Origin of the sequence: Paenibacillus agri, assembly GCF_013359945.1 — a bacterium.
GTDB classification, from domain to species: Bacteria; Bacillota; Bacilli; order Paenibacillales; family Paenibacillaceae; genus Paenibacillus_AQ; species Paenibacillus_AQ agri.
In genome coordinates this window covers 115343-173013 of record NZ_JABWCS010000220.1, presented here as the reverse complement: position 1 = coordinate 173013, position 57671 = coordinate 115343, and the positions used below count along the sequence as shown (strand labels likewise).

Here is a 57671-nt window from a genome sequence, read left to right as displayed (position 1 = left end):
ATTCTTGTAAATGGAGACAAAACCACGGCGCAGGCGGAAGCCATCGAGCAGGAAAAATACGTTGGCAGCCGGGTTGCTATAGCAGTACAGCCGAACGATCAAGTCGTAATCTACAAATATGCGGCCAATGTAACCTCCCGCAATCATGGTCTCGGACAGCTGGTGGATGCCGCCAAGGCTGCACTGGATAGTGCCCGTGAAGCCGGATTTGTAACGCTTTTGACTGAGCAGACAGATGCCTGGAGAGATAAATGGAAAGAAAGCGACATTATTATCGAGGGTGACGTGTCCGCGCAGCAGGCGATCCGCTTTAATATTTTCCAACTGAATCAGACCTATAACGGTGAGGATGACCGTCTGAACATTGGACCGAAGGGCTTTACTGGTGAAAAATACGGCGGCAGCACGTACTGGGATACAGAAGCCTATTGCGTACCTTTCTATCTTAGTACGGCAGATGCCTCCATCGCCCGGAATTTGTTAATCTACCGTTACAAGCATCTGGAAAAAGCTAAGGAGAACGCCCGCAAGCTCGGCTTCACCAAAGGCGCCCTCTATCCGATGGTGACAATGAACGGCGAGGAATGCCATAACGAGTGGGAAATTACATTCGAGGAGATTCACCGCAACGGGGCGATTGCCTATGCTATTTATAACTATGTGAACTACACTGGCGACCAATCCTACCTTGGCCAGTACGGACTTGAGGTGTTGGTAGAAATCTCCCGCTTCTGGGAGGAACGCGTGCATTATGTGCCACGTAAGGACCAATATGTCATGCTCGGCGTCACCGGGCCGAACGAGTACGAGAACAACGTCAACAACAACTGGTACACGAACCGTATCGCGTCCTGGACGATGGAATACACGCTGGAAGCTCTGGCTTACCTGCAAGAGAATGAACCTGCCCGCTACGCAGAATTGCTGGAGAAGCTCGAACTTCAGGATAGTGAGACAGGAAAATGGAGCGAGATTATCGCCAAAATGTACTATCCGGTGGATGAAGAGATGGGCATTTTCCTCCAACAGGACGGATTCCTCGACAAAGAGATCATTCAGGTCAAGGATGTGCATCCAGAGCATTTGCCACTGAACCAGAAATGGTCATGGGACCGTATCCTGCGTTCCTGCTTCATCAAGCAGGCGGATGTGCTGCAAGGGCTATATTTCCTTGGTGACCGTTACGATTTGGATACGAAAAAACGGAATTTCGACTTCTACGAGCCGATCACCGTACATGAGTCCTCCCTCTCCCCTTGCATCCATGCGATTCTTGCTTGCGAGCTGGGCTACAAGGAAAAGGCTTATGAAATGTACCTGCGCACCTCCAGACTGGATCTGGACAACTACAATAATGATACAGAAGACGGTTGCCATACCACGAGCATGGCGGGTACCTGGATGTCAATCGTTCATGGCTTCGGCGGTTTGCGCGTATTGAATGGACGGTTGAACCTGAACCCTTCTAATCCAGGTCACTGGACGTCCTATTCCTTCAAAATCATGTTCCGCGGCTCTCGACTTCTGGTCAGCGTAACCGACACTCAGGTAACCGTGACCAACGAAACCGATATTCCGGCCTCGCTCACGATTTATGGCCAGGAATATACAGTGAATGGACTAAGCAGCGTTACTGCTCAAGGTACTAACATTACTGCATAATCAAACCGTATTCTCCCGGCCCCCGAGGCTGCCTGCTTTCGGGGGCCGGTTACTGTTTAAAGGGTTGTATAGGCTGGACTATAAACAACATTTAAGGAGATCTCACAATGAAAAAAGCTTTTTGGAAAGAAGCCGTAGTATACCAAATCTACCCTCGGAGCTTCATGGACAGCAACGGTGATGGCATCGGCGATCTGAAGGGAATTATCTCCCGTCTGGATTATCTCCAGCAGCTCGGCGTTGACGTCGTCTGGCTCTCCCCCGTCTATAAATCGCCGAATGATGACAACGGTTACGACATCAGCGACTATGAAGATATCATGGATGAATTCGGCACGCTTCAGGACTGGGAGGAACTGCTTGAAGGCCTCCATACCCGCGGTATCAAGCTGATGATGGATCTCGTGATTAACCATTCCTCGGACGAACATGCCTGGTTCGTGGAATCCCGCTCCTCTAAGGACAACCCTTATCGTGATTATTACATCTGGCGTCCCGGCGGTCCGGACGGCAAGCGTCCTAACAACTGGAGCTCTATTTTCAGCGGCCCGGCGTGGGAACTAGACGAGACTACCGGTGAATACTATCTGCACCTGTTCTCCCGCAAGCAGCCGGACCTGAACTGGGAGAATCCGCAGCTGCGTGAGGCACTGTACAAGATGATTACCTTCTGGCTGGATAAAGGTGTAGACGGATTGCGGATGGACGTCATCAACCTGATCTCCAAAACGCCAGGCCTGCCTTCCTCAGGCGATGCCGAGCTTGGCGGTGGTGGTGAATACTACATGAACGGCCCAAGAGTACACGAGTTCCTGCATGAAATGAACCAAAAGGTACTCTCCAAATATGACGTCATGACCGTCGGTGAAACGCCGGGGGCGTCTGTAGAGGATGCCATTCTGTATACCGGCGAAGACCGGGAAGAACTGCAGATGGTCTTTCAATTCGAGCACATGGACGTCGACTCCGGCCCTAGCGGCAAGTGGGAAGTAACACCATGGACTCTTCACCAACTGCGTGGAATCCTGCATAAATGGCAGGTCGGCCTGGCCGAACAAGGCTGGAACAGTCTGTACCTGAACAACCACGATCAGCCACGTATGGTATCCCGTTTTGGTAATGACGGCGAGTACCGTGTCATCTCCGCCAAAATGCTGGCGACTCTGCTGCATACACTGAAGGGCACCCCGTATATTTACCAAGGGGAAGAAATCGGGATGACCAACGTGAAATTCCCTGTGCTGGAATACTATCAGGATATCGAGACCCTTAATATGTACCGTGAAAAAGTCACCGAGGGCGGCGCCGATCACGAGACGATTCTGAATGCTATCTATGCCAAAGGACGGGACAACGCCCGGACGCCTATGCAATGGGATGGATCTACTAACGCAGGCTTTACTACCGGAACACCTTGGCTGCGGTTGAATCCGAATTATAGCGAAATTAATGTGGAGCAGGCTGTCGCTGATCCCGATTCGGTGTTCCACTACTACCGCAAGCTGATCGCGCTGCGCAAAGAAAACCCGATCATGGTCTACGGAGAGTACAAACTGCTGCTTCCTGAACACGATAATATTTATGCATACACCCGTACCCTGGACGATGAGCAGTGGCTCGTGTTACTGAACTTCAGTGATGTTGCGCAGTCTGTAGATCTTCCTAAGGAGCTGGCAGCCGTCAAGGAACTGGTAATTGGAAACTACGGAGAAGCATCCTCCGACCGCAGTGTTCTGCGGCCGTACGAAGCAGGCGTGTACCGGTTGGGGAAGTAATGAGGTTCGTGCTAAGTAACTGAAGAAAACCGTGCTAGGTGACTGACGAGATCCGTACCAAGCAGGCGTAACAGGTTGGGGAACTAATGAGATCCGTACGAAGTAACTGACGAGACCTGTCTCCCTGAGTTATACTTTAGAAAGACTGAATTTTGAACTGTTTCCACCGCGTCCGCCTCCCTGCGTTCGGTACGTGGCCCAAGGTGGTGGTCAAACCTGAACATAGTGACCTGCCTCAACATCAGTGCTCACTTCGCCAAGTAGCGGACTCCAGAGACCTTATTGATTATAGATTCAGCCATTTCGGAAGATAACGGACACCAGAGACGCTATGGGCAGAAATTTTGCTCAAATTCCGCGGTTTAGCAGGAAATAACGTCTCCTGAGTCCATTACATTTTCCAGGACAATCCCATGTGGAAATAACGGTTCTACGGTCCGTTAGCTCCCATAAATGAGCCTCAAACTACCGAATCGGTTGTGTTTATTAAGTAGTTTTGACCAAGTTCTTGTGGCAAGCACTGATTATGATATTGGGCCGTAAAAAGTAGAAAGAATAGGCTGGAGCTGTAGGAGCGATAGCAGCCGCTGAAAGCTTACCATAGGAAAGCTCGCATCAAAAGCATATGCTGCCTCCCGATTTACACCGTTAACAACGGAACAATTCCAGACTCTGGCGACGACAGTAGCCGAAAGTCCAAACCTTTTCAGTAATTACGACCTTATTCTATTTAAAAATCAGGATCTGTCTTAGAGACAGAACTGTCCTCCCTGTCACCTGTCTTCAGAACGCACGGAAGAACCGGATGAACGAACCCGGGAATGATAGTATGTATTCAGAAGGAGATGGCGCACTTGGAATGGTTGATTCGAATGAAGGATGCTCTGAATTATGTAGAGGACAATTTAGAGGAACCGCTGAATATTGATGAGATCGCAAGGGTAGCTTGCTCTTCGCCCTTTCACTTTCAGCGTATGTTCAATCTCCTGACCGGATTCACGGTATTCGAGTATATCCGCAAGCGGAGATTGTCGCTTGCGGCGCAGGAGCTGAGTGTGTCGGATATTAAAGTGCTAGACGTAGCACTGAAATACGGCTACGATACCCCTGAATCTTTTTCCAAAGCGTTCCGTAAGCTGCATGGGGTGTCCCCTTCAGCCGCCCGCGAGAAGGGCGTACAGCTCAAGGCCTTTCCACGCCTCTCTTTCCATCTATCATTGAAGGGAGATAAAGAAATGGAATACAGAATTATCGAGAAAGATAGCTTCAGAGTGATCGGCAAGTCTATCGAGGTATCCTTGAAGGATGGGGAGAACCTGCGGGAGATCCCAGCCTTCTGGAGTGCCGCCAACGGAGACGGAACGTCTGACCAACTGACTGAAATCGGCAAAAAAGAGGATATCCTCGGAATCTGTATGGGTGTGGATCATCCCAATGAGAAGCTCTCTTATTGGATCGCCGTAGAAGACGATTCCAATACGGACCCACAAGGCTATGAAACGGCTATTGTACCTGCCTCCACCTGGGCTGTCTTCACCTCGGTTGGACCGATGCCGCATGCGATTCAGGACGTCTGGAGCCGAATCTTCCAGGAATGGTTCCCCAGCACAGCGTATGAACATTCGGGCGGACCCGAACTTGAACTCTACCCGCTTGGTGATGTGAACGCAGAAGACTATCGTTGTGAAGTATGGATTCCGATTAAGCAGAAATAAGCATTATATTCGTCACTATCGAAAGATCCTCCATAACCCAAGAGGCCGCCCGAACAACGGGGGGTCTCTTTTCATATCATAGAGTAGAAGCTTAGTAATCCATCCCCGTGGCTATTTTCCATTTTGAGAAATGGCTTCGTCTTGGTATAATAAACAAATTATGTGGATTTTATAAAAAGTCCGATACTCGGTGAAGGAGAATTTCATGTCTACTGTAAAAATTTTTTCAGACAGCACTTCCGATTTGCCGCAAGGCTGGAAAGAGAAGTATGATGTCGGCATCGTCCCGTTATACGTAGTATTCGACGATGGCACTTATAAGGATGGAGTGGATATTACGCCCGAAGAGGTGTACCGCAAGGTTGCTGCCAAAGGCAGTCTGCCTAAAACCGCCGCACCTTCGCCGGCTGACTTCATGGCGGCCTTCGCTCCGGTCATTGAGAGTGGTAATGATATTGTCTATATCAGTTTGTCCTCTGCCTTATCTTCTACATATCAGAATGCCCTGCTGGCCGCAGGTGAGTTCCCGGAAGGAAGAGTGGAGGTCGTAGATTCGGAGACGCTGTGCGGGGGAATCGCCTTGCTCGTCATGAAGGCCGTGCGCGCCGCTGCCAAGGGGCACAGTGCAGCCGAGATCGCAGAGCTGCTTAAGACCGCCCGCAAACACATGGATACTCAATTTGTAGTCGATACGCTTGATTACTTATATATGGGCGGACGCTGCTCCGGCATGCAGAATTTTATCGGCAGCCTGCTCAAAATCCGGCCGGTGCTGAAGCTGATTGACGGCAGTATTGTCCCGGTCAGCAAAGTCCGCGGCAAGAAGGAAAAAGCCGTCGAGCAGATGCTTCAGAACGCGTTGCCCGATATCAAGAACATGGATAAGGAACTGCTTATTGTAGCCCATACTTTGGCTGAAGAGGATGCGGAATACCTGAAGCGTGCGCTGCAGCAAGCCACTGGTGCTCAAGAAATTGCAGTTATCGAAGCCGGCTGTGTAATTGGCAGTCATTGCGGTCCGCATACGGTGGGTCTTATGTATTTGCGTGAATCATAATTTCAATACGATATAATTAAACATGGCGGGCTGCCCGGAAGTCAGGAGATGACTACGGGCAGCCTTTTTTAGGCTCTGGTAGCTAAAGCGCCTGGTTACCGATGAGATAACGATAAGACGACTGTGGCCCACCAGCTAAACCTACAGTTCAAATCCGCCCCTGTCTTCCTCTTTCAAAAAGGGCAGCATGAAGCGAAAGGTAGACCCTCTCCCCTCTTCGCTTTCTACAAAAATCGTGCCCCCCATCAGCTCTACCAGCTGTTTGCAGATCGCCAGCCCGAGACCTGTCCCGCCATATTTACGGGTATGCGACGGATGAAGCTGTGAGAAGGACTGAAACAGGAGATTCAGCTTGTTATCGGCAATGCCGATACCTGTATCCCGTACCGAGAACTCCAGCAGGTAATTCTGGGAATGCGGCAGCACTATATTTTTCACGGACAAGGTCACGCTTCCCTGCTCCGTGAATTTCAAGGCATTACCTACAAGATTGACAATGATCTGCCTCAGGCGGCTAGGATCGGTAGTCAATACCTCTGGGACACTGGTATCGGCCCACCACCGCAGGGCCAGCTTCTTCTCCTCGGCTTTGGGCGTGAACAGGTCCACAATACTGGACATCATTTCACGCAGGTCGAACATTTCAGACTGCAGGATCATTTTGCCCGCTTCCATTTTGCTAAAATCAAGGATATCGTTCAGGATGCTCAGCAGACTGTAACTGCTGCTACGCAGAATCTCTGCATAGCTCCGCTGCTCCTCGCCGAGCTCCGTCTCCAGCAGCAGATCCGCCATCCCGATCATCCCGTTCATCGGTGTCCGGATCTCATGACTCATCATCGCCAGAAAGTCGGCCTTGGCCCGGGCAGCCTTCTCCGCAAACTCCTTGGCCCGGATGATCTCCCGTTCATTCGTAATGTCGCTGAATACAATAACAGCACCTTCGATCATACCATTGTCTACAATTGGAGCTACCCGATAATTCACCAGAAAGCTTGTCCCATCTTTACGCCAGAAGATTTCTTCCTCCATGCTGCGCGTAACTCCATCTCTGACCGTCCGATTGATCGGAGATTCCTCCAGGGCGTAATGGGAGCCGTCCGACCGGGTATGCTGGATGTGTGAGAAACTATGAATACCGATGAACTCATCCAGCGTATAACCCAGCATCTCCATCCCCGCCGGGTTTATGAAGATCGTATGCCCCGTTTTGTTCACACCGAAGATGCCCTCTGATACGGAATTTAGGATCAGGCTGTGCCGATCGTTCAATTCTTTGAGATGCCCAGGACTGCGGATGTCGTCCACACCAATATAATTGGTGATGTCTTTGACGATCGCGTAGACACCTGCCACTTCATTCTCAGCTTCAATGGGTAAAAAAGTAATAACCACCCGGTGAAATTCCCCGTTAGGACGGACCGTATCCATCTCAAAGCTGGACGATTCACCCTGAAGCGCCTGCGCAAACTGCCTCCGGCATACCGCCTGATAGTCCGCGGTTGAAGCTTCCAGCACCGATGGGCTGTTCAGTCCCTCAAATTCCACTCCCGACCGTTCCCTCGCGGAACGGTTCACGCCCAGGCAGTTCCCCTCTGTGTCCAAAATGTAGATGGGATCAGGGTGATTCTCATATAGAATAGAGTGGTTGTCCTTATCCATAGCTTTCATCCTCTCCGTACTCCCCCAAGATTAGCTTGTGCAAGGTCGTCATTACGTTCAATCCACATATTATAACAAGTTCTGCAGGGTAAATCATGAGTAAAGAGAGGTGTTTTCTGTACCCAAAAATAGCCTCCTGCATGGGTGCAGGGGCTATTCTATGACCTAAGGCATCAGGTGATATCGTCTGTTTCGATCTTACGAATGGATACATAGGCAATGGCGATTCCAATGAGGCCAAGGCTGATGGAAATGGCGGCAAAATTACCTAGCCGAGCCTGGTCAAATCCTCCAGAAATCAGAGTCACAAGCACCACCGACGAAATGATCGTGGCTGAGATCGATTTTTTCCGCATCCCGAAATACAATGGAATGAGTCCAATCCCTGCCGCATAAAGTGCCCCTGTCCCCAGCTTCACCAGTTCGTCTTTCACCAGGATCCAAGTTAGTTGACCCGGAATGATCTGTAAGAAGTGATTGATCCAGAACAGCAAGGCCCCTAGCACCAGATCTGAAATGATAATCGTACAAAAAGTGAAGAGGAAGACGATAATCAATTTGGCGGTAAGCAGTTTTTTACGTGGAATAGGATACATGAAGAGCAGGCTGATCGTATTGCTTCTGTATTCTTCGATAACCAGTCTGCCCAGTAGAGCTGAGGCAAAGATGATGAATACCGCTTTTACAAAAACGAAGAGTCCTTCAAAAACATCCCCGAATGATGTGAATGTGGAGACCTGCTCATTCTGATCAACGAACAGTACAAGCACCATAAAGCCTAGGATGATGAGGTTAGCGATCAGCACGCCCTTGATGAGTCCTGTCAATTTATGCTTACGGATTTCCAGCGACATCAATTTAAGCAATGCCCTCACCCCCAATCAATTGCAGAAAATAATCTTCCAGCGAATGCTGCTTCCTGCTGAGGCTCGCAATATAAACATCTCCGAGAACAAGCGCTTTGTTCAGTGCCTGCTGCGAAACGCCTTCGTCATATATGCGGATGATTCCAGCGTCCATCGCCTTGAAATTGGTGAGGCTCAGCTTATGCTGCAGTACATAGACCGCCTTGGTGACCTCCGGAGTGGAAAGCTCGATATAATCTGTATTCAGTCCGCGAATCGAATCCATCGCCACTTCTTCTAACAAACGGCCCTCACGGATGACACCGATCGTATCCGCAACCTGTTCGATTTCGCTCAGTAAGTGACTGGAAATCAGAAGGGTCATGCCATACTCCCTGCTCAGCATGCGGAACACGTCGCGCATCTCCTTAATGCCCACCGGATCGAGACCGTTGATCGGCTCATCCAGAATCAATAGCTCCGGCTTCGTCATGATCGAACGAGCAATGCCCAGCCGCTGCTTCATCCCCAGAGAGAACTGCTTTACCGGCTTGTTGTCGATGCCCGAAAGCTTCACTAATGCTAACGCCTCTTCGATTGCTTTCTTGTCATAGTAGCCCATATATTCTCCATGCAGAAGGAGATTTTCTCTGGCGCTCAATTTATCGTAGAACACCGGGTTCTCAATAATGCAGCCCATCCGCTTGAGCATTTCGTAAGAACCGGGGGTCACTTTTTCCTCGAAAAATTCAATCTCTCCGCCCGTTGGCTTCACCAGATTGGTGATCATTCTCATCACTGTCGTTTTGCCCGCACCATTCGGTCCCAGGAATCCGTAAATCTCGCCCTGCTTGATCGTCATATTGACACTGCTTACCGCTTCCCTGCCATGGTATACCTTGGTTAAATCCCGTGTACGAAGGATTGAAGTCATCTCCGCGATCTCCTTTGTGTTCATCTCTCTTCCATGTTTTTATTGTACACACCACAATTTTCTTTTTTCTTACCCTATTCTTACGAATTTCTTAAGTACAGTTCTTTAGAAGCGCATCCGGGGAAAAGAAACCGTAAACGCTGTTTTGACATGCGGTTTGCTGTTCAATGTGATCGTTCCGTTCATCTGCTCAGTCAATCGCTTTGTAATAGTCAGTCCGAGACCACTGCCCTGATAATTCCGGTTGCGCGAGTCCTCCAGGGTATACAGCCGCTCAAACACCTGATCCTGATGGGAGGCGGTGATTCCTTTTCCCCGGTCCCACACCTCCACACTGACGTTCTTGTCATCAAAAAAAAGCCGTAAACCCAGTATCTTCCCCGCATCGCCGTAAGTGATTGCATTCGAGATCAGATTGGAGAGAATCCGGTCCATTGACTCTTCATTGCCCATTATGTACAGCGGCTCATCCGGAATCTCGATCTGCACCTCACTACCCTTACCGTTCAGAATGTCGTAGAAAGATAAAATGTTCTTCCTGCACACCTCATTCATGTTCAACCGGGAGAGTGGAAGGTTACGGTCACCTGATTCCAGCTTCGCCAGGTCAAAAAAAGTATTCATCAGTGTGATCACCTCACCCGCCTTCCGGTGAATGATCGTCAGCATAGCGTCCCGTTCCGGTTCTGTCATATCTTTGTCTTGCAAAATCGTCTCGATATAGCCGAGCACTACCGTCAGCGGGGTCTTGAGATCATGCGATACATTGGCTAACATCCCCCGCATGGCTTTCTCCAGTCGCCGCCTCTCCACGCCGCCTCTATGATTGGCATCCAGCAGATGGTTCAGGTCAGTCAACAATACACGCAGCTCCTGGTTGCCGCTAAACAGCAGTAGCCTTTCCTGTGTCCCGGCATCCAAAATACTGTTCAGCTTCTCATGAATATAGGTGAGCTGGCTGGCAGTAGCTTTTGCTGATTTATATTGCCACAGGATAACGAGCAGCAACAGTACAATAACTACGCCAAGAACAACGATCATTGCACTTCCGCTCCCAGTTTGTATCCGATTCCCCACAGGGTCTTGATATATAACGGATGCGAGGGATCGTCTTCGATCTTCTCCCGCAATCTTCTCATATGGACATTAATCACATTCTCGTCCCCGTAATACTCATCAGCCCACACGCTGGCATAGATCTGCGCCTTCGTGAACACCCGGCCCGGGTTCGTCACAAACAACTTAAGAATGTGGAATTCCTTGGCTGTTAACTTCACTTCCTCCCCATGCTTCAAGGCCGTGAAATTGTCGAGATCCACAGTCAGCCCTTCCAGGCTAATTGTCTGGCGTGCCGGAGCCGTTGCTTCCGACTTAACACCTGCGGCTACACCGCCGTATCCCGCCCGTCGAATCGCTGCCTTCACCCTCGCTACTAGTTCAATCATAGAGAAGGGCTTCGTGATATAGTCATCCGCCCCGAAGCCCAGACCCAAGGCCTTGTCTACATCGCTGTCCTTTGCAGACATGATCAGCACAGGGACAAGGCTATTAGCCCGGATCGTCTGCAGAATATCAGTCCCGCTTCGCTTGGGGAGCATGAGATCCAGCAGAACAAGCTCATATGTACCGCTGCAAAAAACGCGCTCTGCCTCCTCACCGTCATACACTGCCTTGACCTCAAAACCCTCTTTTACAAGATAAGAAGAGACCATTTCACTGATACTTTCATCGTCCTCAATCAGCAAGATCCGCTGCTGCATTCCATCGTCGCCTCCAATAATAAAGCTATAAAATAGCTGGATAATCTTCTAAATAGAAAGCATTAAAAAAAACAAACATACCCAAGAAAAAAGAAAGCTTATATAAGCAGGATCGAAGTGTAATTAACGGCATTTTTGTACCTTAAATCCTTAGTAGCTAAGACTTAGTAGAGATTAAGTGCAAAATTGTACCTTAAATCTTCCAGAATACCCTGTCCAGCGTGATTTTCCGAAAATAAGATACAATAATGCCTCTATTTCCCTATTTTTACGATATTAAAGAAAATTAAGGTACAAAAATGCTCTTAGTTGGGTGGTGGCCCTCTTTTTCACTGTCAGTATAGTTAAATTTCATATTCTTTTATCAAAGTATACCAATAACTTCTAAATCTGAGTAGCGAAAACAGGCCGCTCACCAGTCAAGAGTGACTGCAAGCGGCCTGTTTATTTATATAGATTGCAAACGTTTATCTGATTATCGAGCAACCACCATCAACCATAAGCACATGACCTACGATATAAGAAGCCATGTCGCTCAGAAGGAAGACTACCGCGTTGGCTACTTCTTCTGGCGTTCCGTAGCGTTTCAGAACCGGAAGCTGGGCAATAGCTTGCTCAAGCGCATCTACATCGTCTGTGAGCAATTCTTCATAGCGTCTCATCATTTTGGTAGGAACCGGTCCTGGAGCGACAATATTCACCCGGATTCCTTTAGCTGCAAGCTCGGCCGCTGCTGATTTACCCAAACCAATAACCGCATGTTTACTTGCAGAGTAAGCTACATCCCCCGCCATAGCAATCGTTCCATGCAAAGAAGCACAGTTAACGATCGCACTGCCCGGTTTCATGTGAGGCACGGCATACTTCATCAGAAGCTGCTGCCCTCTGACATTGACATCAAACACTCTATCGAATGTTTCAGTCTTATAATCCTCTAGAAGCTCATTATCCCCTGTAATCGCCGAGTTGTTGTACATGTAGTCAATCGAACCAAAACGTTCAATAGTTTGGTTGACCAGGGCAATAATTTGTTCTTCCTTGGCCACATCCGTTTGGATGAATGCCGCACTTCCTCCAAGCTCCTCAATTTCGCGTACAGTCGCAACTCCATCCGCTTCAGACCGGCTTGCGATAACAACATTGGCTCCGAGCTCCGCTAAACGCAGTGCTGTAGCTCTGCCAATGCCTGTACCCCCACCTGTGATAATTGCTGTCTTCCCTTTGAATTCCTCAAATACTCTGAACATTATGAAGCACCTCGTTGTTAGTTTTTCAGAATACGATTGAACCATATACACCCTGTGGAGGTATAGGAAAATCTATCCTTTGTCTATCATAACATCTCTAGAATTAATTCATATGTAAATTGTTCCAGATCAATATTAATTTAGCTCTTAATTTCAGATAAAATCCTGGGCGATGCTGAATTAAGCCGCTACGGGTTCGGAGGTTTCTTACGATCGCTGTTAAAGCCCGATCTCTAGATTGTAAAAGGAATTACAAGGTTGAAATCGGCCTTTAAAGGCGAACACTTCGTTTCTCCAGAAATCCTCCAACCCTCCACTCTACTTTCAGCATAAAGTCAAACGCTGATTCTAAGATAGAATCAGAATTAATAGGGACAGAAAAGGTCTGTACCTTGTTTGTGGAAATCTTTTTAATTGCTAATTATTTGGTACAATAAAGAGACAAAACCAAGCGGAGGTGCCAGCCATTGCAATGGGAAGAAGTGCGTAAGATATATCCCGATCAATACGTCAAGCTGCAAATCCTTGCATCACATACCGAAGGTAACACCAAGTTTGTTGATGAAGTCGCATTGATTCGAGCCATTAAGGATCCGAAAGAAGCAACGAAAGAGCTACTTCAATCTAAGAATGGTGTAATCGTATCTCACACTGCTAATGATGACCTGAAGATTGAAATCCGTGCTCTCACTCAGGTAGCCTCTTCAATCCGCCTGAGCCATGCCTCAAAATAGCTTCTGCTGAGATCCTCCACCCAATGATTGCATAACAAGTAATTGGTTCCATAGATCGTATACGGTTCTGCATAGAATCTAGGACGCCCGTTTACTTTCTGCTGTTCAGTCATGGAACTAGCTGAATCGATCCTTTTTAAAACAGGATAAGTAATATTAAAAGTTCTTTTGGCATAATCAAGCCGCTGCAACCGCTCAACCTCCTGCTCTGTTAATAAATCCTCTGCAATCAGCCGATCAAAACTAGATCTAACCAAAGCACCAATTTTTATAATCTCAGCACCTTTAAAATCAGCAGGTACTTTCTTCGCCTTGATTGTGGTTTTCGGCAAGCTACTAACCTGCTTCTCCTCCGCGAAAAGATTGTACATTTGTATACTTCGCATAAACAGCTCCGAAGTGTCTGACACTGAATTTGATAATGCTGTGACTACATTGAATATTTTTTCCTTAAACTCCTCATTGCACAGAAGCTCAAAACGAAAATTCAAACCTTTACTTCGAAATAACTCTTGGAGTTCACTTATGTAAAGATGCAGCGGCTCACGTATCGAACTAGCTATCTTCGGAGCAGCAAATATGATATTTCCTTTATTCAAATCGAAATATCCGTGAATCGCCATTGATGTACGAATCATTTTCTTCAGCACTCTGGATATCGTCTCTTCCTTGTTGGAACCATAATTCAGACCGCTTTCATGGAAAGCAACATCGATGCCGTATATATTTTGAACTCTGCCTGCTCCTCCTACCTCAAGCCCCAAAGTATCGATCTCAGCCTGTTGAAGAAGTTGCGAGTATGATCGATTCAGCTTAAACAAATCAAGATTGTACTTGTCTTTAAAATATTGATCTGATTCCTTCATCATACTCTCGACAATTACCTCATTATGGATATCCCAAGACTTCACCGATGGTTTCCAGTTAAGTTGGACAAGCTGACAGTTCTTTGCATGTTTCAGCCATGAAAGCATTAAGGACTCTCCGATTTCAATTTTCATAGATCTACACCCCTCACAGTATGATTCCCTTCGTTTGTGATAAAATGAGCAAAAGGAAGGTGACCCAAATGTCTATTTCCAAGAAACAATTGGAGCAAAGCCTCCAGGGCAAATCTTACGTTGACCTTAAAGACTTGGTCCAGCTAATCGAAGAAAACTTTGGATTCAGCGTTACGCTGCAAAGGAAAGATGAACAGTCCAAATTTACAGAAGAACAAAAGATCAAAATGGCTCCAGTTATTTTTAAAGATCAAGCTGTTTTGTCCCAACTTCAGAAAGCTCAGAAGGATCGCAAGGATGGGATTTCCACATACAGTGACAGCGACGAAGAATTTGCAAAATTGCTGCAAGAAGTCCAAAATGCCGCTCATACATATAGTGAATAATTAATTTTCTTCTAATTTTCCGATATATCCTTCTCTTCTAAGATAGTACTTAAGGAGAAGCGTTTTGGTTTCGTCTACACTTACATTGGAGGTTCGGCAAAACTTTTCATAAAATGAAGTTTCAATATGATTTCAAAGAACAAAAACAACCGGTCGAGATTATATCTCGCCGGCTGATTGTGTTTGTTGTTATAGATTAAAAAACGTGTTCATTGGAACTTGTAAATCTTTAAAGACAACGGACTGGATCGTCTCCTGCTCTGTATATAAATGGCGCACCTGATAACTGCCGTCCTCCAAAGTATAGACGTGAGCCGTTTGATTTCCAGGATCAACAATCCAATATTCCTGAACTCCATGCTTCTGATATAAATTGATTGAACTTCTCATTAAAGTCTTTCAAGGCAGTGGCAGGTGACAGCACTTCAATAATGAGGGTCGGGGCACCGTTACAGCCGTTCTTAGATATTTGGTCCTTAGAACAAACAACCGAAAGATCTGGTTGAGTGACCTGATCGGGTGATTGATAATCTTCACTTTCAGAGAAAAGCACATCAAACGGAGCCACAAACACATAGCAACTCCGATTCTGGAAGAATGTCCTTAGCGCAAAATGAAGTTCACCTACAATAAATTGATGCAATGCGGTTGGAGCTGGATACATGTTATAAGCTTTGTTGTTAATTAGCTCCCAACTCCCCTCCCAAGTCAGCCAATCTTGATAGGGGTCGTTGCTAATTTCCACTCGTTCAATATTGGTGCGCAAATCACCAATTCTACCCTTGGCTTCTTCTGACAAATGCCACTCTTTCCTCTCTCAGGCATCCCCCTCCTCATCATACTTCCATCTCTCCACCCATATACATAAGAAGAACGGCTCCCCCTTAAGCTGGAGCTTACGTTAAACCTGCCAGTACACGGTGCGTTAGAAGAAGGAAGGAGAGATGGGTTCATGCCCGGCGATGATGAACTGAAAGCGCTAGAGAGGGCCATTGCGGAGATTACGGAGATTGCTACCGGCTTCGGGCTGGATTTCTATCCGATGCGGTATGAGATCTGCCCTGCCGATATTATTTACACGTTCGGTGCCTATGGAATGCCAACCCGGTTTGGCCATTGGAGCTTCGGAAAAACTTTTCATAAAATGAAGTCTCAATATGATTTCGGCTTGAGTAAAATCTACGAGTTGGTCATCAACTCCAACCCGTGCTATGCGTTCCTGCTGGACGGCAACTCGCTCATCCAGAACAAGCTAATTGTGGCCCACGTGCTGGCCCACTGCGATTTCTTCAAGAACAATGCCCGCTTCTCCATCTCCAACCGGAACATGGTCGAGAGCATGTCGGCTACGGCTGACCGGATCGCCGACTATTCGGTGACCTACGGCACAGAGGCGGTAGAAAGCTTCATTGATTCCGTGCTCGCGATCCAGGAGCATATCGATCCCAGCCTGATCCAGCCGCGCAAGCTCGGTAAGACCCATCTGCTGGAAGCAAAGATGAAGGACCGAAAGGATACACCACCTGGCAGCAACACTCCAGCCAATCCTTATGACGAGCTCTGGAATCTGGATCAGGTCAGCGCAGGTCCCCCAGAGCCGGCACCTAGTAATCGGGCTTTCCCGCCAGAGCCAGAAAAGGACATCGTGTGGTTCATCCAGCAGTATTCCACTTCGCTCGAAGATTGGCAGCGGGACATTATGACAATGCTGCATGACGAGATGCTCTATTTCTGGCCGCAGATGGAAACGAAGATCATGAACGAAGGCTGGGCTTCCTACTGGCATCAGCGGATCGTACGGGAGCTCAACCTGACGTCGGAGGAAACCGTGGAATACGCCAAGCTAAATTCCTCGGTCGTTCAGCCCTCCCGCCAGAGTCTGAACCCCTACTATCTCGGCCTGAAAATATTCGAAGATATCGAGCGGCGCTGGGACCGCGATAAAATCTTCGAGGTTCGCGAGCTGGATTCCGATACCTCTTTTATCCGCAGCTATCTGTCCAAGGAACTGGTCAATGATCTGGATCTCTATGTCTTCGAGAAGAAAGGCCCGGAGTGGAAAATTACCGACAAAGCCTGGGAAAATGTTCGAGACCAGCTGGTACTGGCCCGCGTGAACGGTGGCTCTCCTTACCTTGTCATCAAGGATGCCGATTATGAGCGGAACGGGGAGCTGTATATTGAACATCGCTATGAGAGCATTGAGCTGGACCTGAAATATTTGGAGCGGACGCTCCCGCATATCTATGCCTTGTGGGGTCGCACGGTGCATTTGCAGACGGTTGTCGAGGAGAAGAAGGCGCTGTTCACCTATGATGGAAAAAAGGTACAGCGACGGTTTATGTAACAAAAGGTTTGACCACCGCGTTGAGCCAAACCCCGCGCGCCTAGAGGCACACGCGGTAAGGAATTTTCAAGAAGATGCACCTACAGGAAAAGCCCGCTCGCACTTGTGTGCGCTGCGGGCCTTTTTGACGATCGATACAATAGAAATACTATCAGACAAATAATGTGAGGGGCGTAGAAGTCCAATCCCTCGTCAGTTAGACTTTTAACCGAACCACATCAGGCACACGGATTATTATTGCTCTGACCGCTCTTTCACAGGCACATAAATCTCCATCACCGTATCTACCCGAGAATGGCAGCGCTCGTCATAGAACTCAAAGTCCAGCTTGCCCTCGTCATATATATAATTGCTCCCAGGAAACCAGTCTTCAAAAATATACTTCCAAGTGCTCTTGATCACCTGAACAAAATCGCTCTGATCCTTCCCTTCCGAGGTATCCACAGGCGGCGTGGTAAAGACAGCATATTCCGCTTCAGGCACGCTCGCAGTCAGCATATCCCCGTTCACCTGGTTGAAGTCTTCTACAATCACACCCAGGAGATATGTGGCGTTACCGCTATCCAAGGCAGGAATGCACAGCCCCACTTCTCCATGCTTAGGCGGATTCAGAATCTCGTACATTTTGGATTCCAAATTTTCTCCTTCATATTGACTCCAGAAAGAAGCGGCATCCTTCGTATAGTTGCCTTCAGCCACATTCGTTTGAATGCCATAACCGGCAACCTTGAACGCTGGCTTTTTTACAATAACAGGGTTCATCAAATAACCTCCGATTTCGAAAATAGATTCATTCTGAAGAAATCCGTCCATCCGTGCAGCATACTGCGAGGGACTGTAACCAAAAGCTTTTCGGAATGCCTTGGCAAAACCGCTCTGTGTCTCAAAGCCATAATCCTGCGCAATATCTATAATCCTTTTTCCATTAAATAATTCGATTGAAGCCAAAGACAGCCTGCGGCTCCGTACATACTCCATTACGGACATCTCTTTGCACAAACTGAACACCCGGCAAAAATGGTACAGCGAATAACCGGAGGCAGCGGCAATATTTTCAGGCGTTAAATTTTCTTTAATATTTTGTTCAATGTATTCGATACATCGCTCAATATCCTTACTGTAATTCAAGCACTCACCCAGCCTTTCCCCGTACGGTGATTTCATTATAGCAATTGGCTGCCAAGGTGACTGTTCCTGTTTTGCTGAAAAAATAGGGTCTGGGAGGATGCTCTCAGCGCTTTATGCTGTGTCATTCAGGTTCCAGGATGAATAGAATAGGCTGATATCATTATCTTACTAATGGAGGTATTTCGCATGACCTATGGGAATCAGTATCCAAACCGTCAATATCATCAACAGCCAGTTTATCTATATACCCCTCGTTACATTCAGTACCCTTATTGTCATTACTTTCATCACCGCTCGGAAGTCAGTCCAACATCTCCTCCCCAAAACACCCAGAACCCGAAAGAGCATATTGTGAATGGTCAGTTGAACGCAAGTGTGGGCAGCGGGCAAGGCGTTACTGTAAAAACAGGAGCGGATATCGGCGGTAAGCACGGCGTTGGCTTTAATGCCGGTGGACATCTGAACTACAATGGCGTAGGTACACAGGCTGATGCCCACCTGGGGTCAAAGCAATATGGCATCCATGCGCAGGGCAACGCACATCTGGACACTAGTCAGGGGCTTGGGTTCAATACTGAAGCGCAAGCCTTGGGCCAATACGGAATTAATGCACAAGCGAATTCGCATCTCAGCATTGGTCAAGGCGTCGGATTTAATACTGAAGCGCAATTGGGCGGTAAGTACGGTTTAAATGCTAACGCAGAAGGTCACTTGAGCCAAAGTCAGGGCGCCGGGTTCAATACCGGATTGCATCTAGGCGGAGATAACGGTGTCGGCGCACAGGCCAAAGCTCAGTTCGGGGGCGGTCAAGGAGCGGGCCTTGGAATCAACGGTCACTTTGGCAAATATAACGGGGAGTTAGGCTTTAATTTAGGCGGCAAAATCAATGAATCCAAGGATTCAGCAGAGTAAAGAAAAGGAATATCCTTAGCCAGTTGTGACGGCTTAGGATATTCCTTTTTAAATTAGCGGTTCAGCAGGCTTCCGACATAGCGCAGCAGCTCGTTGGCGCATACCGGGCAGTAGTTATGCTCGTCGATCAGACGTCTCGTCACCTCGTTGATCCGTTTCAGCTGGCTCTCATCCGGTGTTTTGGAAGAGGTGGTGATTTTGACAATATCCTTGAGATCTGCGAACAGCTTCTTCTCGATGGCTTCACGCAAGCGGTCATGGTTGTTGTATTCGAACTTCTTCCCTTTGCGGGAGTAGGCGGAGATTCGAATCAGAATCTCTTCCCGGAACGCCTTCTTGGCATTCTCGGAGATGCCAATCTGCTCTTCAATAGAGCGCATCAGCCGCTCATCCGGCTCCATCTCCTCATCCGTGAGGGGATCACGGATTTTGGCCCAGTTGCAGAAGGCCTCGATGTTGTCGAGATAATTCTCGAACAGCGTTTTGGCCGACTCCTCGAAGGAATAGACGAATGCCTTTTGCACTTCACTTTTCGCCAAAACATCGTATTCCTTGCGGGCAATGGAGATAAAGTTCAGATACCGTTCCCGCTCCTCCTTGGTGATGGAAGGGTGCTGATCCAGACCGTCCTTGATCGCCCGCAGAACATCCAGTGCGTTCATGCACTGCAAATCGCCTTTGATCAGCGCACTAGAGATCCGGTTGATAACATAACGTGGATCGATGCCGGACATCCCTTCGTCCTGATATTCGGTTTGCATTTCCTTCAGGTCCGCTTCCTTGTAGCCCTCGACCTCTTCTCCGTCGTACATCCGCAGCTTCTTGATGAGATCCATCCCCTGCTTCTTGCTCTCCTTCAGACGGGTCAAGATCGAGAAAATCGCCGCTGCACGCAGCGCGTGAGGAGCAATATGCACATGCTTCATGTCACTCTGGGAAATGAGCTTTGCATAAATCTTTTCCTCTTCAGAGACTCTGAGATTGTACGGAACGGGCATAACGATCATGCGGGACTGCAGCGCCTCATTCTTTTTATTCGAGATAAAGGATTTGTACTCCGTTTCGTTGGTATGGGCCACAATAAGCTCATCCGCACTAATTAACGCGAATCGCCCAGCCTTAAAGTTCCCCTCTTGGGTAAGCGACAACAGGTTCCAGAGGAATTTCTCATCGCATTTCAGCATCTCCTGGAACTCCATCAATCCCCGGTTGGCTTTATTCAATTCCCCGTCGAAACGGTATGCGCGCGGATCGGATTCCGAGCCGAATTCGGTAATGGTGGAGAAGTCGATGCTACCGGTCAGATCGGCAATATCCTGCGACTTGGGATCAGATGGACTGAAGGTACCGATGCCCACCCGTTCTTCCTCTGATAAAATGACGCGTACTACGCCAACCTTCTCAATGTCGCCACCATATTCATTCTTCAGCCGCATTTGGCAGGAGGGGCACAGGTTGCCCTCAATACGCACGCCAAGCTCTCGTTCAATCTCGGGACGCAGCTCATGCGGGATCAAATGCAGCGGGTCCTCATGCATCGGGCAGCCCTCAACAGCATACACAGCACCTTCCGGCGTTCTTGAATATTGCTCCAGGCCACGTTTGAGTAGCGTAACGAGTGTCGATTTCCCTCCGCTGACAGGCCCCATCAGCAGCAGAATCCGTTTGCGAACATCCAGGCGCCGCGCGGCAGAATGGAAATATTCCTCCACCAGCTTTTCCACGGCCCGGTCCAGACCGAAAATCTCCTGTTCAAAAAACTTATACCTTTTGCGTCCATTAATTTCCTCTACGCCGTGAGATTTGATCATGTCGTATACACGGGCGTGAGCGGTTTTGGCGGGAGATGGGTCTTTCTTCAGCAGTTCAACATAATCCTTGAAGGTGCCGTTCCACGCCAAACGGTCGTTCTCAGCCCGATACGAAGCTATACGCTCAAAAATGTCCATTGCTCGCTGCCTCCTCTTGCGCTCCTAATGCTCCTCTATGGCTCCAAATGGGTTTCAAAAGTGTATTACATACCTATGCGGCAAGCCCCGAATAGTTGACCTATTTTTTGCTGTGCTATAATAGAGAATCAGTAAATCACCCCACAAAGTTAGAGATGGGCGATCATGCCTGTTTTAAATACCGGGCAGCAGACCCTGTGAATATGGGGTACAGGAGTGACAAACTATGGCCGTACGGCATGAGACGGAGCTGTATGCTCCATTGAAAGTTTTTTTTGAAAAGCAGGGTTATGAGATCAAGGGTGAGGTGCGGACCTGCGACCTGGTAGGCATCCGGGAGAATGGAGAACCGCCGCTGATCGTGGAGATGAAAAAATCCTTCAACCTCGCCCTGCTGCTGCAGGGGGTTGAACGGCTGAAGCTCAGCCCAAGCGTCTACCTTGCGGTCGAGCGCAACCGGGACAAGAAAGGCGCGGTCAATCAGCGCTGGGGCGAATTGAGCGGACTCTGCCGCCGGCTCGGTCTCGGGCTTATCACCGTAACCTTCTACAAGACGAAGGCTCCGGTGGTAGAGGTGCTGGCGGAGCCGGACGAGACCTTGCCCGCCCAGCGGGGCGGCGGTCGGCGGCGCGAGCGTCTGCTCTATGAGTTTCACGAGCGCAGCGGCGACTACAACACCGGCGGCAGCACGGGCGTCAAGCTCGTTACCGCCTATCGTGAGAAGGCGCTGCGCGTGGCCTTGGCACTGCAGGAGGCGGAGGCCGAGCTGCAGGGCGTCCGTTCAGCGCGCGGCAGCGCTGAACGGGACGATGTGACGGCTGCTGCGGAGCAGCCGTCCGAGTTCGCTTCCGCTGCAATGGCGGAAGCGGAACAGGCCGGGCAGCAGCTGCTGGCTGCCCGGCCTGAGATTGCCGCCGCTGGCAGCGCGGCGGCAGAGACCTCCGCCGGTATCACCCCGGCGGAGCTGCGCAAGCGCAGCGGAGTGCCCGGCGCAGCGGCCATCCTGCAGCACAACTACTACGGCTGGTTCCTGCGGATCACCCGTGGCCGCTACACCCTCACCAAGGGCGGGCATGCCGCCCTCGTGGAGTATGCCGCTGTCACCGGGAACGTGACAGCGGGCGTGTAACAGCCGCCCCGCCCCATAACAAAAAGCATCCCGGCCCACGGGATGCTTCTTCACGTTATTCAAGTCACGCCTGTTCCGGGTCAGCGTACACCCGACCAGCCGCTTTAACTACGAGCGGTGAACTCGGTAACCGCCTCGCTCATCAGATTCATGCCGAGCAGCAGCTCATCGCGGCCCGGATGGGTAAAGTTCAGGCGGATATATTGCCCTCCGCCATTCACACTGCACAGAGGCCCGGGCAGAAAAGCAACACCCTTGCCCAGCGCGCAGCGGAGCAGTGCATTGACGTCCATTCCATCAGGAAGGGACACCCAGAGGAACATGCCCCCTACAGGAAGCTCATATGAGCTCTGCTTCCAGGCGGGCCGCTTTAGCAGCTCGATCATCAACTTGAAACGTGTATGATACTCCCGATTCAGCAGCTTGATATGTTCCCGCAAATCAAATGCGGAGACATCCAGCAGATGATGTAGCAGCCGCTGGTTCAGAGAACTCGACTGCCAGTCCGCCATTTGTTTTGCCGCAGCCATTACAGAGATCAGCTCACGACTTCCAGCCGCCCAGCCTGTGCGCAGCGCAGGAGCAACCGTTTTGCTAAAGGAACCGATGTAGAGTACATGTCCACCGTCGCTGACATTTTCCAGCGCATACAGCGACGGATACTTGCCGAGAGGATGCTCATTGTACCGCTCAAAGTGAAGATCTCCATAAGAATCATCTTCTACAATCAGCACATCATGCGCGATACACAGCTCCAGAATCTCCTTGCGCCGTGTAAGGCTCCATAGAACTCCGCTTGGATTGGTAAAGCTCGGTGCTGCATACAGCATCTTGGGACGGTGCTGAAGGATCTGGCTTCGCAGATGATCCGGAAGCAATCCATCCCTGTCGCCCTGGACTGGAATAATCACAGCCCCCTGCATCCGCAGCGCCTGGAGCATACCTGGTGAAGTCGGATTTTCGACCAGCACACAGTCCCCTGGATCAATATAGACCCGGGATAGCAGATCAATAGCTTGCTGGCTGCCTGTTGTCAGCAGCACCCCGCCTTCGGCGACGGCCACTCCTTTGGCTTTTAACCAGTCCCCTATTAACCATTCACGCAGTGGCCCATATCCTTCCGGGTCTCCATACTGGAGCGCACCGGCATCGGCAGAGATGACCGTGGAAGCTGTCTCGGCCAGCAAGGATAGTGGGAATAACTCTTCCGCAGGTAATTCTTCGGCTAGCGATATCATGGAGCCTCTCCGCGTTTGGGTACGTATGCTCAGGAGCTGTGATGACAACAGCGTGTGAGCACGTGCGGAAAAGTCATATTTCATGCGAAATCCCCCCTCCCTCGTTCCAAGAATATTCAGGCCCTGCCAGCATTATGTCGTCCTGCTCTAGCTCAAGCGTAGATTTGTCGGTGCTGTCTGGAGAAGAGTGCGAATTTTTCAATCGCTTGTGCCCTTGTAGTGACATCCAGCTTCACATAGATTTTGCGGAGGTAGTTATCAATAGAACGGCGGCTCACATCAATCTCCAGCGCAATTTTGTCATACGTAATCCCCTGCACAATTCGTTCCATTATAAAAGTCTCTGTCTGGGTTAATTGTAGAACGCTGTCGAGTCCTTTGGACGGGGATATCGGCCAGAAGCCCTTCTTGATCCATTCTAGCGGGATAGAGATAAAGCCTTCACGTAATCCTTTGATCAGCTGCAGCAATTGTCCGGGTGATGCCCCTTTGGATAGTATGCCGCTGGCCCCAAGTTCTATAAATGATTGCAGCAGTTCTCTGCCGTCTTCGTCGGTCATAACAACAAAATGAGAGGCTGGCGAACTGTTCTTCATGTCAAACAGCACACTCTCTACCTCTCCATCTGGCATTTGATAATCGGTAAGCACCAGATTAGGCTGCTTCTCCCGCACTACCGCGGCCCCTTCAGCCCATGTAGAATACATCCCCAGAACCTCCAGTTCCCCTCCTTCTTCCAGAATCAACTTCGTTCCCAGCATGCTTGTGGGATGACATCCCACAATGACCACCTGCCAAACCTTCATCATTGACGCCCAGACCTCCTGCTATATATGTATTTACCCAGAATGGAAAGCGCCGCGGCGGTTCCGGTTTGACGCAAGCAAGGATGTATGATGTCTTATTGGCCTAATTCTCTCTGTTACTTACCTTGAATACGTCCCACAGATATTCCAATCTATAGCAAATTGTATCGCAGTAGTTTAATAGGATGCAATTATTTTTTATCATGATCTGGCTCTCTTACATTTTTGCGAAAATAATCAAAGTCTGATAGAATGGGGACTTGAAAAGAACAAGCCCCGAGGTGATAAAATGCAACCGCTAGCGGAAACGACACCGGTTCAATCGCGCCGTACGGCTGCGAGAAACGGATCTTCCGTAAAATGGTTTTTACTGTTCTGGGTTGTGATGATCGGAATTGGCGTTTATGCCGTATACAGCTACACCAACCATCTGAAGCAGCAGGTGCTGAGTCAGCTCAGCGCACAAAGCCAGCAGCAGCTTACCGTTTTGAAGACCGATTATGAAGCTAGAATCTCCGCCCTCTCTGATGAAGTTAAGGAACTGCAGAGCACTGTGCAGACCTTCAACGAACTGTTGACCTTCACCAAGGATAACGCGAGCGCAAAGACAGACAACAGCAACAAGCTATATACCCAGCTCAGCGAGGTACGCAAGCAGCTTGATGCACTCAAGAAAGAAATGGATCTGCTCAAATGATGACACCTGTCAAAAGAGTCAATCGCTTCTTCATGCTGTTAACCGCTCCGTTCATCGGCCTCTTGATTGGTCTATTGTGGATTCAGCCCCCGCTTGATTTGCAGCTCCATGTAGATCAATTCTCTCCTGTGCAAGGACCAGTGAAGGAGACGAGCTTAATCAAACAAGAACTGATTCAAGCCCAGGCTGCCGCAGCCTACACAATAGATTCCGTTAGTGCCAGTGCCAAGCTCTACAAGGCCACCACGAGCGAAATGAACCAAATTGTGAATACAGCAGAGACGCAGGCCTCTCGCCCACAGATCATTTACAATCGCCGGATTAGCGTGAAGCTTGGCATTCCTTCCGAAGTCGTGAGCAGCGACCGTATTGTCATCGAGCTGTTCCAGCTTAACCCTGGAAATTATAAAGCTTATGCCTTGAAAATCAAGCTTAAAGATGCGTCTGCAGCGACCATGAGCCTCGCGGATGCAGTAAGTGGAGCAGAGACCACAATGCGTGCCGTCAGCCGCAGCGGCGCCATCGCCGGAATTAATGCCGGCGGTTTTGCAGACAAGGATGGCAAGCGTTATCCTTTAAGCACAACTGTAGTCGGGGGCCAATACTTGAACGGCTTTGAGTCAAGTTTCAAGGATCTTAGCTTCGTCGGGCTGAATAAGAACGGCCAACTGATCGGCGGTAAATTTTACAGCCGTGAGCAATTGGACCAGCTGGAACCACAATTTGGTGCAACCTTCGTTCCTGTTCTTTTGAAGGACAGCATGAAGATGCCGATCCCCGAGAAATGGAAGCTATCTCCCAAGCGAGCTCCTCGTACGGTGATGGGTAAATATAAAGATGATCAACTCCTGATTCTGGTCGCCGACGGATACAATGAGAACGGCAGCTCTGGAGCCACGTTAGAGGAATTACAGGACAAGCTCTTTAATATGGGAGTTATAGATGCGTATAATTTAGATGGAGGAGGCTCTTCCTCGCTGATCTTTAACGGAAGAGTGGTGAACAAGCCTTCGGATGGCAATCTGCGGCCTGTGCCTACGAATTTCCTGTTTTTTAAGTAATAGGATAGATTGTCTATGTCACTTCTCACATTTACGTTTATTTTTACCAGATGAAAGGGTATAATCATGATAACGAATACAGTCCCTTTTGGAGGTGCCCGGCATGTCGTTTTCATTGACCTTTTGGATCGTTACCCTTGTTTTCGTTCTATTCCTGACCGGCATTTTAACTGCTTCTTACAACGAAGATAAAACCAAAGGCCTCTAAAGAAATCCTTGTTTGCGTGAAGCAGACGTTGGACTGCTTGGCTCCTTTTAGGAAAGTGACTGGCGAGCCCGGCCTACATAAGAAAAAGCACCGCAAGAAGCGGTGCTTTTTCTTATGTAATCATAGTTCGAGCGACTTCTCTAATGAGAAGGCTTAACCGTTATATTATGCATGTCTTTGCAAATGAGTCATCTCTGTAAGGCACTCGGCACAAATATAACGATCTTTATACTCGCTTACTTCTTCCATCGATCCGCAGAATACACATTTCGGACGGTAGCGCTCCAAAATAATGTGGTCGCCTTGTACCAAAATTTCCACCGGATCTCCTTCATTCATTTGATATCTCTTGCGCAGGGATTTTGGCAGAACAATTCTACCAAGTTGATCCACTTTGCGAACTACACCAGCAGGTTTCATATCTAACTTACACCTCTCCTGTTCAACTAAATAATGGATTACATATTTATATCGGACCTGTACTAAGATTTCGTTATGAAATTGTCGAATCCTGCTGAATTAATAAAAAAACATGTCTTATTTTAAACAAGTTGTGGAAAATCCAGCTGACGGAGGGCTTCGTAGACAATAATAGCTGCCGAATTTGATAAATTAAGCGATCTCACCGCTGTACTCATCGGCATCCGCATACAGGTTTCTTTCCCTGCTTCGAGAATCTCCGCCGGGAGCCCCTTGGTTTCTTTGCCAAACACAAAGAAATCGCCATCCTGAAATTCAAAATCACTGTACCGCTTGTCTGCCTTTGTCGTTGCATAGAAAAAACGCCCTTCGCTATATTTCTCCAAAACTTCCGCGAAGGAATCATGATATTCAATATGAACCGCGTGCCAGTAGTCCAATCCCGCCCGTTTCAACGTAGCATCATCCGTGCGGAACCCCAGTGGACGTACCAGATGCAGATGCGTACCTGTTGCCGCACAAGTGCGTGAGATATTACCGGTGTTTGCCGGGATTTCCGGCTCGACTAGAACGATGTGAAGTGCCATAGTTTGTAATTCCTCTCTGTCCGGACTATAAATCCTTGTATTGTTAAAGCAGAAAACCTTCCGCCTGTTGGCGGAAGGTCAGGAACAGCATTGATTAACCTTGAGTTTGCCGGAAATGCTTCATGAAATCGGCAAGTGCCTTAACGTTCTCGTAAGGAACAGCGTTGTAAATGGAAGCGCGCAGGCCGCCAACACTACGGTGACCCTTAAGACCGATAAAGCCTTCCAGTTCCGCAGCTTTTACAAATTGCTTCTCCAGGTCTTCCGACTGCATCCGGAACGTAACGTTCATGATGGAGCGGCTGCCTGGATCGGCGACGCCACGGTAGAAACCGTCACTTCCATCAATGTATTCATATAAGAGACCGGCCTTTTCACGGTTTTTGGATTCAACCCCAGCCAAGCCGCCTTGCTCTTCAATCCATTTTAACACTTCATTAACCATATATACAGAGAAGGATGGTGGCGTATTGTACAAAGAGTTATTCTTCGTATGAGTGCTGTAACGCAGGATTGTCGGAATATGGGAAGGGGACTCAGCAATAAGTTCTTCCTTGGCGATAACCACCGTTACCCCGGACGGTCCCAGATTCTTCTGGGCACCTGCATAAATCAGCCCGAACTTATTCACATCGAACGCGCGACTCAGAATATCGCTGGACATATCTCCAATAAGCGGAATGGAACCGGAATCCGGGAATTCGGCGTACTGTGTGCCTTCAATGGTTTCATTCGACGTTACATGCAGATAAGCTGCATTGTCCGCAGCCTTGATGGAGCTCAGCTCAGGAATCTTCAGAAATTTCTGCTCTTCCGAGGAAGCTGCGACATGAACGCCGCCCACCAGCTTGGCTTCTTTGTAAGCTTTATCCGCCCAGCTGCCTGTCATCACATAGCTGCCCACTTTACCTTCGGAAAGGAAGTTGAGCGGGATCATTGCAAATTGGGTACTCGCTCCGCCCTGAGTGAACAAAACCTTGTAGCCTGTCGGGTTGCCCAAAAGCGAAAGCAGACGTTGTTGTGCTTCGTTATGCACAGATTCGTATATGGCCCCACGGTGCGACATCTCCATAATAGACATTCCGCTCTCCCGAAAATCCACAAACTCCGCTTGTGCGCGTTCCAATACTTCTAACGGCAGTGCCGCAGGACCGGCATTAAAATTGTATGCTCTCTTGCTCAAAACTCTCCCACCCTTTCTCTCCTATCAATATGGATATCGATATGATAGCAGTAATCTCACACACCAGCAAGTATAATTATTCACATAGGAGACGAGTTTATACCTTAGGAAAGCTTGAAAAACTCGTAAGAACGGCGCCAGTGCTTGCTTTGACGCGGTAAAAGACTAATGTTCACAAAAACTTCAGGAGAGATCACATGCCCTACTCCCCACAAAGCGATTTGTGAAATGGGAAAATCTCCAATTTCCCTCAGCCCGACTCCGCTTGGCTTATGAATTAGCTCCCAGTTGAAGTCAGCCTCTCCTTTGGCATCAGAGGAAAGCATGCAATAGAAAGGACGGTCCGGCTGGCGCTTCCAGCTAAGCCGTTCTCCTTCCGTCAGCAGCAATTCCGATGTATAAGAGGATTCGGGCTTTTCAATGGAAATAACACCTGGCAGTCGTAGTTCATAGTCCACACCGACCGCATTGCCGTCGATCCCGATGAAATTATGAATATATTCTTCTGTTTCGATAGTCTTTGTTCCTTTGTTTTCAAGCGCATAGTCAATGGTCAATGTATTCTGATGGATGGCTATTCTCTTAGTTAAGAGCATGCTGTATCCATTACATTCCATTGGCTGAACCGTATATGTGATAGAGTCTGAACTTGCCTCTACTTCGGCAACAAACAAAGTCCGCTCGTAATCCCCCATAAAGCTGTAAGAGTCCAGATTTCTCCTCTGCAGCAAGCCGACACCTGGCTTCGGGAACCAGCCCCCAACCGGAACCTCGTCATATCCAATTGCCCGGGAAATGCCAAATTCGTTGCATAATCCCCTGCCTCCGCTGCCTTGTCCGGGAATCAGACTTTCCGGCACACAAAACGTATGTTTCCCTTGTTCCAGGGTTACTTGAGTGATAAATCCTGTCCAATCGAAACGGGAGCCTGTATAGGCTCCCATCTCAGCAATTTCGACCGACAGGATGCCATTCGATAATATATTGCCCATAAAGATTGCATCCTTTCAGCAGTGCAAGGGTAGAGATGAACCGTCGATTACGCCAGTTCCACTTCAAGTAAATGACGTTTGTCAGCTGACAGAGCGTTTAGTACTGCACGTGGGATGATAACTCCTTCTAAACTGTGCTGTAGCACCACAGGAGTGCCATTCAATGTAACTCCCTGAATTTGATACTCCCCATAGGCAGAACGATTAGTCGACGTATAGACGACCTCCAGCTCACGGCCTGCGAAGATAGTCTTAATTCCTGCCTGTCCGTTATTGTCGAATTGCTCTTGCACCAGTTTAGGCTGGAGCAGCAAGTCGCCCAGCTTTCCTTTGACACCGAACACTTCAGTGACCATGGTCAGCAGCAGCCAGCTAGCCGAGCCGGTCAAATACGTATACATGCCGCGTCCCTGCTCATTGATATACTCCGGAATCCCCGGATACATGCGGCTGGTTGCAAAATCAGCACTAAGCTGATACAAGGAATCCAGCACTTTCCGCCCTTCCTTAACATATCCGCGTTTATAGAGCGCGTTGCCGTACATAACCGTCATATGGCTGAACATCGCACCATTCTCTTTATGGCCGAAGGCAAAACCAAACGCACGGCCGAGGTTCTGCTGAATCCCGCCAAAACGGGAATTTAAGCGGTAACCGATTTTATCGTCTAGCAGATTTTTCTCCACAGCGTTAATAATATTCGGAATCTGTTCAGGTGCAGCAGCATGGCCAAGGAGCGGGAATACCTGACCTGTCAACGTCATGCGGACGCCACCAGGGAATTCGCCCTCTACGCGTTCACCGTCATTATTGTAATAACCGTTGAACCAGCCGCCACCGTCTTCCGCTTGTACCCATTCATTGCTACGCAGATGTTCGAAGAGCCAATTAGCCTTGCGCTCCAGGTCTGCTGCTACCTTGTCAATATCCAGTGCTACCCGGACACCACTAACTTTATTTGGCGCTGCCGCATAGTAGCGCTCAAGCTGCTCGTGCTTGCCCGATACAGAAGTATAATCCACACCTTCGCCAAGAGAATCAAACAGCACCGTCATCTCTTCCGCCAGTTCAACGGTCGACAGACCCTTGCGCTCCTTCAGGTCGCGCAGCAGGCGGGCAATATCAAGCAGGTTGCTGGCATAGAAGGATGTGAAGGTCACACTTTCCCCGCGGTCTGCTGCCATATCCAGCCCGTCATTCCAATCCGCGCCTTCAAGCAGAATGTTGTTGTGCTCGCCAACGTTGAAGAATGGAACCAGGTTTTGCAGAAGGATATGCTCCAGAATGGTACCGGTATACACTTCGCCGGAGGCCGTTCTTAGCGAGCTGCCTGCCTCGGCATCCCATGAAGTATCGCGTTTCTGGGCACGGTTCATGAAGACATCGCGGAAGTAGATTTGCTCCTGCAACAAGAAATCAAGATCACCACTCTGATCCAGATACAGCATGGTAGTCAGGAACGGCCAAGCCCCGTGGTCCATCCAGACCCGCGGAATATTGTTGCGGTCAGCGATAAATTCGCCTGGCTGCGAGCCAATAATGGTCGCATTACTGCCGTCAATCCGCACACCGGCATAGTTGTTCAGAAGAAGGCTGCGTACTTCTTCCGGCTCCATGATAAGCAGCGCAAGGCAGTCTTGCCAAAGGTCACGCCAGCCGCGTCCCCCTCTGCCATAATCGTGATATGGAAGGAAGGAGTTCCCGTAAAGTCTTCTCAGTACCGGTTGAAGGGTTACCCACTTCATCCACTGGTCAACATCATGTTCACCAGTCTGGAATTCTACGGTATTTACCTTGTCATTCCAGAACGATTTATTCTCTTCCAGCTTGGCATCGAAGGCTGCGGCTGTGCCGAATTTCTGCATAAGCACAGGAACATCGATCCGCTCGCCTTCAATCGCCAGCACAATAATGTAAGAATGGCTTTCACCTGGATTCAGTACCGTCTCGGCAAACCGGAGCCCGCCCAGCGCCTCATAACCTTCCAGTTCGGCTTCAGAGTAGATGGCTGGCTTACTGTTCAGCACTACGGCCTCCGGCCAGTCCAGGCTTCCGCCTTCGCCGATGAACTCTTCCTGCACAGGGAAGAATCCGACCGGACCACTGCCGTTCTCTTCCGCTCCGAACACCCCGTACGAGGTGTGATTCACACGGTGACCGCGTTCATCGAAAGAGAGTGCCGGTTGAACTTCAATACCGAACGGAGAAGTGTAGACCCGGTTCAGCAGGGATGTCACATGACGGTGATCGCGCAAGTCATCTGCGGACCGGGCATACAAAGGAATAGCCGCTGTTGATGTCAGTGTGATTTTCTCTGCTCCTGTATTCGTCAGAACAACCTTCGTCAATTCTACCTTGTCTTCGCCGCATGGCACAAAGCTGGTAATCTCAGCAGAAACGCCGAGTTCTTTGTTACTGCGGGTCACCCGGTGCCAGAGCAGACCAGCCTCCAGTTCAGACTCGTCAGCGTTGTCCTGATAGAAATCAGCGTTTTGTTTGGCAGAGTTTCCCGCTGCCGACCAAGCCCCTTTGCCTTCTACATACACCCAGAAGTTACGGGAGGCCCGCGAATTATGCAAATCCTCTACCGACAATGGAGGTGTCAGAAACGTATTATGCCCTGAAGTAGCCTGGCCGTGAAGCTTTGGCGTGATCGAAGACATCATGCCACCCTCATTTACCAACGGAAAATATAAAAAACTGCTGCGATCCGGCTGCGGGAGTCTGAACTCCCCATTCTTTCCTGTAAATTTCCAGCCTTTGATTTCATTGCGCTCCACTAATATCCATCCTCTCATTTGTATTGCTGCTTACGCTTTAACCGCACCTGCCAACGCACCATCGACAATGTATTTCTGAATGAAGGTGTACAGAATAATCAGCGGAGTAGATACGATCATAATGCCACAGGCCAGCATCGGCCAGTTGTTGCCGTATTGTCCGCGGAATTCCTTCAATCCGAAGGTAATCGGATAATTGCCTGGGCTTGGCAAATACATAACCGGGCCCACAAAGTCATTCCAGATGCCGATGGCTGTCAAAATGACGCCGGTGGCAATCACTGGTTTCATCAATGGCATAATAATCTGGAACAGATAACGGTTATAGCCGCAGCCGTCCATCCCTGCTGCTTCATCAAGTTCACGGCTTATAGATTTGATATAGCCGGTGAACATCATGAAGACGATGCCGGTTCCGCTTGTTTTTAACAGGATATAACCCAGCTTTGTATCGTAACCTACAAATCCGAGTTCCTGCTTCATGGCGAGCATCAGCTTGAACTGAGCCACCATTGGGTTAGGCAGAAACTGCGAAAGCAGGAAGAACATATAAATAAAGCCACTCCACTTCACATATCCCCGTGCCACCGGAAAAGCGCCGAAGAGTGACACAATAAGTGTCAGCACCGTAGCAACCCCCGTATACAGCAGGCTGTTGAGGAAATAGTTAGAGAAATTCCCTTGCACCCAGGCATCTTTGTAATTGCTCCATTGAATATTGGATACAATCCCCATTGGGTCCAGCAGGTAATCTGTGAAGGACTTGAACGAGACGTTAAATACGAAAAGTAGCGGTATGATGTACAGTATGAGAAGTATCGCTACAACGGCGTAAGAAAGAATTTTGGTGGACTTAGAGTCTTTCATCTAGTACTCCACCTCTCTCTTGCGCATTTGCTTTACAGCGATCACTACAAAGACAAGAATGATCAGGAACTGTACGACAGAAAGCGCCGAAGGTAATCCCATCTCCAGACTGCCCCGGAAGGTTTCTTTGTAGACATCATAAGCCATAGTTCTAGTATTGAAGCGTCCGTCTGTTGTAGCCAGAATAATATCAAAGGTGGACATGGCACCAATGATCGACAGGAGCATATTGACCGTAAAGGAAGGAGCGATCAGCGGAAACGTAATGTTTTTAAATGACTGCCATTTACTTGTACCGTCGATATATCCTGCCTCGTACAAATCCTTCGGTACGGATTGCAATCCGGCCAGAAAGATCAGCATGGAATAGCCCATGTACATCCAAATTTGTACAAATATAATATAGCCGAAAGCATGGGTAAAGCTTCCAAAGAACATATCTTTATAGCCGAATAACGCATTGTACAGATAGTTCACAGGACCGCTGAGCGGATCGAACATCATACTCCATACCAGTGCCACCACCGCGACACCAAGAACTACCGGTAGAAAAAATACCGCACGGTAGAAATAATCGCCCTTTAGCTTCTGATTAATGATCACGGCCACCAATAGCGCCAGGCCGTTCTGCACAATCGTTACAATCACCATGAAATAAAGCGTCCGTATAATAGAGTCCACACGTTCCCCTGAATTACCGGAGAAAAATACATCATAGTAATTTTGCAGACCGACAAACTTCAATTCGCTACCTGGCACATTCTTTATGTCGGTAAATGAATAAATAACCGTCATCATTGAAGGCCCGAAGTAGAAAATAATATATAGCACCAATGGCACCAGCAAAAACAGAAAGGGAACATAGCGCTTTAAACCTTTACCGAAGGGATACATTGCTCTCACCCACCTAATCCTGATTCAAAATAAAGGATCGGGGTCTGCACAGGACAGACCCCGAAACTGCACAGTATGTTTAATTCTTGCTACTTAAACTGCTTATTTAGGTGCAGCCGCTTCCCATTCTTTCTGTTGCACATCCGCCAGCTCTTTGGCTGTCTTGAATTCGCCGCCTGGAGCCAGGTACTCTGTGTGTACGCCTTCAGCAGCAAGGTGCTCGCCGACATTCACACGGTTGATCATCAGAATTTCGTATGCCAGTTCAAAATCTCCGCCAAGATAGGGTGAAAGCTCTTTATCGATGAACTCACTATCCGTTTGAACATTATCTTGTGTTGGCAGGAAGCCAGCCGCTTTCACATACGCTGTGTAGTTATCCGGCTCGGAGAAGAACTCCAGCCATTTCAGCGCGCCCTCTTTGTTCGGGCCTTTCTCTGCGGCATACCAGGTTACATCATATTTACCAACAAGCGAATTGTTCTTCGCAGCATCTTCAGTAGCAGGGATCGGGAAGTACCCAAACTTCAGATCCGGATTAGCCGTTGCAATAGTTGGCGCATCCCAGGTTCCGTCAGCAATCAGCGCTACTTTACCAGTAGCAAAGAAAGAAGGTGCTGTTGCATAGTCGATACCCATAAATCCGTCAATGATGTATTTATCCTGAAGCGTCTTCATTTTATCCAGAACCTCAACAGCCTCGGCATCATTGTAAGCCGCATCGCCCTTCCATACGCCTTCGATCCATTTGTTCTGGTCACCACCGCCAAGGATTTTTGCTTGCAGACCGAAGACTGGCAGTTTCAGTGGCCACACGTCTTTACCAGCCACGACGATTGGTGTAATATTCTTATCTTTCAAGGTATCAAGCACTTTGATGAACTCCGTCCAGGTCGTTGGAACGGAAAGTCCGTTTTGCTCGAAGATTTCTTTATTATAGAAGAATCCCGACATCGCTACTTTACCAGTTGGCACGGCGTATACTTTTCCGTTATAAGTACCCGCTTTGGCAATATCGTTGGCATTGTAGTTTTTCACAAAAGCTTGATCGGACAGATCCGCAATCAGACCAGAATCGATCCACTGCTGCCAATCCGGCACTTTCGCGCCCGGTGTCCAATCCTTAGGAGATAGTCTCATCCCGGAAAGATCCGCGAGAACATCCACATCCCCAGCTGTAATTCTTGCTCTTTGCGCCTGCTTGAACTCGTCATCAGGTCCGGTAGTAGTGTACTCCACCTTGTATTCAGGATATTTCTCCTCGAATTTCTTATTGATTTCTTGAATGGCTTTGTTAATGTTCTCTTGCTTCCAATGCAGGATCTTAACAACCTTCTTCTCACCGGATGCAGGTTTTTCTGTTGCCTCTTTCGAAGACCCGTTCGTAGCTCCCCCACTTGCACCATTGCCGTTGTTTCCGCCCCCGCATGCTGTCAACCCCAACAGCAGAACAGAACTTAGCAAGACCGCAGAAAGCTTCTTTACCATTTTGTTACCCCCCAGAGTAAATTCTTCGAACATTAACGAAACACATTTTCGTAAATCTTCTAAATACTCGAAAAAGAGAAACACAATCCAGAAAGCGGTTTCGTTATTTTCATTATTACATCGTTGTCTATTTTTGTAAAGGACTATTTAGAATTCATGTTTTCGTTCGAAAAACCCTTGGTACAAGTAGAATATCCTCATTTTTGTCCTCCAACTGCTTTCCAGACATTGACTACTTTCTATTCAAAATATAAAATAAATCCGAAACCATTTTCGTAAATATGGATTCGATCTCTAAAAAAAATGAAGAAACCAGTTGATTTTTCGCCTAATACGACGTTATTTAAGATAAGGAGGCCCTATAATGACCTATAACATTAAGGATATCGCTAAAATTGCAGGCGTTTCGGTTTCAACGGTCTCCAAAATCATTAACAATTACACTGACATCTCTGCCAGTACACGCAATAAGGTGCTGCAGATTATCAAGGAGACCGGCTACACTCCCCCCATCTCATCCAAAACTCCATCAAGCAAATCTTCGTATTTGATCGGTGTTATTTTTGCCGGTATGCTGAATATCGATTTGACCCATCCATTCTTCATCGAGGTTCTGAACGCCTTTAAGAAGCAAATGGGTCTGCTCGGCTATGATCTTATCTTTTTCTCTAATGAAAAGTTTCAAAACGGAGGCGTTAACGACTATCTGGCCCGGTGCTGGCATTACAACGTCGATGGATGTGTACTCCTCTCCGGGCAAGAGTTAGAGACGTCCATCAGCAATCTGGATCAGAGCTCGATCCCTTGCATCGGTGTCGACATGAAGCTCTCCGGTTCTAGCTCCGGCTACATCATGTCCGATAATTTCAAGTTATCCGCCAAAGCCGTAGAGCATTTCTATTTGCTAGGCTACCGTGATCTAGGTTATCTGGGCAGCACTCAGGAGTCAGAAATATCAAATATGCGTGAGAGCGGCTACCGAAAAGCTATTGAGGATCTGGGAATGTCAGTTCATGAGAACTGGTTTTTAAACGGGGACAATTTCTATGAATCCAGCGGCTATGAAGCTATGACACGCATGATCGCTACCGGCAGCCTGCCCCGGGCAATCTTTGCGGCCTCCGACCAGATTGCCATCGGCGCCATGCGCGCACTCAAAGAAGCTAACATTTCAGTACCTGATACGGTCGCCATTATCGGTTGCGATGATATCGAGGCCTGCAAGTACACCACACCTTCTCTAAGCACCATCCGGCAGAATAAAAATAAACTCGGCCGGCTCGCTGCATTGATGCTTTATGACCTTATCAACAATCAGTCGAGCACCAGTTCCTTCATTGTTGAGCCTGAGCTGATCATTAGAGAGTCCTGCGGCGCCTCTGAGCCGTCATAAGGCCAATCACGACTGAAGACTACCACTGCACCGCTGTAAAGCCACAGGGGCCACTGAGCGGGCTCCAGCATATTACGTGATAGAAAAGCCCCCGGGAGGTATCCCGGGGGCTTTGAAGGTTAAAGCTTTTATTAGATTAGTAACGGATTAGCAATCGAAGTACAGGGAGTACTCGTGCGGATGAACACGAATTGCCACCGCTTGAGCTTCCGAACGCTTCAGAGAGATGTAGTTGTCGATGAAGTCTTTGGAGAATACGCCACCTTCAGTAAGGAATTCGTAATCTGCTTCCAAAGCATCAAGCGCTTCGCCCAGGCTGCCTGGAACACTGCGGATCTTCTCTTTGTCTGCATCTTCCAGCTCATAGATATTCTTGTCAAGTGGACCATAACCCAATTCTTGCGGGTTGATCTTCTTCTTGATTCCGTCCAGACCTGCCATCAGCATTGCGGAGAAGGCCAGGTAAGGGTTGGCTGTGGAATCCGGTGTACGGAACTCGATGCGACAACCCTTAGGTGTCACAGCAGCTACCGGGATACGAACTGCAGCGGAACGGTTACCTTTGGAGAATACCAGGTTAACCGGAGCTTCATAGCCAGGAACCAGACGTTTGAACGAGTTGGTGCTTGGGTTGGTCAAAGCGATCAGCGCCGGAGCATGGTACAGAATACCTCCGATGTAGTTCAGAGCCATTTCGCTCAGGTTAGCATATCCGCCTTTTTCATAGAACAAAGGAGAATCGCCGTCAAAAATGGATTGGTGTACGTGCATACCGCTTCCGTTATCACCGAACAACGGTTTTGGCATGAAGGTTGCTACTTTGCCGTATTGACGAGCTGTGTTGTGAACAACGTATTTATAAGTCATGAGATTGTCAGCTGTTTTCTTCAAGGTGTCAAAACGGAAGTTGATCTCCGCTTGACCTGCAGTTGCCACTTCGTGGTGATGGCGTTCAATGCGCAGACCGACTTCAGCAAGCAGACGGCACATTTCACTGCGGATATCCTGTTGGGTATCTACTGGTGCTACCGGTACATAACCGCCTTTGACTCCAACCTTGAAACCAAGGTTGCCGCCTTCTTCCTTGCGGTTTGTGTTCCAAGCTGCCTCTTCGGAATCTACGAAGAAGGAAGAGCTGTTCATGCCGCTCTCATAACGCACATCGTCGAAGATAAAGAATTCAGACTCTGGTGCGAAGAATGCCGCAGTACCTACACCGCTCTTTTGCAAGAACTCTTCTGCCTTAACTGCGATACCGCGCGGATCACGCTCATAACGTTCGCCATCAGGAGTAAAAATGTCGCACATGATGTTGAGCGTCGGGTGTGCAGTAAATGGATCAATATATGTTGCTTCCGTGTCTGGCATCATAACCATATCGGACTCTTCAATACCGCGGAAACCGGCAATAGATGAACCGTCAAAAGCTACGCCATTCACAAAAGTTTCTTCTTCTACTTCAGAAGCGGGCAACGAAATATGATGCGCACGTCCACCCAAATCTACAAACCGGAAATCCACCCACTCAATGTTGTTCTCTTTGATTGTTTGCAACACTTTTTCAACCGACATGAAATTTTCCTCCCCAAGTTTCCGAACATTAAGCCGCTCACAGTATGCAAATGTTCTTGTTTTATAATTTTTTTGCTGTCGTCATTATAAATCTCATACCTAACATCGTCAATGCTTATGTCAGGTATTTCTTATTCCAATGTAAGATTTTCTAACGCTTTAGTGAATTTGGTAAAAGAGACCCTACCAGCCGCACATCTTACCCTAGCCAAAATCAAATAGCCCGCTTATCCCAGCAGTGGTGCGGGATAAGCGGGCTGATGAACAGCAGATATATGCAAAGATTACACAGTTACAACAGGTTCTGGCCCTGGAGAGAACTTACGTCCAACCAGCGGAGCAAGCTTCTCAAGGTCTCTAAGCAGGTTGTCGAACTGATCCGGGAATAGCGATTGTACACCATCACCAGTCATGGAATTGTCCGGATCGGTGTGCATTTCGATAATAAGGCCATTGGCGCCTGCAGCAACAGATGCCTTGGACATTGGCTCTACCAGTTCACGACGTCCGGTGCCGTGGCTCGGATCAGAGATGACCGGAAGATGGCTCAAGCTTTGCAGAACCGGAATCGCAGAGAGGTCCAGCGTATTGCGGGTGTATGTCTCGAATGTACGAATTCCGCGTTCGCACAGCATAACATCACGGTTACCGCCGGCCAGAATGTATTCCGCTGCATTCAGCAACTCATCATAGGTCGCGCTGAAGCCGCGTTTGAGCAACACAGGACGCCCGCAGGTGCCCAGCTTACGCAGCAAATCAAAGTTCTGCATATTACGTGTACCTACTTGCAGAATGTCCGCATGCTCCGCACAAATATCTACGTATTCCGGAGTCATGACTTCAGTAATCGTCAACAGTCCATGACGTCTGCCGGCTTCCGCCATCATCGTCAATCCTTCTACGCCCACACCCTGGAAGCTGTATGGTCCTGTACGAGGCTTAAATGCACCGCCACGGAGCACTTGAGCACCAGAGGCCTTTACCAGACGGGCAATCTCATCGATTTGCTCTGGGGATTCAACGGCGCACGGGCCGCCCATGATGACGAGGTTCTCGCCGCCAATTTTGACACCGCGAATATCAATGACAGTATCTTCCGGGTGGAAGTCACGGCTAGCCAGCTTGTAGGATTTAGAGATTTTAACAACATTCTCTACCCCCTTCATCTGCCGCAGATGCTCAGCCAGCTTAGGTGTAACGCCTCCAATGAGACCAATAACGGTGCGGTCAGCACCGCGGGAGAGATGAACTTGCAACCCCTCTTTTTCAATAACTCTGATAATATCCTGAACTTGCTCTTCCGGAGTTTGGTTCGATGTAATGACGATCATAATTAATCTTCCTTTCCACATGTTAACGTAATTTATTAGTCAGTGTTTGTGCACTCTGTTTCGCTACGACGCTTTTAAGCTTTTTAGCTTTTATGCTTTTAATCACTAAAGCAATTTTAGCCGAAAATCTCTATTTCGTCAACCCGTCGTGGCCCATTTTCACAAAACAGCCCGATTTGAAAACACTCCAATTTTCAGAGCTAAGCGCCAGAAACTACATTCAGAAAATTACGAAATGGAAGCGAAAGGAATATTATCATCACATCTGTAAGTTTGAATGAAGACCCTTCTCCCCATAACAAAAGAGCGCACACGCCGGAATCCGCTGTGTTACGCTCTCTTAGTCAACATTATAAGTTCAATTTCAGGAGATTAGTTCGTGCTCGCTGTCTTGTTCTTAACCGGCGGCAGCAGCTTCGCCATATTCACAGTACGCTTGATCTCCCAGGTTGCGGGAACCTCAGGATCATACTGCTCCAAATAATTGATAACTTCCTTCGTGATCGGGGTAGGTGTAGAAGCGCCTGAAGTGACGCCGACCTTCGTGACACCCTGCAGCCATTCCGTCTTCAACTCAGAGAGGTCTGAGATCCGGTGGGCTGGTACGCCAGCAATTTCCTCCGATACCTGTGCCAGACGATTGGAGTTATTGCTGCGTGGATCGCCCACGACAATGACAAGATCGGTTTGTCCCGCTTGCTCTGCCACAGCCTCCTGACGCACCTGAGTGGCCATGCAGATCTCATTATGAACTTCGGCGCCGGGGAACGTCTCCAGCAGCTTCTTCATAATATGCTTGATATCCCATTGACTCATCGTGGTCTGGTTCGTGATACAAATCCGCGAGGAAGAAATCGCGAGGTTCACGATCTCTTCTTCCTTCTCAATCAGGTGCACATGCTCCGGGGCAATACCCACCGCCCCCTCAGGCTCAGGGTGTCCCTTCTTGCCGATATAAATGATTTCATAACCTTCTTCAACCTTTTCCCGAATCAGATCATGCGTCTTCGTCACATCGGGACAGGTAGCATCCACAGTGGTCAGGCCCTTGGCCCGAGCCACCTTACGTACTTCCGGCGACACTCCATGTGCAGTGAAAATTACTGTGCCGCTATCGATCTTGTCCAGAATATCCAGACGATTAGTGCCATCGAGGGTAATAATTCCGTCGTCCTCAAACGAGTTGGTCACATGGCTGTTATGCACAATCATGCCCAGTATATAAATCGGCCGAGGCAGATCGAGATTTTGCGCGGCCTGACGTGCCATAACCATGGCATCGACCACACCGTAGCAATAGCCCCGGGGCGATATTTTGATGACTTCCATGACTTCACCAGCTTTCTGCTGTCGTTGACTGCTGTAATAGTTCTCCTAAATTATACCCTATTCCAGCGGCGGAGCAAAGAGAAGGGGCAACCAGATCACAAATGTGGTGCCTTCTCCCTGCCGGGTGACAACTTCAACCGAGCCGTCATGCTCGTCAATAATCCATTTGGCGATGGAGAGACCAAGGCCAATGCCTTCCGTGATTCCCCGCGATTCATCCGCACGATAGAAGCGGTCGAAGATATGCGGGATCTCATCCTTATCCATTCCAATTCCCGTATCGCTGATCCGAATACCTACCTGATTCTGATAGAACACAGTGTCAAACACTACCTCACCAGATGGTGTGTATTTGAAGGCATTGTCGATGAAAATAAACAGCATTTGCTGCAAATAGTCCTTGTTGCCGACAATGTATTTGCCATTCAAGTGAGACATTGGGCCAGGTTGCCATTCCGCCTGATGCGGCAAGAAGGATGCACGTCGCGCTACTTCCATCATCATCGGCTCCAGAGCCACCGGTTCCTTGTCAAAAGTCCGTCCGGTATCGGCACGGGCCAGAGAAAGCATATCGGCGACAAGGCGGCTCATCCGCTTGGATTCATCCGCAATGTCCTTCACCGATTCGATAGACAGCTGGCGGATCGCAGCATCGTCGAGCGCGGGATTTGCTCCCGGCTCCATCTCCCAGACCTTCTGCAGCAGGTCGATATTCCCCCGGATCGTCGTCAGCGGGGTTCGGAGTTCATGGGAAGCATCCGAGACGAAGCGCCGCTGCGCGGCATAGGAATCTTCCAGCTCCGTATAAAAACCCTCCATCCGCCCCAGCATGCTGTTTACGGTCTGAACCAATCTGCCGATTTCATCCGGCGGACCGTCGTATTCGATGCGCGAGCTGAGATCTGTTCCGGTCTGGATGCCGTTCGCTGCCTCGATTACCTTGCCGATTGGTCTCATAGCCTTGCGGGCCAGGAACAAGCCGAACGTGAAGGCTGCCACCAAGGTCGCAAAGGAACCGGCGACTAGAATGTTCTTCAGCCTCTCCATCATCCGGTCTTCCTGGTTGGTTGGTGTGGCTACTTGCAAAACCGCCAACGGGGCACTACCAGGGAGCGGCGTTAACGGCGTCTGATACATGATGAAATGATAGCCTGCAAGCGTCACCTGCTTGAAGCCCTTTTCTTGCATAATGTTATTCTTATCTGGAACATCGAATTTCAGTCCCAGGCTCATCATATTATCCGACTGCTGAATAGCCCCACTGTCATAAATACTAATTTGCACCAGCATATTAGCTTCCTCCAGGCGCGTTGCCTGAGAAGGAATCACATTGACGTTTAGCAAGGAACCGTCATATCCCCAGCGCGGCAGAAGCTGTAGCTGCTCAACCTGCTTTTCAACACGGTCCTTTAAATCGCCGTAAGTATTTATATACACGAAAGCATATATTGCAGCTGATAGGCCCAACAGCATTACAGCCAAAATTCCCGAATACCAAGCAGTCAGCCGCAGCTTAATAGACATACTAGTTGTCACCTCTTAGAATGTAACCTGCTCCTCTGATGGTCTGGATCAATCGTTTGCCACCGTGTTCCTCTGTCTTCTGGCGCAGCATGGCGATATATACCTCAAGTACATTGGATTCTCCACTGTAGTCATAGCCCCAAATCTTGTCCATAATGAGATCACGCGACAGTACCCGCTTTGGGTTCTGCATGAACAGATGCAACAGCTCGAACTCCTTGGCGGTCAGCTCCAGACGTTTGCCGTCACGTGTGACCTCCCGAGAGTCTACATCAAGAGTAATATCCTCATAAGCCACCGCCTGATCACTGCCGCTACCCTGCTCGCTCTTACGCCTTAGCAGCGCACGGACACGGGCCAACAGTTCCTCTAAGGCAAACGGCTTCACCAGATAATCGTCTGCACCCAGATCAAGACCCTTGACCCGGTGCTCGATCTCATCCTTGGCGGTGAGCATCAGGACAGGCACGTTGCTGCCACCCTCACGCAGCCTCCGGCAAACTTCAAAGCCATCCACCTGTGGCATCATCACATCAAGAATAACCACATCAGGATCATTTGCTATTACCGCACGCAAGCCGTCTGCGCCATTCGCAGCTGTCTTGACATCATATCCTTCAAAAGCCAGGCCACGCCTCAGCATGGAGATAATTTTCTCATCGTCATCAATAATTAGAATATTCGGTCGCATCCATACAGCCCCCATTGTCCAGTTCTATATATAAATATTGTACCAGCGAATCGGTAAAAAGACATCTTTGTACATTAAAGACGGAAGGGCGAACCCTTCCGTCTGATTGTATGGTGCCTTTGCTATTACCGTTGTTATTGCCGTTGTTATTGCCGTTGTTTCTGTGTAGTATCAAAATCGTTCTTGTTGCCAATTGTAACATCAAGGTTCAATGGTTTGCCGTCACGGACAACGTTGAGCGTAATCTTGTCTCCAACCTTGAGCGTTTGAATATAAGTGATCAGGTCCTGATTGGTTGCATACTTCTTGCCGCCTACTCCGGTAATAATGTCGTAAGGACGGAGGTCTGCGTTATAAGCTGGCGATCTGAAAACAATATCTGCAACTACAGATCCTTCTTTAATATCAGTACCCATTTGTTTGGCCACTTCATCTGTAATCGTCATGAGGGTTGCACCAATGAACGGAACGGGCTCTTTCGGAATCGCCTGATTCGCTTCCAGCTTGTCAACGACATTCTTGATTGTATTCACAGCAATCGCGAAACCAATACCTTGTGAATCAGTACTTACAGCTACGTTCATGCCAATGACCTCACCGTTCACATTAAGCAATGGACCGCCAGAGTTACCTGGGTTGATGGACGCATCTGTTTGGAGCAGGTTTTTGTAGTTTCTTGTACCACTGCCATCTTCTTCGTTAATATCAATGCTGCGGCCCTTGGCACTTAGCACACCTGCAGTAACGGTATGATCGAATCCTTGCGGGTTACCGATGGCTACAACTTCCGAACCGACTTTCAGCGAATCGGAATCACCCAGTGCTACTACAGGGAAATTATTGTTGCCTTCAATCTTCAGTACAGCCAGATCCAAATCTTTGCTGGAGCCGAGCAGTTTGGCTTCATAAGGTTTGGTGTTGCCATCCACAGTAACCTGAATGACATCAGCACCGTTGATAACGTGCTGGTTGGTCAGGATATATCCAGCCTTGTCGTAGATGAAACCTGTACCAATCCCGTATGGAACCAGTTGAGAGGATGAACCCTTGTCAGATGGGGATTGCTGTTCCGGTTCTGACTGGGAAGAGCCACCACCACCGAACTGGTCTCCGAAAAAGAATTGTGAGAACGGATCATTGCTGTTCGGAATACTTTGTCCTCTGCTGCGCGAGCTTTGGTTCACCAATGTCTCAATCTTGACGACTGCCGGGCCAACATGATCCACTACGCCTGAAACATCGCCTTTTCCAGTAACCAAGGACGCCGTTGTCGTCGTAGGTTTTGCCATAGCACTTTCGCTCGGCGCCGAAGCAGAAGTGTTTGTTCCGCTTCCGTTAATTGAGCTTGCTGTATCCGGTGTGAACCAATTGCCGCGGTCGGCCATGTACATCGACCCTGAAAGCACGATCATTCCGGCGAGAAAAGAAACCAACACTGTTTTAAACGAACTTTTCGGCTTGCGATTGTATTGCCAGCCGTTACCGCCGCCATCACCGTTCCCACCATTGCCGCCCTTGCCTCCACCGTTTCCGTCATAACCTGTGGGGCGGACCGCCGGGCTGTAAGAAAGAGGTCTTACAGGCTGCGGAGGTGTAATCTCCACCCGCTCCGGTTCCCGCCGGTTGTAGTGTTCTACATTACTGTCGTTGTCCAGTTCTTCTTTATTCAAGGATTTAAAAGGTCCGTAAGAGTAGTAATATGATGAGCTTGTTTCGGAGGACTGGTTGCCATTGCTACCGTTGTTCCATTCCCGATCAGATTCAGGTTCGTTGTCACGGTTAAATCTGTTTTTGTTCTCGTCCATGTTTCTTTCCTCCCGCGCCCTGCCTATCGTGTGGCAAGGTTTAATTTGTTTTCATGGTCTTATTTTGTACTTTAAACCTTAAGGTCACATTAAAAACAATTTAAGCGCAGATAAAAGATAGGTGCGGGCGAATAGAAAAGGAAACATAGGGGGATCGCTGACGGGGCTCATTGCATATGGGCTGGGATCGCTGATGGGACTCATTGCATGTGGGCTGGGATCGCTCGGCGGGGCTCATTGCATGTGGGCTGGGATCGCTGGCGGGTTTCGTAGCACGTGGGCTGGGATCGCTGACGGGGCTCATAACATGTGGGCTGGGATCGCTCGGCGGGGCTCAGGCTCCACCGCTGTTGAAATCATGTTCCTTGAATAGAACCCTGCGGGTGGAACATGATTTCAAAGGCGGCCGTAAACTTTGCGCCCTGATCCCCGCCCGCTCACCCTCTACAGGGAGTGAACAAATAGTTCGGGCGCGGTTCCCATGCGCCCGTGGCAATTACTGATTAGTTCAGCTATAGACAGTGTTGAACGAGTGATGAACGTGAATAGGTGCGCTCAATTATTTGAGCTTGCTACCATACCCAACAGAAAAAGGCACTATAACTTGGATCACACCCCCAACTTATAGTGCCTCTCTATTTTTGCGTCCAAGTTGGATACAATATAAAACGTGTTAATATATCAAACAAAGCCTAGACGTTACTCTGAAGTGTAATTAACGGCAATTTTGTACCTTAAATAGTCTGAAGATGGGAGATAGACGGAATTAAGTGCAATATTGTACGTTAATTCTTCCATCATAACCCTTTCAGAGTACCTTTTTCGAAATTAAGATACAAAAATGCCTCTATTTAGCGTATTTGTCTATATTAAAGGAAAATAAGGTACAAAAATGCTCTTAGTTGGGAAGGTAGCGCCATTTCACTATTAAGAAGCCTGGTACAGAGGATAGGAGATCTTTGAGCTAAGCCCTAACTTTACAGAATAACGCCTGATATTCTGTTTGAGTATAAACTACAACTTCAACATAAGCTCTCCACTTCTACTTTAATTTTGACCTACCATATGTTCAGCACTTAAACTTTAACTTTAGCCTCAACACAACCACAACTACCCCTGCGCCCAGCCCTTCCGGTGAGCGTAAATGGCAAGCTGCGTGCGGTCATCCAGCTCGCACTTCATCAGCAGGTTGCTGACATGTGTCTTGACGGTCTTAATGCTGATATGGAGCTCCTCGCCAATATCCTTATTGCTCTTGCCCTCGGCAATGAGCAGCAGCACTTCCTTCTCCCGCTCGGTGAGGCCGGAGGAATCCCCCTGCACGGTACGCTGGCGAATACCACGTGTCAGCGCCTGTGACACATCACCGGTCATCACTGGCATGCCCCGATAAGCGCCCTGTAGTGCATAGATTAGCTCTTCGGCGGATACGGTCTTAAGGACATAGCTGACCGCGCCGGCTTCAATAGCATCTACAACCAGATCATCCTCCAGAAAACTGGTCAGGATGACGATTTTGAGCCCAGGAAACTCCGACAAGACAGCTCTGGTCGTCTCCGCCCCGTTCATAATCGGCATCATCAGGTCCATTAGCACAAGATCAGGAAGATCCTGTCCACCGCCGGCACGCAGCATCTCCAGCGCTTGCTGTCCATTAGAAGCTTCGCCAATGACCTCGAAGGTTGGCTCCAGCATAAGATAAGTTTTGAGGCCCATCCGAACCATATCATGATCATCCACCAGCAGTACTTTTATGGCGCTCATATCCCGTCCTCCTCTTCCCGATATTCAGTGCCGGAGACCTTCGGCAGTTGCCGTCCCTCATCACCCTGGATGAACTTGGGAATATGTACGCGAATGGTCGTTCCTGCACCTTTGCGGCTAATAATCTCCACCTGGCCGCCCAGCTTCTCCGCACGCTCGCGCATCGTGGTAAGTCCGTACGAACCCTGCTTTTGCTGGACATGCTCAAAGCCCTGACCGTCGTCACTGATACTTAGCACAACCTGCCGGGGCCCTTCACGTAGTGACAGACTGACAAGACGCGCATCCGCATGCTTGACGATGTTCGCCATCGCCTCCTGAATAATCAGGAACAGCTGATGCTCTATCGCTTCGGATAACTCTCCCTGCAGTTCAAGCTCCTTTATACCTTTGAGGCCATTTTGACGACAATAATCAGGAAACCATTTTTCCAGCGCTTCGAACAGGTTTCGTCCCTCCAGCTCCACCGGGCGTAACTGCGCGATCAGCGCACGCATCTGCTTCTGCGCCATTTGAGACATCGTAATCAACTGATCCATCACAGTCTGCCCATGCGCCTGGTTGCGTTCCAGCACTTTAGGCAGCGAAGAAGCGGACATATGGATCGCGAACAGCTGCTGGCTCACCGTATCATGCAAATCACGGGCCATCCGCCGTCGTTCCTCCAATACCGCACTCTCCGCTGCCTTTTCCTTCTCGATGACTTCCTGCTCTCCAAGACGCTGCAGAAGCTTCATCTTGTTCTCCACCGCATCCATCATCACATTAAATTCATGATACACTCTGGCAAAAGACTGATCGTCACTCTCCGGCATCCGTACAGACAGGTTCCCTTTTGCTACCTGCAACATATTCAGATCGAGATGATCAATCCGGCGCTGGATACGTTGGACGGCCATATAGCCTACAATGACCGTGAACAGTATTATTCCGAGTGTAAGATACAACCACATCCGATAGTCCACGACCTCAATATAACCAAGGCAGGTTCCCGCATACACCAGTCCGGCTGACACTCCGCCGCTGAGCAGAAAATAGAGCAACAACACCCATTTCGTATTATGAAGTATCGTTCCCATCTTCCTAGCCCACCGACTTCACTTTAACATCTCCGATAAAAGCACTGACGGTTATCCGGACTTTTTTGCCGCGTTCCTTATAATATGGCGTCTTGAACTGAACATTGCTCATGAACCCGCTACGAGATTCATCCAGCACTTGCATATCCCCGATGAAGGAGCTGCTGTTAACCGAAACGCCCAAATCCATATCATCGGGAATAAATACCTTAATGTCACCGACAAAGGCCGAGATGTTGATCTTGGTCTCTCCGTAGGCAATCTGCGCGTTGGTCAGATCAATGACGGTGTCGCCAATGAATTGCGAAATGTTCGTGTGCTTAAGTTGAAAATGGTCGCGGCCCATATGAATATCGCCGATAAAAGCTGAACGGTTTGTCGAATCCTTGCTGCCGTGATGGTGATGGTCATACTCCTCGTCCCATTCTCCATGTCTGCGAGCATGGCGTTCTTGGCGCTCCTGGTCTCTGTGGGCATGGCGTTCCTGGCGCTCCTGAAATCTGCGTGCATGACGTTCCTGACGGTCATAGTGTTTGTTCAAATGACGCTCATGCTTATCTTTCAAGCGGTCGAAGGCAGAATTGAAGCGAGGCCCATCCTCCTCGTCATCATTTTGCGGGTACTGATCCCAGTTTTTTCGTTCAGAAGAGGCCTTTGGGTCTTCAAAGGATGACGATCCAAAGGGCTTGCCGAATTTCTGCTCAAACTGTTCATCTAGTGTCGACTCCAGCGGCTGTGGAGGCTCTACATCGACCGTTTTCTTGCCTGGTGGGAAGAAATCCGGTGGCGATGGCGGCGGTGGTGGCACAGGAGGATCATTCCTGCGCGGTTTGAAAATAACATACAGCCCGCCGCCGATCAGCATCACCGGAATGAACATTTTGAAAAAATCACCGGCCGACAGGTAAAACCAACCCAGATTTCGTCCCAGGAAATAGACGCCTATCGCCAGAAAAAATAGTCCGCCAATTGCGGATGAACCTCTGGAGCTGTAATCGCCGGTGGACAGCAGACGCTGCAAGCCCAAAAAAATCAGAATGGCCGGCCAGAAGTTGGAGATTAGATACCCTATGCTAAAACTGGTATATCCCATCTGCCTCAGCAAAAACATGCCGCCGATAACGATGAGCACTAGCCCGCTCAGGATCTGGCTCGAAATTCTTCGTTTCATACTTGACTTCCCCCTTTTAAATGAATTTACATTCTTCGCTAACCTTATGACCTCAGTCTACAGGAAGACAAGGTCTTGGTACAGCGGCGGGAGAAGGAAAAGCATCTCAGCCTCAAGACCGAGGAATATGGGATTATATTACATCTAATTACAGGTTGTAGTTGATCTTAGTGAATCTTAAAACGGAGCACAAGCAGCCGCAACTGTTCTGCCATCTGGCCTAAACCTACGGAAGAAGAGGTTATCTCCTCTGTAGACGCAAGCTGTTCCTCAGTAGCTGCTGAGACAGAATCCGTAATACCGGCAGATTCCTTAGAGATGCTCCGAATCTGTTCCATATGCTCTGTCACCCCCGCTACTTCATGGGTCATAGCTTCTACCGCCTTGGCAAGCTCTCCCAGGGTTGAAGCCGACTGGTTCACAGTTCCTGTAATCTCGGCAAAAGAATAGCCGGACAGACTGACCGCTTCGATTCCGCCGGACACTTTCTCCTTCGCATGCTGCATTTCCGTTGCCACTTCCTCAACATGCTGCTTGACTGCTTGTATCAATTCACTGATTCGGGAGGCGGATTCCTCCGAGTTAAAAGCCAGCTTCCGCACCTCATTGGCAACCACTGCGAACCCCCGGCCCAGCTCTCCGGCACGGGCTGCCTCAATGGAGGCGTTAAGTGCCAGCAGATTGGTCTGCCGGGAGATGCCGGTAATTACATCCACGATACTCCCAATCTCCGACGAGCGTTCCTCCAGTTTGAAGACAACCTCGTCAAGCCGCTCCACAGTCTCCTGCACACGGTGGATTTGTTGGACCGCCTGTTCTGCCGCTGCGTTACCATCTGTGGCCGCCGCAGAGGTCTGGATCATCCCGGCTGATACCTCCTGCATGCGGCTCGACAATATCCCAATTTCCGCTGCCATGTACTCCATACTCTGCGCTCCCTTTTGCACACGCTCGACCTGACGCTCGCTGCCCGTACACAGCGACTGTACCGCCACACTAACCTGTTCTATAGCCTGATTGGTCTGCTCTGCGCCAGCGGCCAGCTCCTCAGCGGACGACGATACCAAATCCGTCGTTTCCTGAACACCCATGATCATTGCTCTCAGATTATCAACCATGTTCTGAAAGCTACGGGCCACGTCTCCAAACTCATCCTTTCTTCGGGTATCCACATTTTCCGTCAGATCACCTTTGCTGATCCGTTCAGCAGCTGACTTGAGCTTGTTCAGAGGCCGAATGATGGTGCTGACAATAAACTGGCTAACAGTGATCATAATAATCAAAATGATGGCAATCGTAATATTCACTGTTTTCTTAATAGCCTCGGCACCCGCGTTCATCTCACTGACGTAGAGTGTTCCCCCTATTTTCCAGCCAGTCAGCTCATTGGTCGTAAAGAACATTTCCTTCTCCCGGTCATCCAGCAAATACTCAAAGTTCCCACTCTTGTCGGCAAACATCTGCTCCGTGTAGCTGGCTCCACCTGGTTCAGCCGTTTTAAGGTTAGGATGCACCACTATCTTTTTGTTGCTGTCCAGCACGATGACATATCCTTCCTTGCCTATTGTAATGCTGGACTCCGTTCGGATCGCGTCGAGGTTAAGGGATACACCTAACACTCCTGCGCCATTTGCAACCGCTTTCGACATAATGATCTCTGGGCTGCCTTTGGCATCCAGCACAACGGGAGTAAGGCTGATTTGACCAGGGTCTGCCAAGGCAGACTTGTACCAATCCTGTTCACGAGGATCATTGTTCAAACGTTCTGTCCCGCTGCCCTGAATGGTTGCACCCTCTGCGGTGCCTATGTATGCATTATTGATGTCTGGGTTCAGTCCCAGATATTGTTCCAGCATGGGGACCAGATTCTGAGCAGCCGGACCTTGCAGCGTAGAACCTTCCAGTGTCCTAGTGATGAAATCAACATCACTTTTTTTCGACTCGATGCTGTGACTGATAATTGAATTAACCGTCTCCACACTTTGTTGCGCACTATTCAGCATTTGCTGGCGCATATGGTTCCTGGAGCTTTGCGCAGCCATCGTACCAATGATCAGCGAGGGCACAATTACTACTCCAATGAAAGAGACCACTAATTTTACTCTCACAGTTAATCTAAAATGCCTCTTCTTCATACGGACAAAACCCTTTCTTCGCTTATTTTATATGTACTATACAAGAAGAACTTAAGATCCGAACGCAAGGCCTGGTCGTCACTATGGTGGAATGTTTGGGCTTGAAGAAAATATTTCTTTTTTATCAATATTAACACTTAAATTGGTTAAAATATACTTTTAAGGTTGAAAATTATCTTCCCTACAGATTTCATAATAAAAAGACTGCCCCCGGCAGCTTTATCGCTGATGAGGGCAGTCTGATTCTTCAGCAGAGGTCTGCTGTAAGATAATTATTGCTGCGGTTTTTGAACCGGCTTAGCAACAGATGTGTTGCTCTTGCTGTTTGCGCCGTCATTTTCAACCGCAAACTCAGCATTGTATTTTTCATTCGGTGTTTTATAGTTTTCTTGAACTTTTGGTTTCTTGGAGTTAGCCACGGAATTCACCTCCCTTTTTCTCCTCATGACATGGTTACACCAGGCCAGTGAGGTTGGTCCGGACGAGGCAATGAATCATTGCCCCAGTCCGTATTATGGGAAATGGCCGCATAGATTATGCATGGCCAAGTGAATTATATTTCAAACCGTGAAGCAGATGCCGCAGTTCTCAATGCTAGATGACTTCTTCCAGCAGATTTGGCGGAACGGAATTGTAAGTTTGGATCGCATGGCTGAGGTTCTTCAGCATAGCTTCTGTACATTTTCCATTACCCCGCTTGATCACATGCACCACCACTGTTTTTTTACCCCATTCCTTGTAGACCTGCTTGGTAGTGGCAAAATAAAGATCGATTTTCCGTCCCTTAATCGCAGAACCTGTATCTGCTACCACAGCATAGCCATAGTCAGGAACATAGAGGATGCTGCCTAGCGGGAGCACTTTAGGGTCCGCTGCTATCGTTGAAATCGTATTTTTGTCGCGGCGAACTTTAACACCAGAATATGTAATTCCATATTCCGGGTGCTTGGCGGTTTTCCCGGTCGATTCGTACCCTGCGGTATAACCCGTTGCTGTGACCTTCATTGACGTAATAATCTGCTCTCTTGCTGGTGCTGCTACAGGTACGGATGCGGGCGCCTTCGCTGGAGCCTCGCTACCCTTCTTCTGCGTTACGGGCGGCGTTGAAGCCTTAGGAACTTGTACAGCATCCCGCTGCGTAGGTGGTGCCGTTACCGGTGGTGTGTAGACTTCGTTCGAATATATTGTCGCACGGGCGGTCTGGATTCCAGGACTCAGACCGTCTGCTTGCACTGCCTTTTGCCGTGACTCCGGGTATATTCCGGCTACGCCCAGCAGAAGCGCTGCAGTGACGATTAAACACCAAAACCTCTGAAACATGCCCATTTTGTTCATAAGATAAACCTCCCCCTATTAGCGAAGGTTTCCCTATTCTCAAAATTTTATACGTAGGGAACAGTAAAACTGTCGCCCACGGGCATATATTCAGAGGTTTTTTATATAAGACGAACTTAAGATCCTAACGTAAGGCTGGGTCGTCACTACGGTGGAATGTTTGGACTTCCGGTCGCTGTTGTCTTCAGATTTCTTTGATTAAACTGCCTCTAGCAGTTGAAATCTGCTGACAAATGCGAGCGCTACGCTCCTACAGTTCCAAACTTTCCCCTTCGTTCCTTCTTGCTTTTTGTTACTTTCTTTTGTTCTTCTTATACTTGGTAGTTAGATTAGCTTGTTGATCTTAGGAAATAACACGATCAGCGATTTCCTGGGACAGCAGTTCAATGACTTCCTGAACCGGCTTGGCTCCAAGGTCACCTTCACCACGCTTGCGGACTGAGACGGAACCAGCATTCATCTCGTTCTCACCCACAATGAACATGTAAGGCAGCTTCTCCAGCTGTGCTTCACGAATCTTGTAGCCCAGCTTCTCGTTGCGCAGGTCCGCAACGGCTGTAATTCCGCGGCGGCGAAGCTTATCGGTTACTTCGTTGGCATAGTCATCGAATGCAGTGGAGACCGGAATAACCTTAACCTGCTCAGGCGACAACCAGAGTGGCATGGAACCCGCAAAATTCTCCAGCAGGAATGCGACAAAACGCTCCATCGTACCCAGAATACCACGGTGCAATACTACCGGACGGTGCTTCTGGCCATCATCGCCAATATACTCCAATTCAAAGCGTTCTGGCAGCAGGAAGTCAATTTGGACTGTGGACAATGTTTCTTCTTTGCCAAGCACAGTCTTGATTTGTACGTCGAGTTTCGGACCATAGAACGCCGCTTCGCCTTCAGCTTCGTAGAATGGCAGACCCGCTTCCTCTACAACTTCACGCAACATACGTTGAGCGGTGTCCCACATTTCATCATTGGCAAAATATTTCTCAGTATCCTTCGGATCACGGTAAGACAAGCGGAAACGGTAATCGTTGATGCCGAAATCCTTGTATACCTGCTGAATCAGCTCAATTACACGAATAAATTCGCCTTTGATTTGATCCAGACGACAGAAAATATGGGAGTCATTCAGGGTCATTGAACGCACACGGTGAAGACCAGTCAGAGCGCCAGACATCTCGTAGCGGTGCTGGATACCCAGCTCTGCGATACGGATCGGAAGGTCACGGTAGCTGTGCATAGAGCTCTTATAGATCATCATATGGTGCGGACAGTTCATCGGACGAAGAACGAACTCTTCGTTGTCGATAGTCATCTTAGGGAACATGTCTTCTTGATAGTGCTCCCAGTGACCGGAGGTCTTGTACAAATCTACATTTCCCAGTACTGGAGTGTATACATGCTGGTAGCCCAAGCTGGCTTCAAGATCGACAATATAACGCTCAAGAATGCTGCGCAGCTTGGCACCCTTAGGCAACCAAATTGGCAGACCTTGACCAACGAGCTGATTGAATGTGAAAATCTCCAGCTCTTTCCCTAGCTTACGGTGATCGCGTTTCTTCGCTTCCTCGAGCAGACGCAAGTGCTCATCCAACTGAGCTTTCTTGATCCATGCTGTGCCATACACGCGTTGCAGCATCTTGTTCTTGCTGTCTCCGCGCCAGTATGCACCAGCAACGCTCATCAGCTTGAAGACTTTGATCTTAGAAGTGGACGGTACGTGCGGACCACGGCACAGGTCAAAGAACTCGCCCTGCTCATAGATCGTAATAATGCTATCCTCAGGCAGCGCCTCAATCAGTTCCAGCTTGTAAGGATCACCCAGGTCTCCGAAAATATCGAGTGCTTCCTTACGGCTAACCTCTTTGCGCACGATCGGCAGATTCTCGTTAACAATACGCTCCATTTCCTTCTCAATCTTGAGCAGATCCTCAGGATTAAGCGGATGTTCCAAATCCATATCATAATAGAAGCCATCTTCAATGACTGGACCTACGCCCAGCTTGACTTCTTTAGCTCCGAACAGGCGCTTAGCTGCTTGAGCCATCAAATGCGCAGTACTGTGACGCATCACTTCGAGACCTTCCGGCGAATCCAGGGTCACGATCTCTATCAGCGCCCCTTCCTGAAGTGGGGTCGACAAGTCGACGACGATTCCGTTCAATTTGCCTGCAGCGGCGTTCTTGCGGAGTCCGCTGCTGATGGAAGCCGCTACATCATCAATTGTGCTGCCTTCCGCGTATTCCCGGACTGAGCCGTCCGGTAGCTTAATGCTTACTGCCATTATATTTCCTCCTCAAGAATCATTAGACCCGTAGGTCGCTTACTTGTACGGAACGAAATGTTCCATGCAACAAAAAACACCCGTCCCGCAAAGGGACGAGTGATTGCACCCGTGGTTCCACCCAAATTCGATTCCTCACCCTATCGCCAATAAAGCGACTTCTTGGGGACAGAATCCTTAGTCAGCATGGGAATAACGGCCATGAACCGGCGATTCTTACTGTCCCAAGACTTGTCCAGAGGACGGTTCGCGGGAGTTCATAACCGCAGCTACAAAGGGGTAAATCAAAAGCCGGATACCGGAGGAACTTGCAGCCATTGTTTCCTCTCTCTGGACGGTCCAAAGCTATTGGTCCATATCTTTGTCAAAGCTGTTCGCGTGAATTTACCAGTAAATTATAAATCGGACCTCCCCTGGCAGTCAAGCCAGAAGAAGCCCATCCTTGTTATACATGAGAAAATCATTATTGATGCTGCCAGCCGCCGCACTTCCCGAATCAGAATCATTCTTCGCGGCGTTTCTTTTGGGGCAAGCGACCAGCACGCTTCAACGACTCACGCAGCAGATACTCGATGTGTCCGTTTACGCTGCGGAACTCCTCCCCTGCCCATCGCTCCAGCGCTTCATGCAGCTCTGGATCAATCCGCAGCGGAAAGCTTTTCTTGGCCGCCATAATATACCGCCTTAATACAACGAGCCAGCGTTAATGACCGGGCTAGCTCCACGCTCGGACACGATCGCCACCATCAAATTATTAATCATCGCCGCTTTGCGTTCTTCATCCAGTTCTACTACACCGCTCTCTTTAAGCTGCTTGATTGCCATATCCACCATGCCCACAGCACCTTCAACAATGATCTGCCGTGCGGACAGAATCGCCGACGCCTGCTGACGCTGAAGCATCGTGCTGGCAATTTCAGTCGAGTAAGCCAAGTGCGTTAGCCTTGCCTCAATGACTTCGACGCCAGAGATAGACAATCGGTCCTGCAGTTCGCTTGCCAGCTCCTTGGCAATTTCATCGGCGTTAGCCCGCAAGGACATTCCGGCTTCATTGAAGTTGTCATAAGGATATTTGCTTGCTACATGACGTAGCGCTGTCTCACTCTGTATCTCTACGAACTCCATATATTTATCGACATCGAAGAGTGCCTTGGCAGAATTAATCACCTTAAATACAATAACTGCTGCAATTTCAATCGGGTTCCCCTCAACATCGTTCACCTTCAATTTGGCGCTGTTGAAATTACGAACCCGCAGCGAGACTGTCTTACGACCACTGAACGGTATAACCGCCCATAACCCGCTCGCAGATATCGTTCCAACGTACTGCCCGAAGAAGGTCACCACAACTGACTTGTTCGGTTGAACTACCGTAATACTGGTCAGCAGTACAGCTGCTGCTACGAACAGTATGACAGGAACGACAACATACTCCTGAACAGAGCCGTATATCCCACCAGCCAGACAAAGAATCAGCAGAGCAATAACCCAAAAGCCGCTAACCGGGCGAAGATTTTTTTCCGTCATGTGAATCCCCCTAAATAGATATTCATTTGATATTTAAATGATATCACTTTTGGATATTGATGTAAATTATTATTTCAGCAAAAAAATAAAAGACTGTAGACACATTCGTTTTCCCCGAATGAATCTACAGTCTATATTTAGCCTCGAAACTCTAAAAGTAGCAGCCCCTATGCTTAGTTCTGCATTACAAAATCATTGTCGATCTTCGCATTGGCATCATCGAACACCCGCAGGATATCGTAACGCGTGTTGCGTTGTGCCGGGATTTTACCAGCTTCCCGGATCAGTTGGGTGATGGACTCGATGTTAACTTTGTACGTAGCGCCCGCAGAGGACACAACGTTCTCTTCAATCATTGTGCTGCCGAAATCGTTGCAGCCATATTGCAGCGACAGCTTGCCGACTTCCGGCCCCATAGTTACCCAGGAAGATTGGAAGTTCTTGATGTTGTCTAGCACCAGACGGCTGATCGCTACTGTCTTCAGGTACTCTTCAGGTGTCTGTCTGTCCAGCTTCAGGTTGGTATTATCCGGCTGGAAGGTCCAGGAGATAAAGGCCAGGAAGCCTTCGGAGTCATACTTATTAGCAATGCACTCATCTTGAGCTTCACGCACTCGCAGCAAATGCAGTGCCCGCTCTTCCATAGTCTCGCCAAGACCAATGACCATAGTCGCCGTCGTGTTCATACCGACTTTATGCGCGGTCTGCATAACGTCCATCCAGTCGCGCCAGGAGCCTTTAAGACGGCTGATTTTACGGCGTGTACGGTCATCGAGAATTTCGGCACCACCGCCTGGAAGTGAATCCAGTCCAGCTGCATGAATCTCGCGGATAACTTCTTCCAGTGACAGACCAGAGACTTCCTTCATCTTCATGATTTCAGCAGGTGAGAAGGAGTGCATCGTAATTTCCGGGAAGCGTTGCTTGATCCCACGCAGCAAATCGGTGTAGTAATTGAAAGGCAGATTAGGGTTCACGCCCCCCTGCATTAGAATTTCAGTCCCGTTGACAGCAATCGTCTCGGAAATTTTTTGGAAAATAAGTTCATCCGGTAGTACGTACCCCTCATCAGAGCCCGGTCTGCGGTAAAAGGCACAAAAACGGCAGTACACATCACACACATTCGTATAGTTAACATTGCGGCCAATGACGAAGGTCGCCATCGGGTCCGGATGCCAACGTTTCATAATAATGTCGGCAGCAGCGCCCATTTTCTCAATCTCGTTACTCTCGAACAATCTTACGGTATCCTCCAGCCCAAGCCGGT

General features: G+C 48.8%; 47 protein-coding genes and 1 pseudogene (2 of these 48 running past the window's edge). 12 read left to right on the top strand and 36 right to left on the bottom strand.

The window, feature by feature from the left end; all coding sequences use genetic code 11:
* The 4 genes from HPT30_RS25930 to HPT30_RS25915 all read left to right on the top strand — a co-directional run.
* On the top strand, positions 1 to 1662 hold the 3' portion of the coding sequence (locus tag HPT30_RS25930; RefSeq protein ID WP_175374181.1) for a glycoside hydrolase family 65 protein. 657 nt of this gene lie to the left of the window's left edge; 1662 of the gene's 2319 nt are visible here — the last part of the coding sequence; its start codon lies beyond the left edge, outside the window; the stop codon is at positions 1660 to 1662.
* A gap of 107 nt (positions 1663 to 1769) precedes the next feature.
* Positions 1770 to 3437 carry a glycoside hydrolase family 13 protein gene (locus HPT30_RS25925; RefSeq protein ID WP_175374180.1) on the top strand — a complete coding sequence of 556 codons (1668 nt, stop codon included), beginning with the start codon at positions 1770 to 1772 and terminating at the stop codon, positions 3435 to 3437.
* Positions 3438 to 4291: 854 nt separating this feature from the next.
* Entirely contained in the window at positions 4292 to 5152 is an 861-nt protein-coding gene (locus HPT30_RS25920) for an AraC family transcriptional regulator (protein WP_246317453.1), read from the top strand.
* A gap of 205 nt (positions 5153 to 5357) precedes the next feature.
* Positions 5358 to 6209, top strand: a complete 852-nt coding sequence (locus HPT30_RS25915; RefSeq protein WP_175374179.1) for a fatty acid kinase binding subunit FakB — start codon at positions 5358 to 5360, stop codon at positions 6207 to 6209.
* Positions 6210 to 6350: 141 nt separating this feature from the next.
* On the opposite strand, the gene HPT30_RS25910 is transcribed toward HPT30_RS25915, so the two are convergent.
* From HPT30_RS25910 to HPT30_RS25885, 6 genes are all read right to left on the bottom strand, one after another.
* Entirely contained in the window at positions 6351 to 7880 is a 1530-nt protein-coding gene (locus tag HPT30_RS25910; RefSeq protein WP_175374178.1) for an ATP-binding protein, read from the bottom strand.
* 164 nt (positions 7881 to 8044) lie between these two features.
* Positions 8045 to 8737, bottom strand: a complete 693-nt coding sequence (locus tag HPT30_RS25905; protein ID WP_175374177.1) for an ABC transporter permease — start codon at positions 8735 to 8737, stop codon at positions 8045 to 8047.
* Positions 8730 to 9650, bottom strand: coding sequence for an ABC transporter ATP-binding protein (locus tag HPT30_RS25900; protein WP_175374176.1), 921 nt, complete (start codon positions 9648 to 9650; stop codon positions 8730 to 8732). The genes HPT30_RS25905 and HPT30_RS25900 overlap by 8 nt, the downstream gene beginning before the upstream one ends.
* A gap of 105 nt (positions 9651 to 9755) precedes the next feature.
* On the bottom strand, positions 9756 to 10691 hold the full coding sequence (locus HPT30_RS25895; RefSeq protein WP_175374175.1) for a sensor histidine kinase: 936 nt from the start codon (positions 10689 to 10691) through the stop codon (positions 9756 to 9758).
* Complete coding sequence (locus HPT30_RS25890) at positions 10688 to 11410, bottom strand: response regulator transcription factor (RefSeq protein WP_281364540.1); 723 nt, start codon at positions 11408 to 11410, stop codon at positions 10688 to 10690. The genes HPT30_RS25895 and HPT30_RS25890 overlap by 4 nt, the downstream gene beginning before the upstream one ends.
* A gap of 467 nt (positions 11411 to 11877) precedes the next feature.
* Complete coding sequence (locus HPT30_RS25885) at positions 11878 to 12657, bottom strand: SDR family NAD(P)-dependent oxidoreductase (protein ID WP_175374174.1); 780 nt, start codon at positions 12655 to 12657, stop codon at positions 11878 to 11880.
* Positions 12658 to 13124: 467 nt separating this feature from the next.
* Here HPT30_RS25885 and HPT30_RS25880 point away from each other — a divergent pair, with 467 nt between their 5' ends.
* Positions 13125 to 13391 (top strand): hypothetical protein, encoded by a 267-nt coding sequence (locus HPT30_RS25880; protein ID WP_175374173.1) that lies wholly within the window; start codon positions 13125 to 13127, stop codon positions 13389 to 13391.
* On the opposite strand, the gene HPT30_RS25875 is transcribed toward HPT30_RS25880, so the two are convergent.
* Positions 13349 to 14392, bottom strand: a complete 1044-nt coding sequence (locus HPT30_RS25875; RefSeq protein WP_175374172.1) for a hypothetical protein — start codon at positions 14390 to 14392, stop codon at positions 13349 to 13351. The genes HPT30_RS25880 and HPT30_RS25875 overlap by 43 nt on opposite strands.
* Positions 14393 to 14460: 68 nt before the next feature.
* Between HPT30_RS25875 and HPT30_RS25870 the strand changes: the two genes are divergently transcribed.
* Positions 14461 to 14778 carry a hypothetical protein gene (locus HPT30_RS25870; protein ID WP_175374171.1) on the top strand — a complete coding sequence of 106 codons (318 nt, stop codon included), beginning with the start codon at positions 14461 to 14463 and terminating at the stop codon, positions 14776 to 14778.
* A gap of 189 nt (positions 14779 to 14967) precedes the next feature.
* Here the strand turns inward: HPT30_RS25870 and HPT30_RS25865 are convergent.
* Positions 14968 to 15532, bottom strand: a pseudogene (locus tag HPT30_RS25865) (Uma2 family endonuclease).
* A 198-nt stretch (positions 15533 to 15730) separates the two neighbouring features.
* Here HPT30_RS25865 and HPT30_RS25860 point away from each other — a divergent pair.
* A complete protein-coding gene (locus HPT30_RS25860; RefSeq protein WP_175374170.1) occupies positions 15731 to 17125 on the top strand; it encodes a SpoVR family protein in 1395 nt (464 codons plus the stop codon).
* A 234-nt stretch (positions 17126 to 17359) separates the two neighbouring features.
* Here the strand turns inward: HPT30_RS25860 and HPT30_RS25855 are convergent, their stop codons facing one another.
* Positions 17360 to 18289: an AraC family transcriptional regulator gene (locus HPT30_RS25855; RefSeq protein ID WP_246317451.1), complete on the bottom strand. Its 930-nt coding sequence runs from the start codon at positions 18287 to 18289 to the stop codon at positions 17360 to 17362.
* Between the two features lie 150 nt (positions 18290 to 18439).
* Between HPT30_RS25855 and HPT30_RS25850 the strand changes: the two genes are divergently transcribed.
* The gene (locus HPT30_RS25850) at positions 18440 to 19165 is read left to right on the top strand and encodes a hypothetical protein (protein WP_175374169.1); all 726 of its coding nucleotides are present in this window, start codon (positions 18440 to 18442) and stop codon (positions 19163 to 19165) included.
* 53 nt (positions 19166 to 19218) lie between these two features.
* Here HPT30_RS25850 and HPT30_RS25845 read toward each other — a convergent pair whose 3' ends face one another.
* Entirely contained in the window at positions 19219 to 21114 is a 1896-nt protein-coding gene (locus HPT30_RS25845) for an ATP-dependent protease PrkA (RefSeq protein ID WP_175374168.1), read from the bottom strand.
* 226 nt (positions 21115 to 21340) lie between these two features.
* Between HPT30_RS25845 and HPT30_RS25840 the strand changes: the two genes are divergently transcribed.
* Positions 21341 to 22243, top strand: a complete 903-nt coding sequence (locus HPT30_RS25840; RefSeq protein ID WP_175374167.1) for a DUF2161 family putative PD-(D/E)XK-type phosphodiesterase — start codon at positions 21341 to 21343, stop codon at positions 22241 to 22243.
* Between the two features lie 104 nt (positions 22244 to 22347).
* Here HPT30_RS25840 and HPT30_RS25835 read toward each other — a convergent pair whose 3' ends face one another.
* Positions 22348 to 23565: an aminotransferase-like domain-containing protein gene (locus HPT30_RS25835; protein ID WP_175374166.1), complete on the bottom strand. Its 1218-nt coding sequence runs from the start codon at positions 23563 to 23565 to the stop codon at positions 22348 to 22350.
* Positions 23566 to 23633: 68 nt separating this feature from the next.
* Positions 23634 to 24290 carry a response regulator transcription factor gene (locus HPT30_RS25830; RefSeq protein ID WP_175374165.1) on the bottom strand — a complete coding sequence of 219 codons (657 nt, stop codon included), beginning with the start codon at positions 24288 to 24290 and terminating at the stop codon, positions 23634 to 23636.
* A 286-nt stretch (positions 24291 to 24576) separates the two neighbouring features.
* Between HPT30_RS25830 and HPT30_RS25825 the strand changes: the two genes are divergently transcribed.
* Positions 24577 to 24984 (top strand): hypothetical protein, encoded by a 408-nt coding sequence (locus HPT30_RS25825; protein ID WP_066373983.1) that lies wholly within the window; start codon positions 24577 to 24579, stop codon positions 24982 to 24984.
* Complete coding sequence (locus tag HPT30_RS25820; protein ID WP_175374164.1) at positions 24981 to 26045, top strand: phosphodiester glycosidase family protein; 1065 nt, start codon at positions 24981 to 24983, stop codon at positions 26043 to 26045. Before HPT30_RS25825 ends, HPT30_RS25820 begins: the two co-directional genes overlap by 4 nt.
* 373 nt (positions 26046 to 26418) lie before the next feature.
* On the opposite strand, the gene HPT30_RS25815 is transcribed toward HPT30_RS25820, so the two are convergent.
* From HPT30_RS25815 to HPT30_RS25780, 8 genes are all read right to left on the bottom strand, one after another.
* Positions 26419 to 26673: an AbrB/MazE/SpoVT family DNA-binding domain-containing protein gene (locus HPT30_RS25815; RefSeq protein ID WP_066373981.1), complete on the bottom strand. Its 255-nt coding sequence runs from the start codon at positions 26671 to 26673 to the stop codon at positions 26419 to 26421.
* A gap of 122 nt (positions 26674 to 26795) precedes the next feature.
* A complete protein-coding gene (trmL, locus tag HPT30_RS25810; protein WP_175374163.1) occupies positions 26796 to 27260 on the bottom strand; it encodes a tRNA (uridine(34)/cytosine(34)/5-carboxymethylaminomethyluridine(34)-2'-O)-methyltransferase TrmL in 465 nt (154 codons plus the stop codon).
* Between the two features lie 94 nt (positions 27261 to 27354).
* Positions 27355 to 28443, bottom strand: a complete 1089-nt coding sequence (gene serC / locus HPT30_RS25805) for a 3-phosphoserine/phosphohydroxythreonine transaminase (protein ID WP_175374162.1) — start codon at positions 28441 to 28443, stop codon at positions 27355 to 27357.
* Between the two features lie 104 nt (positions 28444 to 28547).
* Positions 28548 to 29435: a hypothetical protein gene (locus tag HPT30_RS25800; RefSeq protein ID WP_175374161.1), complete on the bottom strand. Its 888-nt coding sequence runs from the start codon at positions 29433 to 29435 to the stop codon at positions 28548 to 28550.
* A gap of 47 nt (positions 29436 to 29482) precedes the next feature.
* Positions 29483 to 32215, bottom strand: coding sequence for a GH36-type glycosyl hydrolase domain-containing protein (locus HPT30_RS25795; protein WP_312876377.1), 2733 nt, complete (start codon positions 32213 to 32215; stop codon positions 29483 to 29485).
* 30 nt (positions 32216 to 32245) lie between these two features.
* A complete protein-coding gene (locus HPT30_RS25790; protein ID WP_175374159.1) occupies positions 32246 to 33082 on the bottom strand; it encodes a carbohydrate ABC transporter permease in 837 nt (278 codons plus the stop codon).
* Positions 33083 to 33976 (bottom strand): carbohydrate ABC transporter permease, encoded by an 894-nt coding sequence (locus HPT30_RS25785; protein WP_175374158.1) that lies wholly within the window; start codon positions 33974 to 33976, stop codon positions 33083 to 33085.
* 102 nt (positions 33977 to 34078) lie between these two features.
* A complete protein-coding gene (locus HPT30_RS25780; RefSeq protein ID WP_175374157.1) occupies positions 34079 to 35464 on the bottom strand; it encodes an ABC transporter substrate-binding protein in 1386 nt (461 codons plus the stop codon).
* Between the two features lie 364 nt (positions 35465 to 35828).
* On the opposite strand from HPT30_RS25780, the gene HPT30_RS25775 reads away from it, so the two are divergent.
* Positions 35829 to 36857 (top strand): LacI family DNA-binding transcriptional regulator, encoded by a 1029-nt coding sequence (locus HPT30_RS25775; RefSeq protein WP_175374156.1) that lies wholly within the window; start codon positions 35829 to 35831, stop codon positions 36855 to 36857.
* A 147-nt stretch (positions 36858 to 37004) separates the two neighbouring features.
* Here the strand turns inward: HPT30_RS25775 and glnA are convergent, their stop codons facing one another.
* From glnA to mqnC, 16 genes are all read right to left on the bottom strand, one after another.
* A complete protein-coding gene (gene glnA / locus HPT30_RS25770) occupies positions 37005 to 38429 on the bottom strand; it encodes a type I glutamate--ammonia ligase (RefSeq protein ID WP_066373963.1) in 1425 nt (474 codons plus the stop codon).
* Positions 38430 to 38713: 284 nt separating this feature from the next.
* Positions 38714 to 39760, bottom strand: coding sequence for a 3-deoxy-7-phosphoheptulonate synthase (gene aroF, locus HPT30_RS25765; protein WP_066373961.1), 1047 nt, complete (start codon positions 39758 to 39760; stop codon positions 38714 to 38716).
* Between the two features lie 372 nt (positions 39761 to 40132).
* Positions 40133 to 41089: a 4-hydroxy-3-methylbut-2-enyl diphosphate reductase gene (locus HPT30_RS25760; RefSeq protein WP_175374155.1), complete on the bottom strand. Its 957-nt coding sequence runs from the start codon at positions 41087 to 41089 to the stop codon at positions 40133 to 40135.
* Positions 41090 to 41146: 57 nt separating this feature from the next.
* Positions 41147 to 42613 (bottom strand): sensor histidine kinase, encoded by a 1467-nt coding sequence (locus tag HPT30_RS25755; protein WP_175374154.1) that lies wholly within the window; start codon positions 42611 to 42613, stop codon positions 41147 to 41149.
* Position 42614: 1 nt separating this feature from the next.
* On the bottom strand, positions 42615 to 43304 hold the full coding sequence (locus HPT30_RS25750) for a response regulator transcription factor (RefSeq protein ID WP_175374153.1): 690 nt from the start codon (positions 43302 to 43304) through the stop codon (positions 42615 to 42617).
* Between the two features lie 146 nt (positions 43305 to 43450).
* Complete coding sequence (locus HPT30_RS25745) at positions 43451 to 45109, bottom strand: S1C family serine protease (protein WP_175374152.1); 1659 nt, start codon at positions 45107 to 45109, stop codon at positions 43451 to 43453.
* A 1110-nt stretch (positions 45110 to 46219) separates the two neighbouring features.
* Positions 46220 to 46873, bottom strand: coding sequence for a response regulator (locus HPT30_RS25740; protein ID WP_175374151.1), 654 nt, complete (start codon positions 46871 to 46873; stop codon positions 46220 to 46222).
* The gene (locus HPT30_RS25735) at positions 46870 to 47952 is read right to left on the bottom strand and encodes a sensor histidine kinase (protein WP_175374150.1); all 1083 of its coding nucleotides are present in this window, start codon (positions 47950 to 47952) and stop codon (positions 46870 to 46872) included. The genes HPT30_RS25740 and HPT30_RS25735 overlap by 4 nt, the downstream gene beginning before the upstream one ends.
* 4 nt (positions 47953 to 47956) lie before the next feature.
* A complete protein-coding gene (gene liaF, locus HPT30_RS25730; RefSeq protein ID WP_175374149.1) occupies positions 47957 to 49123 on the bottom strand; it encodes a cell wall-active antibiotics response protein LiaF in 1167 nt (388 codons plus the stop codon).
* Between the two features lie 167 nt (positions 49124 to 49290).
* On the bottom strand, positions 49291 to 51189 hold the full coding sequence (locus HPT30_RS25725; RefSeq protein ID WP_175374148.1) for a methyl-accepting chemotaxis protein: 1899 nt from the start codon (positions 51187 to 51189) through the stop codon (positions 49291 to 49293).
* A gap of 341 nt (positions 51190 to 51530) precedes the next feature.
* Entirely contained in the window at positions 51531 to 51677 is a 147-nt protein-coding gene (locus HPT30_RS25720; RefSeq protein ID WP_175374065.1) for a hypothetical protein, read from the bottom strand.
* Positions 51678 to 51852: 175 nt separating this feature from the next.
* The gene (locus HPT30_RS25715) at positions 51853 to 52593 is read right to left on the bottom strand and encodes a 3D domain-containing protein (RefSeq protein ID WP_246317449.1); all 741 of its coding nucleotides are present in this window, start codon (positions 52591 to 52593) and stop codon (positions 51853 to 51855) included.
* Positions 52594 to 52936: 343 nt separating this feature from the next.
* On the bottom strand, positions 52937 to 54877 hold the full coding sequence (thrS, locus tag HPT30_RS25710; protein ID WP_175374147.1) for a threonine--tRNA ligase: 1941 nt from the start codon (positions 54875 to 54877) through the stop codon (positions 52937 to 52939).
* Between the two features lie 502 nt (positions 54878 to 55379).
* Entirely contained in the window at positions 55380 to 55550 is a 171-nt protein-coding gene (locus tag HPT30_RS25705) for a type II toxin-antitoxin system antitoxin (protein WP_066373934.1), read from the bottom strand.
* A gap of 11 nt (positions 55551 to 55561) precedes the next feature.
* The gene (locus HPT30_RS25700) at positions 55562 to 56404 is read right to left on the bottom strand and encodes an SPFH domain-containing protein (RefSeq protein WP_175374146.1); all 843 of its coding nucleotides are present in this window, start codon (positions 56402 to 56404) and stop codon (positions 55562 to 55564) included.
* A gap of 173 nt (positions 56405 to 56577) precedes the next feature.
* Positions 56578 to 57671, bottom strand: the 3' portion of a protein-coding gene (mqnC, locus tag HPT30_RS25695; protein ID WP_175374145.1) for a cyclic dehypoxanthinyl futalosine synthase. It continues 43 nt past the right edge of the window; only the last 1094 of its 1137 coding nucleotides appear in the window; its start codon lies beyond the right edge, outside the window; its stop codon occupies positions 56578 to 56580.

Excerpts from the sequence above, each read along its gene's own strand:
- HPT30_RS25925 (WP_175374180.1), top strand. The coding sequence starts at position 1,770 with ATGAAAAAAGCTTTTTGGAAAGAAGCCGTAGTATACCAAATCTACCCT.
- HPT30_RS25915 (WP_175374179.1), top strand. The coding sequence starts at position 5,358 with ATGTCTACTGTAAAAATTTTTTCAGACAGCACTTCCGATTTGCCGCAA.
- HPT30_RS25910 (WP_175374178.1), bottom strand. The coding sequence starts at position 7,880 with ATGAAAGCTATGGATAAGGACAACCACTCTATTCTATATGAGAATCAC.
- HPT30_RS25900 (WP_175374176.1), bottom strand. The coding sequence starts at position 9,650 with ATGACTTCAATCCTTCGTACACGGGATTTAACCAAGGTATACCATGGC.
- HPT30_RS25895 (WP_175374175.1), bottom strand. The coding sequence starts at position 10,691 with ATGATCGTTGTTCTTGGCGTAGTTATTGTACTGTTGCTGCTCGTTATC.
- HPT30_RS25890 (WP_281364540.1), bottom strand. The coding sequence starts at position 11,410 with ATGCAGCAGCGGATCTTGCTGATTGAGGACGATGAAAGTATCAGTGAA.
- HPT30_RS25885 (WP_175374174.1), bottom strand. The coding sequence starts at position 12,657 with ATGTTCAGAGTATTTGAGGAATTCAAAGGGAAGACAGCAATTATCACA.
- HPT30_RS25875 (WP_175374172.1), bottom strand. The coding sequence starts at position 14,392 with ATGAAAATTGAAATCGGAGAGTCCTTAATGCTTTCATGGCTGAAACAT.
- HPT30_RS25870 (WP_175374171.1), top strand. The coding sequence starts at position 14,461 with ATGTCTATTTCCAAGAAACAATTGGAGCAAAGCCTCCAGGGCAAATCT.
- HPT30_RS25860 (WP_175374170.1), top strand. The coding sequence starts at position 15,731 with ATGCCCGGCGATGATGAACTGAAAGCGCTAGAGAGGGCCATTGCGGAG.
- HPT30_RS25855 (WP_246317451.1), bottom strand. The coding sequence starts at position 18,289 with ATGAAATCACCGTACGGGGAAAGGCTGGGTGAGTGCTTGAATTACAGT.
- HPT30_RS25850 (WP_175374169.1), top strand. The coding sequence starts at position 18,440 with ATGACCTATGGGAATCAGTATCCAAACCGTCAATATCATCAACAGCCA.
- HPT30_RS25845 (WP_175374168.1), bottom strand. The coding sequence starts at position 21,114 with ATGGACATTTTTGAGCGTATAGCTTCGTATCGGGCTGAGAACGACCGT.
- HPT30_RS25840 (WP_175374167.1), top strand. The coding sequence starts at position 21,341 with ATGGCCGTACGGCATGAGACGGAGCTGTATGCTCCATTGAAAGTTTTT.
- HPT30_RS25835 (WP_175374166.1), bottom strand. The coding sequence starts at position 23,565 with ATGAAATATGACTTTTCCGCACGTGCTCACACGCTGTTGTCATCACAG.
- HPT30_RS25830 (WP_175374165.1), bottom strand. The coding sequence starts at position 24,290 with ATGATGAAGGTTTGGCAGGTGGTCATTGTGGGATGTCATCCCACAAGC.
- HPT30_RS25825 (WP_066373983.1), top strand. The coding sequence starts at position 24,577 with ATGCAACCGCTAGCGGAAACGACACCGGTTCAATCGCGCCGTACGGCT.
- HPT30_RS25820 (WP_175374164.1), top strand. The coding sequence starts at position 24,981 with ATGATGACACCTGTCAAAAGAGTCAATCGCTTCTTCATGCTGTTAACC.
- HPT30_RS25815 (WP_066373981.1), bottom strand. The coding sequence starts at position 26,673 with ATGAAACCTGCTGGTGTAGTTCGCAAAGTGGATCAACTTGGTAGAATT.
- trmL (WP_175374163.1), bottom strand. The coding sequence starts at position 27,260 with ATGGCACTTCACATCGTTCTAGTCGAGCCGGAAATCCCGGCAAACACC.
- HPT30_RS25800 (WP_175374161.1), bottom strand. The coding sequence starts at position 29,435 with ATGGGCAATATATTATCGAATGGCATCCTGTCGGTCGAAATTGCTGAG.
- HPT30_RS25790 (WP_175374159.1), bottom strand. The coding sequence starts at position 33,082 with ATGAAAGACTCTAAGTCCACCAAAATTCTTTCTTACGCCGTTGTAGCG.
- HPT30_RS25785 (WP_175374158.1), bottom strand. The coding sequence starts at position 33,976 with ATGTATCCCTTCGGTAAAGGTTTAAAGCGCTATGTTCCCTTTCTGTTT.
- HPT30_RS25780 (WP_175374157.1), bottom strand. The coding sequence starts at position 35,464 with ATGGTAAAGAAGCTTTCTGCGGTCTTGCTAAGTTCTGTTCTGCTGTTG.
- HPT30_RS25775 (WP_175374156.1), top strand. The coding sequence starts at position 35,829 with ATGACCTATAACATTAAGGATATCGCTAAAATTGCAGGCGTTTCGGTT.
- glnA (WP_066373963.1), bottom strand. The coding sequence starts at position 38,429 with ATGTCGGTTGAAAAAGTGTTGCAAACAATCAAAGAGAACAACATTGAG.
- aroF (WP_066373961.1), bottom strand. The coding sequence starts at position 39,760 with ATGATCGTCATTACATCGAACCAAACTCCGGAAGAGCAAGTTCAGGAT.
- HPT30_RS25760 (WP_175374155.1), bottom strand. The coding sequence starts at position 41,089 with ATGGAAGTCATCAAAATATCGCCCCGGGGCTATTGCTACGGTGTGGTC.
- HPT30_RS25755 (WP_175374154.1), bottom strand. The coding sequence starts at position 42,613 with ATGTCTATTAAGCTGCGGCTGACTGCTTGGTATTCGGGAATTTTGGCT.
- HPT30_RS25750 (WP_175374153.1), bottom strand. The coding sequence starts at position 43,304 with ATGCGACCGAATATTCTAATTATTGATGACGATGAGAAAATTATCTCC.
- HPT30_RS25745 (WP_175374152.1), bottom strand. The coding sequence starts at position 45,109 with ATGGACGAGAACAAAAACAGATTTAACCGTGACAACGAACCTGAATCT.
- HPT30_RS25740 (WP_175374151.1), bottom strand. The coding sequence starts at position 46,873 with ATGAGCGCCATAAAAGTACTGCTGGTGGATGATCATGATATGGTTCGG.
- HPT30_RS25735 (WP_175374150.1), bottom strand. The coding sequence starts at position 47,952 with ATGGGAACGATACTTCATAATACGAAATGGGTGTTGTTGCTCTATTTT.
- liaF (WP_175374149.1), bottom strand. The coding sequence starts at position 49,123 with ATGAAACGAAGAATTTCGAGCCAGATCCTGAGCGGGCTAGTGCTCATC.
- HPT30_RS25715 (WP_246317449.1), bottom strand. The coding sequence starts at position 52,593 with ATGAACAAAATGGGCATGTTTCAGAGGTTTTGGTGTTTAATCGTCACT.
- thrS (WP_175374147.1), bottom strand. The coding sequence starts at position 54,877 with ATGGCAGTAAGCATTAAGCTACCGGACGGCTCAGTCCGGGAATACGCG.
- HPT30_RS25705 (WP_066373934.1), bottom strand. The coding sequence starts at position 55,550 with ATGGCGGCCAAGAAAAGCTTTCCGCTGCGGATTGATCCAGAGCTGCAT.
- HPT30_RS25700 (WP_175374146.1), bottom strand. The coding sequence starts at position 56,404 with ATGACGGAAAAAAATCTTCGCCCGGTTAGCGGCTTTTGGGTTATTGCT.